This window comes from Gaoshiqia sp. US2, assembly GCF_059705485.1.
On sequence record NZ_AP048550.1, the window covers coordinates 5,709,041 to 5,766,711 of the forward strand.

The following is a 57,671-nucleotide window of genomic DNA, read 5'->3' on the forward strand; positions in this document are numbered from 1 at the left end:
GAAGCTGGGCGACGAACCCGTCCGCAGCCAGGGGCATATCCATAAAGTTTCGCCTTTGAGCGGCTGGTCAACCCCGGAAGTGTACGAGATATGGTCGGGCAAAGCAATTATTTATATGCAGGAAACCGCCAAAGATAACCCGGGGCGCTGTTATGCCGTGGTTGCCGGTCCCGGGGAAGTCGTGATTGTCCCGCCGTATTGGGCACATGCCACCATCAGCGCCGATCCGGAACAACCGCTCACGTTCGGGGCCTGGTGCGACCGCGAATACGGTTTTGAATACGATGATGTACGGGCGCATAACGGACTGGCCTGGTTCCCGGTTGTTTCTCCTTCAGGCGAAATTAAATGGCATAAGAACCCGAGTTACCGCACCAGCGAATTGATTGTGAAAACACCTGGAAATTACGGCCAGTTGGATATCGAGCCTGGAAAACCCATCTATACCCAGTTTGAGGAAAACCCCGAGAAATTTTTGTTCGTACCGCAACCGCAATTGCTAAAGGATGTCTGGATCAACTTTAAACCTTAAATGATTTTGAAGAAAAAGTACCATGGTTCTCAAAATATAAGAGCTGCTAATTTTTTTACTCCCATTGTGAAATTCATCTGCGATATAGGGCATACTTAATTGGTAAATTTTGCAAAAAAAAGGTACTTCGGTTCATTAAAGACCTTGAACAAACGTATCAATAACCAATGAAATTATAAACCAAAGAAAAAGATTAATCTGAAATTTGACCAACGAGCAAGTACCTGAAACAAAACCTCATGAATCTATTCACGGGATTCCACTGGATGAATTTTATTACCAGTGACCAGTTGTATAATGGTGCGCTAAAACTATTTCATATTGAAATACAGGAAGCTCAAAAAGAAAATTCGATATTTGTAATTGATGAAAATGGGAACCCGGTTCGGTATTCAATTAAGATGTCAGACTATGAAGAAAGGCCGAAGTTTTATCTGTCGAAAGGGAAAGCTGAACGGATTGAGCTTTTCGATGGTCATTCTATGGATAAATCAAATCATACTATAAATAATCGCCTGGGAAATTCGAGAAGGCTGGTTGATTTGCTGCGGTCGATACCCAACTATTCGAATGAAAATAACTTTAGAAATAGAAAGAAGATAATCAAGAATCGTAAGAGAGGAATAAAATGGTAAAGTTTTTTTGTTAATCCTATTCACATTATTGCTGCAAATCGTTAAATCTTTCGATAGATACAGTTACTACTGGAACAAAGGGTACAAACATACTTAGTGTCTCTAAGAAAACCTGCAATAATTTATAGATCAACAATATAGTATTGATATCTTTTTTGAATCTTTTGGGTTAATTGTTTTGATAAGTTGATTATAGTGCAGATATTCAGGGTATTATTACATGAGGATAGGATATTTTGACCACTTGACAAAAAAAGATTGAACCATGAGAAAAAGATTCGAACAACAATTGGGGTTAGGGCAATTGCCAATCGAAGCTACTTATATTAATCCCAAAAGCAAGAATGCTTTAGATCAACTTTTAGCAGCGTTGAAGGCGATCTATTGCAACAAGAAATACAACGAAGAGATATTCAGTATTTTGGAAGATCATATCAATTCCGGGAAGAAAAATACGGGAAGGACAGGAATGGACCTATGGAGTATTTTTGTTTTGGCCCAGGTTCGCTTGTGTTTGAATTTAAGTTATGATGTGTTGCACGATCAGGCAAACAACCACCACAATATGCGGTGTTTGATGGGCGTAGAAAAGGGCTTTGGTTTTGAACGTATCGAGTTTGAATACCAGAATATTTATGACAATGTCGCCCTGCTTAGCGATGAAATGGTTTGGGAATTAAACAAGGTAATCCTGGATTTTGGGCATGGAGAGGTGTTTAAAAAAAAAGAACATACAGCATTGCGCTTAAAATCAGATAGTTTTGTTGTTGAAAGCAATGTTCATTTCCCCACAGACTACAACCTGTTGTGGGACTGTGCCCGAAAATGCATCGGCACCGTTTCAAGGATAATGAACAAACATAAGGATATTGGAGGTTGGCGCAAGATCGGCAATTGGCGTACAGAGTTGAAAAAGTTGATGCGCAATTTGGGCCATGCCAACCGTTCAGGAGGCAAAAACAAGAAAGAAAAAGTAGTTGCCGCGGCCGAAGAATACCTCAATAAATCAAGGTTATTGCTCAAAAAACTAAACGAAGAAAAGTCCGGTTTCCCGCTAACGGACATGGGCGATCTGGTATTGATCATTACGTTGGAGCACTACATGGAACTTCTTGAAAAGCATATTGACCTGGTCGACAGGCGTATATTAAAAGGCGAAACCATTCCGCATGAAGAAAAGATGTTTTCGGTATTTGAAACCTACACCGAGTGGATTACAAAAGGGAAGATGAACCCCAGTGTTGAACTGGGCAAAAAACTGAACATCACCACCGACCAGTGGGGGCTGATCGTGGATTACCAAATAATGGAACAACAACAAGACCGGGACATTGTTATCGAAATGGCCGACAGGATTTTAACAGAACATAAAGTCGCATCGTGGAGCTTCGACAAAGGCTACTGGTTAAAAGAAAACAAGGAAACCCTTCAGTTGGAAGTTGACCAGGTTATCATCCCCAAACTTGGGAAGCGCAACAAAAAAGAGAAAAAGGAAGAACGCAGCAGGTCATTTAAAAAACTGAAAAACAAGCACAGCGCGATCGAATCAAACATCAACGAATTGGAACACCGGGGGCTCGACCGTTGTCCCGACCGGAGTTATGCGCATTTTAAAAAGTACATCGGGTTGGGCGTGTGCGCCTACAACCTCAAGAAAATTGGGAAACAAATCCTGAAGTTGGAGCGTGAAGCGCTTGAAGCGCCCACCAAGCAGATTAGGAAAGCTGCTTAGTAAAATCGGTTCAAGGAAAAAACATGAAAATTAAACATGAAAGGGAGAATTATGCCTGGAAACTAAAAAATTACACCGAAAACCCAATTTTCGGTGGCGAAAATTACGGCAACCAATTAATAGGCTAAAAAATTTAGTGGTAGTAACCGAAAAAACAAGCCGATTACATATAATTATGTACACCTTTCGAAAAAAACGGGTAGTTTTCTTAAAGACACTACTTACGGAATTTCACATTTTTACCTATTCCAACAACTCCGCTGATTGATTTTGCCGGATACATCAATGACGAATCGGTAAGTGAAACACCGCAAATATTTTCATGGAAGAAGGAGAAAAGTTTATGCTGGTCTGATACGGGCCACTGGCAATATCCAGGGTTGTAACGGTTAGTCAAACGCTCACCATTTATCTCAGTTTCACTTTTAAGGAAAGATAGCATCCGGTCACCTGTAGCTTCAGTAATAATACTGCCCAAAATATCATAAACATAGCCTAAAACAGGGTCATTGCCCCGAAGCAAACTTGCCGATTTCTCACTGATAGTTTTGCCGGCAGTACAGACATAAAAGGCTAACCGGGCAGTACCTTTTAACTCACTGCAAACAGCCTTGCCCAAGTTGAATTCCTGTTTTCCTGCCAGTAAGCTGTACTTTTTATAATCTATTTCTGCATCATCAAAGATTCGGTATACGCTTCGGATATCCGTCAGGTATTTTGCATCACACAGGGCCATTTTTACATATTCATCAAACGGTGCTGGCAATGGATCATCTCCATAACCCAACACTGAACTGATTTCCTTTTGGCTGATGACCAGTTCATCGAATTTGAAATTATATTCTTTGATCATGGATAGCAATGGGTTTCGATTTCTTTTGAGTTTTTTTATTCTATCACTGAATATTTCCTGTTCTTTTTGGAATTTGACGGATTTACCAATCCCAAGGTGAATCGTTAATTCCTAAAATGACTTTTAAAATTATAACAACATTTTATCCACATAAATATCCTGAAAATTTGGATCACCTTCCAGGTTAATATGCCTGGTTCTTGCCAGAATTTCATTGATAATTTTTTCATCAGAAAACAGGAACATCTTAGCCCCAATCAGGGCTGTATTTCCCATTTTGTATATTCTTTCTTCCGGAAGTTCAATCATTCCCAATTCAGAAACATGTTCCAGGTTGATATAATTTCCGAGTCCCCCGGCAATATATACCTGTTGAATATCAGAAAGCGGGATTGATAATCTGTTGGCAAGGATGGTCAGCCCTGCTGTAATTGCGGCTTTAGCCATCTGAAATTCATTGATGTCTTTTTGTGTCAGTCTAATTTTCCCGATCAGTTTAATGTGGTCTTCTCCCGAATTAATTTCACCAAATAATCCAATCTTGTCCAAACTGCGCAGAATTGCACCCGAATCAATCAATGCACTACCGCAAATCCCTTTGGGTGAGGTATTCCCGATAACATGAGCTTCTATTTTTTCTGCGTCAAGGCTAAAAGAAGAAATAGTGCCGGTAACAGCCCCCATGCCCATTGATATGTTAGCGCCTTCAAATGCTGGACCAGCTGCCGTTGATGCGCAAACAATCTGATTTTTGTTACCAAATCACCTAAACAAAAGAGGGAAAGCAACCTCATGATAAACAACTGCGATCATCAATACGTTGATATTCTGCTGTCCAAACTTCTAATTCGTCCTGTCCATAGCAAGGCAGAAAGGTGGTTTGTGAGGTATTGACCTGAATATCTATCGGCTATCAAATCTGTATTAAGAAGATATGCAGCCATAAATCGTTGTATTCTCCTTAGAGACGAACTGATATTGGCGCTACAATCAAAGCATAGCTAACATCTTAAACCCAAATTACGCAATAGCAAAATATTGAAATTTAAATTACTGATATAGATTATTTTAACCATATATTTTTCTAATTCGTAGCATTAGACATTATATAAATATAAAATTGCTGTATCCTATATGTGATAAAGGTTACAGAAGTTTTTTGAATTCATTTTTTACTTTCAATGCGTAATTTGGGTTAAAACCAACAGAGTGCACTGATCAGTAAAACAAAGAACTTAACACGTGCCAGGTTCCAACCTGATTGTTCATGGAAAATGGAAACTAATTCACTACTTTTAGACGCTATTCTGGGTGTCTTAACTTACTTCAAGATGTGGTGATTTCTTGTAAAATATTGATATTCAGGATTTTATGTAAATATTTTAAATCTATTTTTGCTGATAATCAGTTGTTTATATTTTTGTCATGTACTAGAGTTTTTTATTAGATTTGTGCCAACATAGACTTTTTGTTTTGAAAGAACAAAAGAACATAGATGAGAAAAGGTTAATCCAAAGACTATCAACAGGTGATGAAATGGCTTTTGAAATCCTGTTTTACCGTTACAGGGGTAAAGTAGGTAATTTTATTAAGCGTTCCATTCCTCCACGAATTGATTTGGAAGAAACCGTCCATGAAATATTCCTTCGTATCTGGATCAATAAAGAAAAATTAGATGCTAATCGTCCGTTTGGCCCTTATCTCTTTCAGATTGCGCGTAACATTGTTATTGATGAACTGCGAAAAAATATTGAACATTCTGTTTATTTAAATGATAGTTCTTTCTCTTATGATTTTGGGATAAATGAAACTGACATAAAAATAGAAGAAAAAGAATTACAGACTTGGTTTAAATCCATTTTGAATAAACTCCCTGAAAAAAGAAAGAAAATTTTCATGATGAACCGTCTTGAAGACTTTTCGTACAGAGAGATTGCCTCGAAACTCAACATTTCTGAAAATACAGTTGACACACAAATTAGACGGACTCTGCAATACTTTAGAGATGAACTAAAGAAAATAAGCATATTTATGCTCCTCATTTTTTAATTATTTTTCCTCTCCTGTCACGGAAGCTTGTTCATTTTTCGTACTTAAGAGTAAAAAGGTACAAAATGAATCAAATTGCGCGGGCAATACTTGAAAAGTTTATTCTCGGTGAACCCATTTCAGCTTCAGAATTAAGGGCAATGAAAAAGATATTTGTGAATAATGTTTATCGGGAAGAAATAAACCAATGGCTTTCCACTAATTGGGACGCTGCTCCATTTGATGACATTGAAATCAGTTACGATAAGCTAAGACAAAAAATCAGCCAATACGAAGTCCAACAAAAAAATGGATATAAGTTTTATCATGAGGTAGTAAATCTCTCTCATTACTATCATCGAATTGCTGCAGCATTATTCATCCCGCTAATATTAGGAATTTCAATATACATACTATATAATCCTTCTGTTAAAGAAGATTTTTATACTGCGGAAGCACCTCTGGGACAAAAAGCCAAGGTTGAATTACCTGATGGCAGTACGGTGTGGTTAAATTCCGGGTCAAACATCCGTTATTCTTCAGATTTCAATAAAAAAAACAGGACGATTGATTTAAGTGGAGAAGCATATTTCGAAGTTATAAAAAATACTGGGAAGCCTTTTTTCGTTCATACTCCCTTTTTGGATGTAAGAGTAACAGGAACTCATTTTAACGTAAACGCTTATAATGATGAACCATTTATTGAAACATCCCTAGTAGAAGGAAAAATTAATGTGATTCTCAAAGGTGAAAGCAAATCATTTCAATTAGTTCCTGGAAATGTTTTGTCTTATTCAAAATTGTCTCACAAAATAACTAATTCTAAATTAAACGAAGAAGCTGCAATTGGATGGAAAGATAATCGGTTGATTTTCATTAACGATGATTTTTACAAACTGACACGGAAAATTGAAAAATGGTATGGTGTTGAGGTTATTTATAATCCTGAAGATTTTAGAGAAAATAAATTAACTGTTAAACTTCAGGAAGGTGAACAGCTTAGCCGATTACTTGAAATTATCGAGACTGCTGTTGGTGCAAAGTGTTCAACAAAAGAGAATAAAATTTACATAACTAAAAATCAAAAATAAGTTTGCCTATGATAGAAACTTGCTGGCTGAACTAAAAAGGGAAGTGTCCTACCACTTCCCCCGGAATCTTAAACATTATTAAAAACGTTTAATCTTAATTCATCACAAATTTATGAAAAAAAACAACAAATTTTTTTCATGGGTAAATATTGTCCCATGGGAAAGAACATGCAGAATTATGAAAGTATTATTCATTTTGATGACTGTAACTTTGGTTTCATTTGCTACAGGAACCTATTCTCAATCTAAGAATTTAACTTTTAGGTTAGAGAAAGTAAATTTGATCGAAATTTTTGAACAGATCGAAAAACAATCTGATTTGAAAGTCGCTTATGACGTATCCAACATTAATACTGAAAAGCGTATAAATATTTCAGTCGATGACGCCTCGATTGAGAATGTTCTAAATAAGGCACTTGAGAACACAGATCTCTCTTACCGTGTTATCAATCATTATGTCATTATTTCCTCTAAGGAAAACGAACTATCTACAAATGTTCAACAGCAAAAATCTGTTTCAGGTAAAGTTACCGACTCAACAGGCGGAAGCCTTCCTGGTGTTTCAGTTGTTGTTAAAGGAACTACAACTGGCGTAATTACGGATATGGATGGGAAGTATTCGCTTCTGAAAATTCCTGAAAATGCGATTTTACAGTTTTCATTTGTTGGAATGAAAATGCAAGAAATTTCAGTTGGAACTAAAACAACTATTAATATTACCCTTGCAGATGAGGCGATTGGCATTGAGGAAGTTGTTGCAATTGGATATGGAACTATGAAAAAGAGCGATTTGACCGGATCTGTGAGTTCAGTAAAAGCAGAGGACTTAAAATCAATCGCTGCCACAAGTATTGGGTCTGCTCTTCAAGGAAGGGCTTCAGGTGTACAAATAATATCATCAGGTACTCCTGGGAGTAACGAAGCCATTAGGATTAGGGGAACTGGGACAATTAACAATAACGATCCATTATTAGTTGTGGATGGAATACCGACTAATGGGGGATTGAACCAATTTAATTTGGATGATGTTGAATCCATTCAAATACTTAAGGATGCATCTTCAACAGCAATTTATGGATCTCGTGGTGCAAATGGCGTAATTATCATTACTACTAAAATGGGAACAGCTAATAAGGGGCAAATAAATTTTAGTTTTTATTCAGCTGTACAAAGCATGGCAAAACAGGTTCCACTGTTAAATGCCAGTCAGTTCGCAAAATTACATAATGAGATGCTACTCAATGCAGGGGTTGATCAAAACCCTGATTTTTCCAATCCGCAATCATTAGGAAATGGGACAGACTGGATTGGAGAACTATTTAATCCAGCGCCTATTCAAAATTACTCACTCTCATACTCTGGTGGGAATGATAAAACTACATACTATGTCTCAGGTAGCTATCTTGATCAAGAAGGTATTGTATTGGAAACTGGCTTCAAAAGGCTTACTGTAAAGTTAAATTCAGAAACACAACTTTTAAAAGGCGTTAAGTTTGGAAATATGATCAGCCTTAATAATGACATAAAAACTAGAGGGGATTACAACATCAAAAACACTATGAACGCTTTACCAACACAGAAAATCATAGATGAAAACGGTATTTACACCGGTCCCAAAGGTAGACCTGATTGGTATGGTGATACAACAAATCCTATTGGCAAAGCACGTTTGGTTGATAACACGACAAAAGGATATAATATGTTGGGTGCAGCTTTCACAGAGATTAACATCTTTCCCGGATTGATGTTTAAGTCTAGTTTTGGGATTGAGGCTCACTTTTGGGATACAAAAACCTGGTCACCAAAATATGAATGGAAACCTATTCCGCAACCGTATTCATCATTAGCACAATCGTATAACAAAAGTATTACCTGGAACTGGGACAACACCCTTAATTATAGCAGGACCATTTCTGATAAACACAAAATTATCGCTATGATTGGCACAAGTGCCCAAAGTAATACATACTCGTTTATTAGTGGAAGTGTTCAAAAATTTGCAAGTGATCTGACTAAAGAATTAGGCAATGGATCCTATGATCCACGGGTAAACGGGAATACAACAGATTGGTCGCTCATGTCATATATGGGGAGATTGAACTATTCATTTGCTGACAAATACCTTTTTACTGCAACAGTTAGGCGTGACGGTTCTTCACGTTTCGGCAAGAAAAACAAATGGGGAATTTTCCCCTCTACTTCATTTGCTTGGCGAATTTCAGAAGAAGAGTTTCTCAAAGATAACCCAATTATCGATGATCTGAAACTCCGTGTAGGATATGGAGTAACAGGTAACCAAGAGATAGGATTATATTCATTTGCAGCTAACCTGAAACCTATTGTGTATAATTTCAATAATGTTGTAGTTAATGCAGTTGTACCTTTTGCAATGCCAAACCCGAATGTGAAATGGGAATCGCAGAGCCAAACTAACATTGGGATTGACGCAGTAATTTTGAATCAACGTCTATCTATATCAATCGATGCCTATTCGAAAAGGACCAACGATATGCTCGTTCCCATGTCTGTGCCTTTATTCACAGGTTATTCAGATCAAAACCCGCCTTTTGTAAATGCTGGAGAAATACGAAATTCCGGAATTGAGCTCACGGTATCATCAGACAACCTAAAAGGTGATCTTAAATGGACGACTGATTTCAATATCTCGTATAATAGAAACAAAGTTTTGGCACTCAACGACTCTGTACCTTTGATAGGAGGACGAGTGAATTATAACAGTTGGGTAACTCGAATTGCTTATGGACAACCTGTTAACGTATTTTATGGTTTTGTGACCGATGGTGTTTTTCAGACTCAGCAAGAAGTTGATAATCACGCAGTACAGATGCCTGGGAATGACCCATACAATCGTACGTCAGCAGGTGATATTCGCTTTAAAGATTTAAACAATGATGTAATAATCGATGATAAAGACCGTACCTATATCGGAGATCCTAACCCAAAATTAATCTTCGCTTTAAACAATACATTTAGATACAAAGGGTTTGACTTAAATATCTTTTTGCAGGGAATAACTGGAAATGATATTTACAATGCGAACAGGGTATGGAACGAAGGTATGGATATTACTCTTAATCAAACTACTGCTACTCTTAATCGGTGGACAGGTGAAGGAACAAGCAACTCTATGCCAAGGGCTGTACTTAATGATCCAAACAAAAATGCAAGGGCATCAAATAGGTTTCTTGAAGATGGATCTTATATCAGGTTGAAAAATGCTTCATTTGGCTACAACCTTCCAGGTATTATTTGTCAAAAAGCCAAATTAAGGACTGCCAGGGTGTATATATCAGGAACAAACCTTCTTACGCTAACCAAATATAAAGGGTTTGATCCTGAGGTGCCATCAAACGGTATTGACGACAATACTTATCCTGTTACCAGGACAATCAGTATAGGTCTAAATCTAGGGTTTTAATCTTAAATAAATTGTCACGATGAAAAAAGGTATATTTATTATAATATTAGCTATTATAGCATTTGCATGTGGAGAGGATTTTCTTACTGAATCACCTCACAACAGTATTAACACGGAAAACTTCTATCAAACAGAAGAAGATGCCATTGCTGCAATAAATGGGGCTTACCAACCATTGCAATGGCCAAAGCTGTATAACTTTCGCATGTGGACAACTGATATATGGCCTAGCGATGCGATTGTTGGAGCAGGAGGAGGAGAAGATGGGCGGGACACCAAAGACATCGCAAGTCAAGTTACCACTACCAATAATCCAGCACTGTTAGATATTATGCGGGGTCCATCTCCAGGAATCTTAAGATGTAACTATTTGCTATATAAGCTTCCTGGTATGAATATTAATAATGACTTAAAAAATAGGATAGAAGGGGAGGCCAAATTTTTAAGGTCTCTGTATTATTTTATTCTTGTGAGGGTTTTTGGCGACGTCCCCCTTTTAACTAAACCGCAATTTCCTGGGGATGATCTATTTCCAGCAAGAACCGATAAGAAAATTATTTATGAGCAGATAGTAAAGGACTTGGAAGATGCGATTAATCTCCTCCCTACAAAAAAATCATATTCTAGTACCGACTTAGGCAGGGCAACAAAAGGATCTGCTTTGGCCTTACTGGCAAAAGTTCACCTTACTTTGGGGAATTTTGATAAAGTGCCTATTCTCTGTCAACAAGTTACCGATTTGGGTTATGCCTTAAATGCAAACTATAAAGATAATTTCAGTATAGCTACTGAGAACTCAATTGAATCAATATTCGAAATTCAGTATGTGGCCGGTGCAGGTAAAGGATTTTGGAATGACGAAAATCAGTCTTCTTGGGTTAGTTGCTTCATGGGGCCTAGAAATTCAGGCATGGTCTCTGGAGGTTGGGGTTGGATGCAACCCACACAAGAGTTTGTGGATTCGTATGAACCAGGTGACCTTAGGAAAGATGTGACAATATTGTATAAAGGATGTCCGGATTTTGGTGGTAAAGCTTATGACCCCGCATATTCAACGACAGGTTATAGTACAAGAAAGTTTTTGGTGACAAAAGCCGAAGCTCCAACATATGACAGTAATCCTCTAAATTTCCCTGTTTTACGTTATGCCGATGTTTTGCTGATGCATGCTGAAGCCTTAAACGAACTAGGCAAAACGGCAGAGGCCGAACCTCTTTTAAACCAGGTTAGGGCAAGAGCTGGGTTGCCTGCTTTGACAGGATTGACTAAAAGCGGAGCAAAAGAGAAAATAATTCACGAAAGACGTATGGAATTGGCCTTTGAAGGACACAGATGGTTCGACATTATCCGCATAGATGATGGACAGTATGCACTTGATTTCCTTCACTCAATCGGAAAAGTAAATGCAACTAGAAAACATCTGTTGATGCCTATACCGCAACAAGAAATGGATGCCAACCGAAATCTTGTTCAGAACCCTGGTTATTAATTGATTTATTAGATTAACGACACGCACATATATTGTGCGTGTCGTTATCATTCAAATTAACGCATCAAAAAAATAGTCAAATTCTTTTTTGATGGCTTTCGCCAATACTTACTATCATTTACTATGCAAAATAGAAGAAAATTTATTAAAGCTACTGCTACTGCAGTAGCTTTAGGTATTGTTACACCAAGTTTGTTTTCAGAAAAGACAATGGCAATCAACAATATGACAGCAATCAGGAAAATCAATATTGGACTTATTGGCTGTCGCTCAATGGGAAATGCCAATTTAAGAGATTTTTTGATATTGCCAGAGATTGAGTGTATAGCTTTGTGCGATCTCGATCCTGAGAACTTAGAAAAAACAGCGGCTTTAGTAAAACAAGAAAAGGGTAATAATCCCAGATTGTTTAAAGATTATAAAGAAATGTTGAAAATGAATGAGATCGACGCTGTTGTCATTTCAACGCCAGATCACTGGCATTGTCTGCATATGGTTGATTCTTGTGCCGCTGGTAAGGATGTATATATAGAAAAGCCTATTGCCAATTCCATTGCCGAATGTGATACAATGGTGGCTGCTGCTAAAAAATACAATCGAATAGTAAACGTTGGACAACAACAGAGAAGCGGAAAGCATTGGAATGAAATGATAACTTACCTCAATTCGGGCGAACTGGGTAAGATCATGAAGGTAGATGTTTGGGCCAATTTTAAGTATGCCGCCTTATCTCTTCCCGTACCCGATTCGGAAGTGCCTGATGGGATAGATTATGATGCCTGGTTGGGACATACAACTGTGCGCCCATTTAATAAGAATAGGTTTCACGGAAGTTGGCGGATGTTTTGGGATTATGGCGGTGGCCTTATGACAGATTGGGGCGTTCATCTTTTAGACATGGCTCTCTGGGGGATGAAAGTCACTGGAATGCCTAACAGAGTTGTTGCAACTGGTGGTAAATTTGCTTTCCCTGAAAATAGTCCAGAGACTTTTGATACGCAGAATGTATCATACGAATTTGATGATTTTCTGATCAATTGGAGTCATATAACAGTCGAAAGCGATTATTTTGGACGGAATTATGGTGTCGCGTTTAGAGGATTAAATGGTATTTTGGTAGCCGACCGTAATGATTGGGAAGTGATCTCAAATTTAGATTCAGCGAAAAACCCCATTATTGAAGACAAAAAAGTATTTGCCGATGGTAATGAACATAAAGATCACGTGAAGAACTTCGTTGAATGCTTAAAAACACGTAACCCACTTACGCCTTGCACGATCGAAAATGGCAGCCTCTGTGCAAAGTATGCTCATTTTGGCAATATTGCTGCCCGTACCAAAGCAGTGCTGACTTACGACGACACAAATAAAACCTTTAATAACCCGGAGGCTGACAAACTTATCAAGCCAGGATATAGGTCACCTTACAAATTTCCAACATTTTAATCTCGTACAACTATGAATACAAAAAATCTTATTAAAGTTTACACATTGTTTTTTGCTATTGCTGCTTCAAACGTTCTATCGGCACAGGATGAGTTTCCTAAACCCGGTAAGATGGAGCATGATATGTCGGAGTTCTGGCTCCCGCAACCTGTCGTTGTCACTCCCGGTGTTGTCAAATGTGATGAACCAATTCCTGCCCCTTCTGATGCTGATATTTTATTCGATGGCAAAGACCTTTCGAAGTGGAAAGGCAAATCAACAGAAGAAGCTCAATGGATTGTTTCAGCCGGTGTTGTTACCGTTAAAAAGGGTACCGGAAGTATTGAAACGAAGAAACATTACCGCGATTTTCAGCTTCACCTGGAGTGGAAAGTACCTGTATCTATTACCGGAAGCAGCCAGTTTCGTGGCAACAGCGGCGTTATACTGCAAGGAATTTATGAAATACAGGTATTGGACAACTACATAAACAAAACCTATGCGAACGGACAAGCCGGGAGTGTGTATAAACAAACAGCCCCGTTGGTCAATGCTATGAAAAAGCCGGGCGAATGGAACGTGTATGATATTGTCTATACGGCGCCTACTTTTAAGAAAGACAGCACCTATCGTACCTATCCTTATGTAACCGTGATCCACAACGGTGTACTTGTTCAAAACAATACAAGGATAAACGGGACTACTGCTTATGTAGGTTTCCCCAAGGTAAAGGTGCATGGCGAAGGCCCTATTATGCTTCAGGACCACGGCGACCCAAGCGAAGCTATCAGCTTTAGAAACATCTGGATCAGAGAGCTCTGATTTTTATGTGAGATTATTTTTGATCTAAGTATATTTAATATCATGTTGAATGAGAAAGAATTCATATATATTATGCTTAGGAATGTTGGCTTCAACTCCTGTTGCGAATGCTCAGCAAAGTAAGTCACCAAATTTTGTAATCATCTTGGCCGATGATTTGGGATATGGCGATATAGGTTGTTTTGGTAACAGATAATAAAGACAAGCCTTTCTGTCTTTATGTGGCTTATGCTTGTCCCCACGATCCTATTCAGGGACCAACTGATTCCGCCTATAGGTTCTTAAACGTAAAGCCAAGGCAGACAGCACCATTCAATCGTCCTGCAAAAGAAGCTTATCGTGATATGATTGAGAATATGGACAAGTGTGTAGGTGAGGTGCAGGATAAACTGAAAGCAATGAAACTGGACAGTAATACTTTGGTCGTATTTATGTCAGACAATGGGCCAAATCCAAAATATGGCTCGGCGGGAGTGCTTAAAGGAGTTAAAAGTTCGATGTTTGAAGGTGGACACCGGGTTTGCGGAATAATGTATATGCCCTCTGTCATTCGACCGGGTACAGTATGTGACCAAACAGCAATGGGAATGGATTTGTTCCCCACGATAATGGAAATGGCAGGAATAAAATACAATGATAAGGATAAACCGTTAGATGGTGTGAGCCTGTTGCCTGTTATTAGAGGCAAAAAGCTTCCGGAGCGCACACTTTACTGGGCCTTAGGCCCTCGAATGGCAGTTCGGGATGGTAGGTGGAAATTGGTTGCTGAGGCTAAAGAACCGAAAGATGGAGAAGCCTTTAAGTTTGATTACTTCCTTTACGATATGACAAACGATATTGCCGAAAAAAATAATCTTGCATTTCAAAACCCTACCATAGTTTCAACACTTATCGAAAAGCTGTCCCTGTGGGAAAAAGATGTAAGAAGTGAAGTTAAGGAGCAGTTGATTCCATACATTCCATCGTTAAGTTATGTTAATAAACGAAAATAATGCGTAAGCCATATAATTATTATAAATCCACTTTGATGATAAATGAACTGAAAATTGAATTTATAACAACCCAGTTGTCAATAATTTATTTTGTCAGGCATATAATAAAAATACTAAAGGTTAATAATGAAGTTTAAATTAATAAGTAATTGTATGTATTTGAATATCAAAATTTTATATAAACATATTTATTGTCAGATTTTATTGTTGGCGGTGATTATACTATCTTCTTCTTCTGTTTCTGGAGCAGAGACTATTCAACCGAAATGGATTTGGTATCCTGGAGATTTTGAGGTATGGCTACATACCGATGTAGGGGGAAGGAGGCAGGAGCGCGGGCAAGTCTATCCGCCTTTTTGGCGGGTAGATAGTCCTTATGGGTTAGTACGTTTTGAAAAGACTTATGATATTGCGGAACCTGAAACCATTCAGGTATTTGCCGATGGCCGTTACCATGTCCGTATTGATGGAAAAGTTGTGTATGATTTTGACCCGATGAACCTTGTATTACCGGCCGGCAAACACCGCATGCATGTGTTGGTTGAGAATTATAAAACATTTCCATCCTTACTGGTACAAGGAAAAACAGTTTTTACCGATGAGACCTGGCAGGTTACCAATCAGAACCAGGTTTTTTATCCTGCAGCTTCTGGCAATTTTACCGACTCTAAATATCCGCCCTCAACGTTTCACCTTGATTATGCCCCGATTGCTTCGGAAATAATTGAGAAGGGACAAAATTCGATGCTGGTTGATTTTGGTAAAGAAACCTTTGGAAAAGTTATTGCTGAAAAAGTTTGTGGTAAGGGAAAACTCAGGTTGTATTATGGGGAAACCAAACAGGAAGCTCTGGCTGAAACACAGGCAGAGACTTATGATTATCTTGATATAAATGCAGCCTTTCCCGTAAACGATACGACTGCCACCCATGCTTTCCGATACATTTATGCAGTGTGCGACCCCACTGTGAGTTTTAAGAAGATATCAGCCTTGTATGAATATCTTCCCGAAGAAAACAGAGGCAACTTTTCTTGTTCTGATTCGCTATTAAACCGGATTTATCATGTCTCGCTGTATACTTTACATCTGAATACCAGGGAATTTTTTTTGGACGGGATTAAGCGGGACCGGTGGGTTTGGAGTGGTGATGCCTATCAAAGCTACTTGATGAATTTTTATACCTTCTTTGATGAAGATGTAAACAAACGGACGTTATATGCCTTGCGGGGCCATGATCCGGCAGAGACCCATATCAATACGATATTGGACTATTCATTTTATTGGATGATAGGCATATACGATCATTTTCTTTATACTGGAGATACGGCTTTTGTCAAGCAAATTTACCCTCGGATGAAAACCTTAATGGAGTTTTGTTTAAAGAGGGTCAATCCGGATGGATTTGTGGAGGGTCTTTCTGGAGATTGGGTATTTATCGATTGGGCAAAAATGGATAAGGAAGGCGAAATCAGTTTTGAACAAATATTGCTGACCAGGAGTCTTGAAGCGATGGCCATTAGTGCCGAATTGGCAAATGATCAGAAGTACGCAGAAAAATGTCGGAAATTATCAAAGGAGATCAAGCAGAAAGTCTTTGATGTTTTTTGGAGTAACAAAAAGGGTGCTTTTATTCATAGTCGGAAGAATGGTGTTTTGTTTGATGAAGTTACCCGATATGCCAATATGTTCGCCATCTTATTTGGGTATGTAGATGCAGAAAAGGAACAGGAAATAAAGGAAAATGTAATACTGAACGATAAGATTTTAAAAATAACTACCCCCTACATGAAATTCTATGAACTGGCATCATTGTGTGAGATAGGTGAGAAAGAGAAGGCCATTGAGTTTGTAAGGACTTACTGGGGAGGAATGCTAAAGATGGGAGCCACAACTTTTTGGGAATCATATGACCCGGAGCAAAAAGGAGACGAGCAGTATGCCATGTATGGTCGTCCGTTCGGGAAGAGTTTATGCCATGCTTGGGGTGCCAACCCGGTTTACTTGTTCGGCAAGTATTTGCTTGGAGTAAAGCCAACCGCTCCGGGATACAAATCCTATTTGATAGACCCCTCCCTGGCCGGTTTGGACTGGATAAAAGGGAAAGTGCCAACGCCCAACGGGAACATTGAAGTTTATATGGATAAAAAGGTAATCAGGGTGAAAACAGTACAGGGCGTTGGAACCCTCAGGATAAAAAGTGAAAGACTACCCAGAATTGAAAAGGGCGTTGTCATGAATGAAATTGGAGATAACTGGTATGATATACAACTTGAAATGCCGCAAAAAGAATATACAATTCGTTACTGGTAGATAAAAATTTATCCAAATATGTTAATACGCAGGGAATTTAATAAAATAAGCACACTTGCCGGCATGGGGATGGCTACCAGCATTACTGCACCGGTATCGCTTGCCTTATGTTTTCCCTTCTACAGATTGAATAATAAAAGATTCAAACCTTAAACAAATGAAATACTCGAAACTTCTACCGTTAGCCCTCTTAATTTTATTTCACTATTATCCGACTAACATGCAGATTTGAGATTTTTGATCTTTAATTGCATGATAATCAATTGTTATTATTTCTATTTCAAAAGTCACCCCCTGCTAAAAAGCAAGACTGGTTTGCATATTTGATATTGGTGACCCTCTTTGTTTCAAGTATTCTCGGTTAGTACTTCGAAGCAATTCAAATACATCAAGCAAACTAATCAGATGTATGCGAACTAACGAAGCCACAACTGAAAATGCTTTTTTTGTTTGGGCCATCTTTTGAATCACTGTCATTAGCAATTGTGCAATTAAGGTGCACCAAACCTGTGTGCGAATGGCATTCTCGTTTTCCCCGTAAAAGTAATGAAGCTGGAAGTTCTGTTTCATTTTTTTGAACAGCAGCTCGATGCCCCACCGTTTTTTGTATAAGAACGCTATTTCTTCGGCCGTACTATCCATGCTATTGGTGATAAACTCATAATACCGGTTCTTTTCATCCTGATAGCATACTTTTTTCAGGCGAAGGGTTTTCTTCTGCTTTGTTTGTTTTTTGCCATTTTCATCTTCAGGAGAGTACTCAATTTCTATGATTTCCTCCCGAAGTACCATTGCTTTTCCTTTCTGTTTTTGATGTTCCTGCAACACTTCAATGACCGTATAAAGGGCATTTTTCTTGATCCGGGTAACAAAAAAGACCGATTTACTTGTCCACAAGGCAAACTGATGGTAATAGTTATAGGCCCGGTCGAAAACAACCATACTGTACGAGATCAGTTCCAGTTCCTTCAAAAAGTTTTTGTCGTGTACTTTGGCTTCGGTTATTTTAATAAACCGTCCAACCGATTGTACTGCATCAATGAGCATATGAACCTTTAGCCCGCCTTTCTTTTTGCCATCGTTCTTGGGATTGCGTCCAACTCCTTTCAGAATATCACTGAATAACCGGATCGTGGTCGAATCGATCAGTAAGACTTCTTTAAAGGTGAGGCCAAAGGTTCGGCTGTCCGACAAAAAACTTTGATAATGGTGTACCAATTTAAAATAAACATCTTCAAAGAACTTGTTGTCCCGGTTGCGCATCCCATCGCAAGCGGTACTTTTGGCTGGCGCTTCTTCAAGCCCCAAATGGTTCAGCTTTCCGCCCAAAGCCCGCAGCCCTTCACATATCTCGGTCATCGAGTCGCACCGGCTAAAGATGCCAAAGAGAACCGTGATCAAATGTGTCTTTGCCTTAAAAGCTTTATAGTAATAATCAGCATTGTGCTTCTTTACTATACTGGTCAAACTGATGCCCTCTATTAAACTAATCACTTGTTTGAAAATCGGCTGTCCGACAAAATTTATTTCTGTATTTTTGCTCATGTTGAAGTTTTTTCGCAAAACAAACTTACAACATGGGGCCAAACCTTCGGGGAGTAACCCCTATTTATTTTTTTCCCCGTTCAGTAGTGATTTTATTTACAATACTTTATAGTTGTGAAAAGAATGACGATATTATTTTATCATCAAACGAAACTGAAAACAAAACTACTCTTAATGTTATTGACTTTGGAGCCGATAATACAGGAACCGTTGATAGTTCACCTGCATTTTTGAAGTTATTAACGGCAATGGGCAATAATCGGTTCATTGATGTTCATATACCGGCTGGACGTTACAAAATCTCTCAGCGGATAGTTTTTGATCAATCAAATCTCAGCGGGTATAAAAATAACCATGGATTGGTTTTTAGAGGAGCGGGTGAAGATGTAACAGAGCTGGTTTGCGACAATAATGAAGGTGGGTTTTATTTTAATGCCGGTACAAATTTAATTACAGTTACAATTAAGGACTTAAGTTTTGTAGCTGTTCGAGATGGTGCAGGGACGGCAATAGAGTTTAATACAAATAATCAAAATCCCGGGGACCATCATTCCCGTATGCTGCAAGTTCAAAATGTATTAATAAGAGGGGAGAAATTTAACCAGGGATATTTTGCTAACGGAGTATTGTGTTACAACGCCTGGTATCCAATGATTGATAATGTAAAAATTACTTCACGTTATGGCGCTGATTCGGAGAAATATAAAATGAATTGTGGTTTTCTTTTTCAGGATTGTTACAGTCCGTTGATAACAAACTCCTACTTTTGGGGAAATGCATTATATGGCTTGCATTACAAAGGAGACAAAATCGCGCCCGAAGACGGCATAATCAAAGATACTTACCTGGTAGGTCAGGATAATGGCGTCTATATTGATTTAAAAGATTACTCGAAGTGGGCAGAACCAGCTTTCCATATTTCAAATTGTCATATAAATTACCTTAAAAATGGCGTTTTCCTGAAGGGAATAAGACAAGTCTTTATTTCGAACGATCTTTTTTATTGCCACAACCTAGCAGGCAGCAGGTGGAAAAAAGATACGAATCCGGTATCGACCTATGAATCAAGGGATATTAACTGTGATTACACATCAGATGTGATTATCTCTGGCAATCAGTTTACAGAGCCCGCAAGCCCCAAACGAATTGGTATAGATATTTCAGAAAAATCTTCAAACATCCTAATTCAGGGTAATATTTTCAATTTTGATGCCACAGGTATTCGGAATAAGTCGCTCAAGCCAAGCAATGCTATCGGAAATGTTTTTGGTGGGGAACCTTCTTTTTCCATAGGATTAATACCATACAACGACATTACCGGAACCTTGAAAATAATAGATTTTTAGCAAATTGACAAGCTTAAATTCTCTGTTCCTTGCTATACCTGTATATATCAGCCACCATCATGCTCAAATAAGGAGGCTGCGAACGGTTAAGATAAGAACATCTACTGCTGTTAAGCATTTTCCCGAAACGGTTTGCCACAAACGTTTGCTTTGGGAAAAAGAAATTCCAATACTTGGAGGTATTTGTAAATTGAACCTACAAACGGAGTAATGTAAAAAGACATTTCTATATTTGAACTATATTTGAACTTATGGAAGCTAATAGTTCACTTTTGGGTCTTAGTGTTAAATGTGGTGATATAAAAGCCTTTAAGCATTTTTTTGAAGGTTTTTATCCTTCTGTTTGCGTTTTTGCACGAAAGTATCTGAAGGACTCAGACCTTGCTGAAGATCTTGCTCAGGAAGCTTTTATTGAATTCTGGAAGCAGAAGGAAAAATTCACAGATTTAAAAGCCATGAAAGGTTTTATTTATACGGTTACCCGGAATAAATGCTTAAACCATCTTAAACTCAAGGGAATCAGGGAAAATATTCTGAAAAATGAATTTTTTGCAGAGGATCATTTTTACGAATTGATACTTGAAGAAGAAACATACAGGCATGTTCATCAGGCAGTCAATAGCCTGGCTTCTCAAAGCCGAAAGATTGTTTGGCTTAGCCTGGAAGGAAATAAAAATCAGGAAATTGCCGACCACTTGAACGTTTCAGTAAATACCGTTAAAACCCTGAAAAAAAATGCGTATAAAGAGCTGCGCATTCAATTGAAAGATCAAGTGTTCGTCCTGCTCCTACTAAGCCAATTTCTGAATTAGTTTATGTCCGGAGCTATTCCGGAAATGCCCAAGATTAAATTTTCATTAAATAATTTTCACCCCCCATTCACCCGGTTTCTGTTTTCATTTGTTTCGCTATTAAAAGGGGAAATTGAAAGGATGTAATTGGTGATTCCATAATTCATCTTTCTTAAAAGAATGTTTTTTTACGATGGAAAAAATAAAATCAATATTTGAAATTTCAGAGATCATTGCACACGACATTAGCGGTAAGCTAAGTCAATATGAAAAAGAATTGTTGGAAGAGTGGATAAACAACTCCGGGCAAAACCGGAAAATGTACCGCAAGATCCTCGATAGTAGCAATATCTCTGAACGAAATAAATTATACGAGAGTGTTAATGTTGAGCAGGCATGGAAGGAAGTTTCAGGAGTTTTAGAGGCTCAGCACAAAAAACGTGTTTGGTCACTTGTATTTAAATATGCGGCTGCAATTTTACTCCCTGTTCTACTTGGGCTAACTACCTATTGGGTCCTGAATGACCATTCATCGGAAATTGCACATCAAGTAGTTCAAATACAATCAGGTTCCCGCAATGCAGTTTTGGTTATGGCTAATGGCAAAAGTGTTGATTTAGTAAATGATACGACAAAAAATCTGGTAGAAAACGACGGCACGGTAATCAAAAATAGCAATGAAGAATTGAGCTATGCCGGGCAATCAGCAAAAAAATCCGTGAAAACATTTTTAAATACATTGATTGTTCCAAAGGGAGGAGAGTATAGCCTGGTCCTTTCTGACGGCACCAAGGTATTTGTAAATTCGATGAGCAAACTGGTTTTCCCGGTCAGGTTTTCAGGCGATAAGCGTGAAATAACACTTGAAGAAGGCGAAGCCTATTTCGAGGTAGCCAAAGACAAATCGAAGCCATTTATAGTTACTGCTAAAGGAATTCAGGTGGAAGTGTTGGGTACTTTGTTTAATATAAAAGCATATCCCGAAGATACTTATTCGTACACCACATTGGTTGAAGGAAGTGTAAAGCTCAATCCAAACGATCAACCTTCAAATATCCATATTATGGAACCCGACCAGCAGGCTGTTTTCAATCCTGCTTCTGCCGGAATCGTTATCAACAAAGTTGATGCGAAACAAATTGTTCAATGGACAACAGGCAAATATTCGTTCACCGACGAGACTTTGGATGAAATAATGAAAACACTTTCAAGATGGTATGACTTTAACTACAAATTTGAAGACGAATCGCTAAAAAAAATAAGGTTTGAAGGAGGTTTAAATAAATATGAAAGTATTGACCCGATACTTGATATTATTGCCAAAACCAAAAAAGTAAAGGTTTTGGTAAAAGGGAAAGAAGTCTCATTTTTAAAAATAGGATAAAAAAAACAGGAGATGTTTGCAGCATCTCCTGTAGAAAACATTTCTGGTGGTACAGAAATATTAGTTATAAAACTTAACCGTAAATTTATGAAAAAAAAACGATCGGATGCCTTCCCTTTTCGGGAGAGCATGCAAAAAATCATTCGTGTGATGAAACTTGTAAGTTTTTTTCTATTGGTTGGTTTCCTGCAGGTTTCGGCCAACATTTATTCACAAACGGCAAACATCAAACTTTCGATGCAGGAAGTTGCCCTGAGTGATGTGATTAAAGAAATCCAGAAACAGACGGAATTTACCTTTTTTTACAGTCCGGAAGACGTAACCGGGGTTATAGTCGAAAAGGTTGAGCTTGAAAAAGCCAGTCTGGAGAAAGTGCTTGATTTGTGCCTGAAGGGAACGAATCTTGATTATGAGATCGTACACAGGGCAGTTATCCTCAGGAAGGATAAGAAAAAGGAACTGGAAAAAGAATTTCCCGTTGTGCTGCCAGTTGAGCAGCCCCAAAAGAAAAACCTCAAAGGAAAGGTTACCGATACCAAAGGAGAACCCGTTCCGGGTACTACCGTTGTGGTAACAGGCACAACCATTGGTACGATTACCGATGGCGATGGAAATTTTACTCTTGATGTACTACTGGGTACAAAAACCCTTTCATTTTCATTTGTTGGATACAAAGCTCAGGAAATCCCGATTGGCAACAAAACAATCATAAATGTGACACTTGCAGAAGAAACAGTTGGTATTGAAGAGGTAGTGGCCGTTGGGTATGGAACTGTTCGAAAAAGCGATTTAACCGGAGCCGTTTCAAGTATAAAAGTTGGTGAGGATGCCAAAGAACGTTCAATTGTTTCAGCATCCGACCTTATTTATGGAAAAACTGCAGGTGTCCAGATATTTAACAACTCAGGGATTCCAGGATCTGAAATAACATTTAATATACGGGGTATCAGTTCTTTCTCAAATAATGAACCTTTAATTGTAATTGATGGGATGCCTGTTGATGCCGGGACATGGGGGCCAAGTACCCCGGGAGGTGCCCAACGGGCAGATCTGAATCCAAATGTAAATTTTAGCGGTTTGGCAAATTTGAATCCAAACGACATTGAATCCATCGAAATTTTGAAAGATGCTTCATCCATGGCAATTTATGGGTCGAGGGCAGCAAACGGGGTGGTACTGATAACTACTAAAAGTGGAAAAATAGGGAAAGATAAAATCGAATATAATTTTAATATGTCGTCCACCAAGGTTATTAAAAGGTACGAAGTACTCAATTCAAAAGATTATATGGACTTCTATAATGAAGCGAGCATTAATGATGGGTTAACTACCCTTCCTTACCCCAACGATTCAGTTTACGCCCAAAGGATAGAAAAAAATTCTAACTGGCAGGACTTAATTTTTCAGGAAGCGTTATCCTATGACCATCAACTTTCGCTGACCGGCGGGGATATGAAAAACAAATATGCGATTATCGCCAATTATTCAAGTAATGAGGGAATTATCCTTACTTCCACTTTTGATAAAGGAGGCTTACGTTTTAATTTTGACAGAGAAGTCACAAAGAACCTCAAATTAAGTTTACGGGCCAATTATTCGGCAGGTAAAAGCAATGCAGTTCCCCATACGATAAATGGGACCGCGGCAAATATATCTGTGATCTCAAGCGCTTTAAATTTCAGGCCTTTTGATTCGGCATTCGTGGATGATGGTGACGGGATAAACGATGGCGTGAATAATCCGTTAACACTTCTGAAAAGGAGGGTCGATATTTACAACAATAAAACATTGATTAGTAACCTTTCCATGGAATATGCCATTTTTAAAGGGTTAACGTTTAAATTTAACGGTGGTTTTAACAGTAATATTGATAACCGGGATAATTATTATGGGCGGGAAACTTTGCAGGGAGCTAATGCTCCCAATGGTTATGCGACGGTATTTGACACAAAAAGAAGTAATTATTTAACTGAATATACCCTGAACTTGAACAGGAAATTTGGGAAAAGCCGGTTAAATGCCTTTATCGGGTATAGTTGGCAGGAATGGAATAACCGAAGAATGGTCATTTTAGGAAGGGATTTTCCCGATGATGCGACATTATATTATAATTTTGAACTTGCTAATGCTGTAGATAAACCGAGAACCTCATTTTCAACTTATGCGTTGGCTTCCTATATAGGCCGGGCTGTATATTCCTTTGATAATCGATATGCTTTAACAATAACAGGCCGTTACGACGGATCAACCCGGTTGTCCGAAGGAAATAAATGGTCGTTTTTCCCATCAGTCGGGGCTGGATGGAATATCCATAACGAGCGATTTATGAAACAACAGAAATTGTTATCGACCTTAAAATTACGTACAAGTTGGGGAGTAACCGGGAACCAAAGTATTTCGCCGGGAAGCAGCCAAAGTATCCTTACTACTAACCGCGCAGTTTTTGGCAATGGCCTTTATGTAGGTTATTTACCCGGACGTTTTGAAAATCCTTATCTGGGATGGGAAATTACAAATCAATGGAACTGGGGTGTCGATTTGGGATTTCTGGAAAAAAACAGGTTTACTTTATCTGTTGATTATTACATTAAATCGACCAGAGACCAGCTGGGTAATTACCCATTACCTGGGTCTTCGGGTTATACCAGTTATGCTACTAATCTTGGAGAAATAAAGAACTCAGGAATTGAATTGGAGGCCAGTGCGAATATTCTGGTTAAAAAATTCAAATGGAACATGTCCGGAAATATTTCATTTAACCGAAATAAAATATTGAGTTTGGGGGATTTAACAGAAATGACAACTGCCCAGAATACAATGGGCATCAGTGTGCCCCTCCTTATTTCGAAAGTTGGGCAGCCAATATTTATGTTCCAGGGCTATAAAGTGGACGGTGTTTATCAGAATCAGGAAGAAGTAGATAACGGGCCCACTGATGAAGTTATTCCAAATGAACCGGGGCACCTGAAATTTGTCGATACACATAAAGACGGTTTAATTAATGCAAAAGATATCGTAATTCTTGGAAGCCCTTTTCCTGATTTTGTCTTTGGCGTTTCCAATACCCTCTCCTATAAAGGATTAACTTTGGACGTTTTGGTTTCAGGAAGTATTGGTCAGAAAATAGCAAATCTAAATAGACATCGTCTTGACGGTTTAGTAGCTGGTATGTCATGGAATACGACACAAGAAGCTTATGATGGAAGGTGGACAGGTGAAGGTACAAGCAACACCTATCCAAAAGCAACCACAATCGGAAACCCCTTTAAAGGCCGTTTTACCGACTTTCTGCTTGAAGATGGTTCATATATTAAGATTAAAAGTGCAGTACTTGCTTATGAACTACCAATAAAAAGATTTAATATAAATATCATAGACAGGATCAAAGTATTTGCCAGTAGTACAAATTTACTGACTTTTACAAAATATAAAGGATATGATCCTGAAATCAGTGGCTTAGGTTCAACACGACCGGGAATAGATTCTTTTACTGCCCCTCAGGGACGTACATTTACCGTTGGTTTTAATGTAGTCTTTAATTAACTAAAAATATATAATCATGAAACCATACAATATTGTACTCGCTTTTTTGATTGGGACGCAATTAATAAGTTGCAATCTTGATGAGCAATTGTTGGATACCCCAAATCCTGGTTTAATCAAGGATGAAACCAGTCTTAATACGTTGATAACCGGGATGTATTCTATGTATTCTGATTTTACCTTTAAAAACGGGGTATTTAGAATGTGTAATTATGCCGATGATATTTTTGTCCCCGTAAATAGCTCAAACCTTTTGCGGGAATCTATGAGAACGTACGATGCCTCGTTGTTAAGAAATGAACTAATGTGGAATGATCTGTTCATCATGATCAATAGCGCTAATTATTACATGGAAGTCGTACAAAATGCAAATGTAAGTGCAGACTTTAAAACACGGACTATTGGAGATGCATTATTCACAAGGGCATTTGCTTACTATTACCTGGTTCGGCTATACGGAGGTGTTCCTATTCGGACAGCTTCTTTTAACCTGAATCAGGAAATGTACCTCCGCCGTTCTTCAGTTGATGAAGTGTATCAATTAATTTTAAATGATTTTGCAGAAGCATCAAAGCGGCTACCTGTATTATCGGCATTAAATGCAAGCGAAAGAGGAAGGGCAACAGGGCTGTTCAATTCTATATAAATTGTTGATAACTGTATAACTTATAGTAGTCCAAGCTATTCACGTATAGTTCACCTTTTATATTTTCGACTTTGTTATTTCTGAGAATATTTAAAGCAAAACTTCTTAATGTAGCCATGTTTTCAGGATTCACCCTTATTCTTGACTCATCTTCCCTTAAAGTTACATCCCGTACATGGTGGTCTTTGTTTTCGATATACCAGTGTTTTCTGATCAGGCCATTGGACTGTGTTGCATTCACTTTGTAGTTGGCGATGTATACAGCAACTTCATTTCTATCTTTGTATATCTTTTCTTTGGTGTTAAAAACAGATGTTTGCCTTTCAATACAAATGACAGACTCAACATATCCGCTCCATTGTTTGTCACAGATAAACTGCTTATGGTCGTGGTATACCGAAGTTGACCTTTCTTCTATCCTGTTCCTCCCTTTTTCTGAAGTTTGGGAGCAACTTTCTGGTTCTGAAAAACGGATAATATCCATGCAAGCTTGTAAAAGTTCTTTTTGGTTTTCTTTGACCTGTATTATGAGTTTTTTTTTCTTCCATATTTTCATTGTCGGCTATTTCAAACGTTTTCTTTTGGCAGTGCAATGCATCCAGGGTATATACGACCCCCTCCAATTCCAATTGTGGGATCAAGGCTTGTGCCACCGGTATCTCGTTTGTTTTTACATCTATTGTCTCATGTGCAAGGATGAGTTCCGATCGGGTGTCGAAAAAGCTCAAAACCTGTACTGCTTTTTTGTCTTGAAAATGGTCATAGCTCCCCCGCAATACTTTCCCGTCAACTGCCACTCCAACAGGATTGCCCCTGTCTGTCCCTAACAAAGATTGGGCATATGCCCTGAAGCATGATTCAAGCTCTTGCTTGTCAATCCCTTGTATTATATTTCTAACAGTAGTGTAGCCCGGGGCTTTTTTCCACTTAAGCCCGAAATCTTTTTGCAGGTTTTTGAAGTGCTTCTTTATAAAACGGGCAATGTCACGGTATGACTTGGCATTGCTCAAAATTGCCATTATTGAGAACAATACAATGAACCGCAATTCGTACCTTTGCCCCTGGGATCGTCGATGATCCTTTAATTCATCAAGGAATGTTATTATCATAGCTCTGTTTTTTAGTGAATTACAAAGTTATGAACATTCCTTGTTTTTAGATGGCCGGGGGAGGAATTAGAATTGAACAGCCCTGGGAAGGGCAACCAAAGGGGCCGCCCAGGGAATGCTGGCATCGGCAAGCCTAACGTATGCGAATTATAACGATCTCCAAAACAGGAACAGTGAAGCAACTAAATATTATCAACAGGCAAAAAGCTATACTGACTCTGTAATTCTGTCAGGGAAATATCAGTTGGTTAATAATTATGCTGACTTGTGGGATGTGGGTAAAGAAGAATATAATTACAGCAAAGAGGTGATATATGGAATCCAATACACCCGTGATCCCAACGATAATTCATTCAACAGTAAGGGTTCTGATTTTGCAAGGAATTATTGTCCTGCCGGTACGGCTTACTCAAGTAGGACTATTGGGTCTTATGCTGTTCAACCCTGGTTTTATGATGAATATAATACAGGGGAATATAAAGGAGATTATCGGACCAAAGTATCGTTCATGACAAACTGGGTTAATGTTAATAACGGAAAACTGACTGTTGGTTATCCTGAAAGTATTCCAGCAGGGGCGATAAATGGAAAGTTTCCTTTTGTAGCTAAGTATAAAGATCCCTCAGGGAACGAAAACAACAATGAGAATGATATGTATATCCTTAGGTTATCGCATATCTATCTTATAAAAGCGGAAGCTGAAAATGAGTTGAACGGACCAACACCGGAAGCATATAATGCATTTAACCAGTTAAGGATCAGGGCGAGGAAAGCCGATGGAACACCAGCTAGTGTTCCGGCTGACCTGTCAGCCGGTTTGACAAAAGATGAATTTCGGATGGCAGTATTAAAAGAACGCGGGCTGGAATTTGTTGGTGAAGGTTGTAACAGGTACTTTGACCTGTTACGAATGAAGGCTCCCAACGGGAAAGTTTTGTATATGTACCAGGTAGAAGATTTTCTTCCAACAATTCCTGAAGGTGATCCAACATGGAATAGTCAATCAAAGACCTGGAAGGGGGGAAGGAAAAACAATAGACCTTTTGAATTTTTTACAAGTAAAAACTTACTACTCCCAATTCCACAGGCAGAACTGAATGCCAATCCTAATTTTGGGGATCAAAATCCGGGGTGGTAGTTCCAAATAAGCTGGCAGAAAATAATCCTGCCAGCTTATTACCATACAAAGTTGGGGCTAATGTGTACACTGCAAAAGACACTTTGGTTAGACGCGAGCGCGGTATACAATATGAATCTGTTGATGCTTCCACTGTTATACCATTCAAGTTTCCTCGTTGATAACTTATTGATAATGAGTGAAAGTTGAGCGTAACACCAAATAATTTAATATGAGTATGAAAAAAAAGGAAAAGAACTCTTTAAGCAGGCGTCAATTTCTGGGATATTCAGCACTTGGTCTGACCGGATTGACTATCCTTCCGAGCTGGATGGTGTCTGATGGAAAGCGCATTGCACCGAGCGATAGGGTCGTTTTGGGATTCATCGGCGTAGGACGCCAGGGCGTGTCCGATTTTAACAGTTTCTCTAAATGTTCCGGCGTGCAGGTTGTTGCCTGTTGTGATGTCAGCCAGTTGAAACGGGAACGTTTCAAACTGAAAGCGGAAGCATGGCAAAAGTCTCAGAACATTGCCCCGCGTTGCGACATGTACGAGTTTTACGAAGATTTGCTTGATCGCAAGGATATCGATGCGGTATCGATTGCCACGCCCGACCACTGGCACGCCTTGGCAACAATTCATGCCTGCCAGTCAGGAAAAGATGTTTACGTACAGAAACCATTGGCATTTACCATCCACGAAGGTTTGGAAATGGTCAAAGCAGTTCGGGGAAACAACCGCGTATTGCAGGTTGGCAGCCAGCAGCGCTCAAGTAAGGAGTTTCAACAGGCTATTGCCCTGGTCCGCAGTGGTTCCATAGGTCATATCGAAACTATCTATGCTAAAGTAGGCGATCCTCCAATGCCACTGGATCTAACGGAACAACCGATTCCCGGGACATTGAACTGGAACCAATGGATGGGCCCATTGAACGATCCTAATATTCATTATCATCCGGATCTGTGCCCGCCTATTTCACTCGACCCTGAACAAAAGGAAAAACTATGGGGGGCCTGGCGCTGGTACCGCGAGACCGGTAATGGGTATACCGCGGACTGGGGCGCGCACATGTTCGACATTGCGCAGGCCGCTATTGGGATGGACGGCTCCGGTCCCTGTGAATTTATTCCGAAAGGATACAACGAGACAGAATACCTTACCATGAAATATCAGAACGGGATCGTGATGACTGAACAGCCTTTCAGGGAACAAGGCGGAAACGGCATCAGGTTTAATGGTACGAAAGGCTGGATCAAAGTGGCACGTGGCTATATCGAATGTTCCGACCCTTCATTGCTACAAAAAGAAGAAAAGAAGATTGGTGAAGGGCAATATGAAGTAAGTTCACCACACATGCAGAATTTCATCGATGCTGTTCGTTCACGCAAGAACCCGATCGCACCGGTTGAAGTAGGTTGCAGTACCAATACACTCTGTTGTTTGGGCAACATTGCAACCGAATTGCAACGCCCTGTTAAATGGGATCCTGCAACATTGAGCTTTGGCAATGATACGGAAGCAGCCAGCCACAGGCTTTCCCATTATCAATACAGGAGGCCTTATTCGTTGTAAATTATTAAACGTTATAAATCACTACTGAACGGGGAAAAAAATAAATAGGGGTTACTCCCCGAAGGTTTGGCCCCATGTTGTAAGTTTGTTTTGCGAAAAAACTTCAACATGAGCAAAAATACAGAAATAAATTTTGTCGGACAGCCGATTTTCAAACAAGTGATTAGTTTAATAGAGGGCATCAGTTTGACCAGTATAGTAAAGAAGCACAATGCTGATTATTACTATAAAGCTTTTAAGGCAAAGACACATTTGATCACGGTTCTCTTTGGCATCTTTAGCCGGTGCGACTCGATGACCGAGATATGTGAAGGGCTGCGGGCTTTGGGCGGAAAGCTGAACCATTTGGGGCTTGAAGAAGCGCCAGCCAAAAGTACCGCTTGCGATGGGATGCGCAACCGGGACAACAAGTTCTTTGAAGATGTTTATTTTAAATTGGTACACCATTATCAAAGTTTTTTGTCGGACAGCCGAACCTTTGGCCTCACCTTTAAAGAAGTCTTACTGATCGATTCGACCACGATCCGGTTATTCAGTGATATTCTGAAAGGAGTTGGACGCAATCCCAAGAACGATGGCAAAAAGAAAGGCGGGCTAAAGGTTCATATGCTCATTGATGCAGTACAATCGGTTGGACGGTTTATTAAAATAACCGAAGCCAAAGTACACGACAAAAACTTTTTGAAGGAACTGGAACTGATCTCGTACAGTATGGTTGTTTTCGACCGGGCCTATAACTATTACCATCAGTTTGCCTTGTGGACAAGTAAATCGGTCTTTTTTGTTACCCGGATCAAGAAAAATGCCCTTTATACGGTCATTGAAGTGTTGCAGGAACATCAAAAACAGAAAGGAAAAGCAATGGTACTTCGGGAGGAAATCATAGAAATTGAGTACTCTCCTGAAGATGAAAATGGCAAAAAACAAACAAAGCAGAAGAAAACCCTTCGCCTGAAAAAAGTATGCTATCAGGATGAAAAGAACCGGTATTATGAGTTTATCACCAATAGCATGGATAGTACGGCCGAAGAAATAGCGTTCTTATACAAAAAACGGTGGGGCATCGAGCTGCTGTTCAAAAAAATAAAACAGAACTTCCAGCTTCATTACTTTTACGGGGAAAACGAGAATGCCATTCGCACACAGGTTTGGTGCACCTTAATTGCACAATTGCTAATGACAGTGATTCAAAAGATGGCCCAAACAAAAAAAGCATTTTCAGTTGTGGCTTCGTTAGTTCGCATACATCTGATTAGTTTGCTTGATGTATTTGAATTGCTTCGAAGTACTAACCGAGAATACTTGAAACAAAGAGGGTCACCAATATCAAATATGCAAACCAGTCTTGCTTTTTAGCAGGGGGTGACTTTTGAAATAGAAATAATAACAATTGATTATCATGCAATTAAAGATCAAAAATCTCAAATCTGCATGTTAGTCGGATAATAGTGGTTATAAATATGTTATGAAAAGACAAGTTAAAAGAATTGTGCCTTCTGTTGCAAAGGTAATGGCAATCCTGATTTTTGCCGTTTTTTGTGACCAATCAGCTGCTACGGCCGTATGTAAACAAGATTCCAGATTCGGAGGTGTCCAGATCGGTGTGATCACGTACAGTTTCCGCAGCATTCCGGGTCAGTTGCTTCCGGATATCCTGGATTACGTGGTACAATCGGGCTTGAGTTCGGTGGAGTTGATGGGGTCTCTTGCGGAACAACATGCAGGAATCCCACAGGTGAAAGATCCTCAGCTTCTTCGCCAGTGGCGTACTACCGTTTCCATGGACAGATTCAGGGAAATCCGCGAGATGTTCAAGGATAAAGGGGTAAAGATCGACATCCTGAAGTTGGGAAGCCACACCTGGTCGGACGGGGAAATTGATTATGCTTTCAATGTCTGTAAAACATTGGGTGCGAGGGGTATTAGTATGGAGATTTCTGAAGAAGCAGCAAAACGTATGGTTCCGTTTGCAGAAAAGCACAACATGTACGTGATTTTTCATAACCACCTTCAACCTGGAGACCCGAATTTCAGTTTTGACAAAATCCTGGCCTACGGCCCTATGTTGATGCTGAACCTAGATGCCGGCCATTATTTCGGTGCTACCGGTAAAGATCCATGTCTGTTGATTGAAAGGCTTCATAACCGGATTGCAAGTATCCATATCAAGGACAAGACCGGGTCAAAAGCTTCAGACCCAAATAAAAACCAACAATTTGGGAAGGGGCAGACTCCAGTTAGAGAAATCCTACAATTGATCCAGAAGAACAAATGGCCGATCACCTGCGATATTGAACTTGAATATACCATTCCAGAAGGTTCGGATGCCGTAAAAGAAGTAATCAAATGTGTGGAATATTGCCGTTCAGCCCTTTTGCCAGCAAATTTAAATTAGGACACGGTCCAAGCGCAACAGGTCAAGGTGCAAGGTCAAACAATCCAGGGCAGCTTACCAAGGGCATAAAGAATAGCGCTATGTTTCTGGGAGATCATCCGCGACAATCAAATGGCAAAAGATATACTGAAACTGTTTTACCCGTTTTTGAAAATTAAGGTTGCACAATATACTAGTGCCATTGTAATGTACTGTAATACAATGTCAAAAGAAATCATTTTACAGCAAAATCAACAAATACAAAAGGATAATCAAAGCATTAAAAACAAGGAGTGTTTGACCATTATAAACAAACCATTAAAGTATGAAAACAAAATTTAAACCAGCTTATTTACTGCTTTTCCTTGCCTTAATTCTATTGGCCTGGTATTGGACGACAGCAAGCGCCAATATGAGCGTTAAAAACCCGCGTGTGGAATATGCGACGAACCCGCTCGGGATTGATGTTGCAACACCACGTTTTAGCTGGCAAATGAGTGTCGCCAATGAAAAACGGGGCTATTCCCAGGCCGCTTATCAATTGACTGTTGCCAGTCCCGATGGGAAAGTGGTTTGGGACAGTGAAAAGGTAGCCGATGATGAATCACTTAATATTCACTATTCAGGGAGCCCACTTCAGCCAACCACAAGGTACAACTGGACCGTTACCGTTTGGGACCAAAACGGAAAAACTGCAAAAGGGTCTTCATGGTTTGAAACCGGACTGCTAAATCCTGACCCGAAACTTTCGGCATGGGATGGCGCCACGTGGATTGGCGGCGCCGATGAGGATCTGGTACTCTACTCCCCATATCTGTCGGTATTCAAACTTCGATATGTACTAAACCTTGATAAAGCATCCAACACAACGAAAGCTGGTTTCATATTTGGGGCCAACGACAGCCGTTTAATGGATAAAAACAAAAATATTTTGGGGACCGAAAGCAAAAAAAATGAAAGTTATATCAAGTTTGAACTCGATATTTCGCAGCTGGATGGCTCAGAAAACGGATTGGCGCAATTCAACATTTACCGTGCAGGATACCATCCGGACGACTCGCCTGACAAACCGTTTAAAAGCTTCAATATTCCTAAAGCATTGATTAACAACAACAACAAATACGGGCCGCATAAAATTTATACAGAGGCTGTTTTTGGCGTGTTCAGCATTTTTATTGATGGTAATAATATTGAGCGCCAGACTGCGAAAAATGAAAATTCAGACAACAGGCCAATCAAATACTCAGGAGTAAATCTAAATCCGGTGGGCAGGGGCAATAACGTAATCAGTTTCCCGATGCTGGCTGAAATCGGTTTTTCGCTTGATGCAGGGCAAAAAGCCAGTTTCTCCGGTCTTGAGATCAGGAACTTCCGCAGTCCCTCCAACAAACTTTTCGCCGAAGATTTGTCTGATCCGGTATCTTACAACGGCACTTTTTCTGAATTTACGAACCACGAGAAATCCGGAATAAAAATTATCAATAATGCTTATTTTATCGATGGCGGGAAGACCGGATCGACGATTATCGCCAATCCTAGCAAAAACTCGATGCCAATGCTCCGCTCAACTTTTAATACTGGTGACAAAAAGGTTGCCAAAGCGAGGCTATACGTAACAGCCCGCGGCATCTACGAAGTTTATATCAACGGTCAGAGAATAGGAAATGATTATTTCAACCCAGGTCTCACCCAGTATAACAAGACACATATGTACCAGACTTATGACGTTACAGATAAAATTAAAACCGGGAAAAACGCCATTGGAGCAATGTTGGGCGAAGGCTGGTGGAGTGGGAATATTACCTATAGCGGGGAAAACTGGAACTTCTTTGGAGACCGTCAGTCTTTACTTGCCAAGCTGGTCATTACTTACACCGACGGTACAACAAAAACCGTTACGACAAATCCTGAAAACTGGTACTATTACGGCGACGGACCAATTGTTTACAGCAGTTTTTTTCAGGGTGAAGTTTACGATGCTTCTAAAGAAGCAGCTATCTCAGGTTGGTACTCCGCGGATTATGATGCCGGCAATTGGAAAAATGCGGTTGAGGTAAGCCTTGACGGAACTACGTGTACTGACGAAACTTTTGGAAAGCAGATGGGGTTTGCACCACTCTCCGGTTACGACAACATGTTGCTTGTTGGCCAGGTTGGCGAAAATGCCGGCATTGTCAAAGAGTTGACTGCAACCGGGGTGGAGGAAGTTCGACCCGGGGTATTTGTTTATGATATGGGACAAAACATGGTGGGGGTGCCGCAAGTGACCATTAGCAATGGCACGGCAGGAAAAGTTATTACACTGCGTTATGCCGAGGTGAAGTACCCCGACCTTCCCGAATATGGCAGAAACGTTGGGATGATTTTGCTGGAAAACATTCGCGCGGCCTTAGCCCAGGACATCTATATCCTCAAAGGCGGCAAAGAAGTGGTCCAACCCCGCTTCACGTTTCACGGGTACCGGTTCCTGGAAATATCCGGTATTGATGAAGTTTTGCCATTAGACGCGGTAAAGGGCAAAGTAATCAGCTCTGTGAAAGAGCTGGCTTCCGGTTATGAAACTTCGAACCCGAAAGTCAATAAGCTTTGGGAAAATATTACCTGGTCAACACTGGGTAATTTTTTATCTATTCCGACCGATTGCCCGCAGCGTAACGAGAGGATGGGCTGGAGCGGCGATATTTCGGTTTTTGCAAGAACTGCAACATACCTGACCGGTGGGTCCCAGTTCCTGAGGCGCCATTTGCTGGGTATGCGCGATGCCCAGCGTGAGGATGGACGTTTTACCGATGTTGCTCCTTTAGGTGGTGGTTTTGGCGGTATCCTGTGGGGAAGCGCAGGCATTACCGTAGCCTGGGAAGCGTATCAGCAATATGGTGACAAAGCAATGATTACAGAGCACTACGATGCCATGAAAAAATACCTTTCGTTCCTGGATACCCGAACCGATCCCAAGACCGGGGTTATGAACGAGGGCCCGCTGGGGGATTGGCTAAGCCCTGAAGGAAATAAAAACGATAACACGTTAATCTGGGAAGCCTATTATGTATTCGATCTGGAGATGATGGCCAAAATTGCCGGTGTTTTGGGCAAACCCGAAGATGCTGCCGGGTTCAGAAAAAAATATGATGAACGCAAAGCCTTCTTTAACAAAACATATGTGAATGCGGAGACCCATAAAACAGTCAAATCGGGATTTATTGCCCAACGGAGGCCCGCTGCCGGGGAGAACGCTACAGAAGACGGCTCTTTGGCTGCCGGGCAGCAAACAGATACACAGGTTTCGTATGCTGTTCCACTGGCTTTGGGGGTATTTAGCGCTGAAAACGAACCGTATGCCGCAAAATACCTGGCAGGTGCGGTAAAACGGAAAAATACCGATGATAGTGGTGAAACCCGTCCGGAATACTCACTGATGACCGGTTTCATTGGTACTGCATGGATCAGCAAAGCGCTTAGCGATCACGGGCACAATGATATCGCCTACCGTTTGCTTCAACAAACCACCTACCCTTCATGGTTATATTCTGTAGATCAGGGGGCCACGACAATCTGGGAACGGTTAAACTCTTATACTGTTGAAAAGGGATTTGGCCGAAACAACGCGATGAACTCGTTTAACCATTACTCCTTTGGCGCCGTCGGGGCGTGGATGTATAACTATTCGCTTGGTATTCAGCGCGATGAGAAAGAACCTGGCTTTAAACACTTTATCCTTCAGCCAACCCCCGACCCTGATGGCGTGATGACCTTTGCCAGGGGGCACTACGATTCAATGTATGGCAGGATAAAAAGCGAATGGCGTTTGGATAACAACAGGATGGTTTATAACGCAACTGTTCCGGCTAATACAACTGCAACACTTTATCTCCCGGCTTTGTCTGAGAAAGATGTAACCGAAAGCGGTAAGGCCACTGAAAAAGTAAAAGGGGTCAATTTCATAAAATATGAAAATGGCAAAGCAGTTTATGAACTGAAATCCGGAAGCTATGAGTTTGTGTCAAAAAAGATTAGGGTACTTTAAACTTCCTTTATCTCTATTGTGTCAAACTACCAATTACCGAAAAATTGTACTGGTAGATATGTTTTAAATACAACAAATTATCGAAAAAATGAAATGCGTCAATGTTATATTAACGTCGTTGGCGGTAGTCCAATGCGGAACCCTTCAGGCAGAAAAAAACGATAAAAAGAATCAAAAGCCCAACATTATCCTGGTCATGAGCGACGATCAGGGGTGGGGACAGACAGGCTATTACAACCACCCGGTACTGAAAACACCTAATCTGGATGACATGGCTTCGCATGGACTCCGCCTGGATCGGTTTTATGCCGGAGCCCCTGTTTGTTCACCCACCAGGGCCAGCGTATTAACAGGACGATCAAATGACCGCACTGCTGTCTTCAGTCACGGATATCCCATGAGAAGACAAGAGCAAACCGTGGCCCAGGCACTTAAGAAAGTCGGTTATAACACAGCACATTTTGGGAAATGGCATTTGGATGGTTTAAAGGGACCTGGTGCCCCTGTCTTAGAGGGTGATAACCGAAATCCCGGCCATTTTGGTTTTGATGAGTGGCTCTCGGTAACCAATTTCTTTGACATGAACCCAATAATGAGCAGAAAAGGCAAGTTCGAAGAGTTGACGGGTAGTTCATCAACAGTAATTGTGAATGAGGCGCTGAAATATATACGGAAAATAAGCCAAAAAGATGAACCGTTTTTTGTGGTCATCTGGTATGGAAGTCCGCATGGTCCCTGGCTGGCAAGTGACGAAGACAAAAAATCTTTTAAGGATTTGGATGAGGCTGCACAAAATCATTATGGGGAACTGGTTGATATGGATAAAAGCATTGGCGCTTTGAGAGGAGGATTGCGTGATATGGGGATAGCAGAAAATACTTTAGTTTGGTTCAATAGCGACAATGGGGGGCTGAAAAATTTCGGACCTGAAACGGTTGGAGGGCTTCGGGGATTTAAAGGAGACGTTTATGAAGGTGGTTTAAGGGTACCTTGTGTTATTGAATGGCCGGCAGTGATTAAAGTAGCCCGCATCACAGAATTTCCTGCAGTGACGATGGATATCTTCCCCACAATTGCCGAAATCGTCGGTTTGCCTAAGTCTGATCTGATTGAACCCATTGATGGGATAAGCATCAGAGGATTGTTTGAAAAGGAGATAAAATCAAGAAAGACTCCTATCCCATTCAGGTTCCTCGGGAAAGGGGCATTCATCGATAATAATTTTAAACTGGTTACGCTCGATTTAAAACAGAACAAATTTGAATTATACAATTTAAAAGAAGACACAAAGGAGCAAAAAAACCTGATAGGGTCTGAACCTAAAATCGCAGATAAAATGATCGACGCCTATAAACGCTGGAATGAATCCGTTGAATCGAGTATAGCAGGAAACGATTTTCCTGGTGGCTTAATCGAACCTGATCCGGAGCCCAGAATGTGGATGAAGTCTCCGGAATACAAGCCTTATCTGAAACAGCTTGGTAAAAGGGCAGAGTATAAAAGCAGTTTGAGAAATATCGGTGATTAATTTGCAGCATTTTGGCGAGAACCTACATAAATACCATATAACCAATAATTTAATAATCATGAGAATATCGCGAAGGAAATTTACCCAATTGAGTGTTTGTACCGGAATGGCATTAATGACAGAATCCTTTTTGCCCCGTTCTGTTCGGGCGGCAGCAGGTTCTGGATCACTTGAAACAGCAATAGTGGCCGGGACCATGCTGTTAGAGAAATTGTTCCAGAATCCCACTGGCGAAGGTGCGCCGGTAGATTCTCAGTTGGGAACCTTTTGGTTCTGGGCCAATACGGTCACGAAAGAAGGCATTACCCGTGACCTGGAGGCGATGAAGCAGACGGGAATCGGACGTGCCGTCCTGGGTATGACCCGGTACCACAGCGCCACGATTGAAACGGGCGGCGTCGTGTTTCTCTCTCCGGAATGGCTGGCGCTGTTTCGTTATGCGCTCGATGAAGCGGACCGACTGGGCATCAAGATCAGCGCAGTGATGAGCAACGGCTGGTACCAAGGCGCGCCGTGGGTCACGCCCGAAATCGGTGCGCAGAAACTGGTCTGGTCCGAAACCCTGGTCACCGGCCTGGCGACGACGGTCATGCTCCCGGTGCCGGATCAATTCCGGAAGGGGCCTCACGCAGGGATTTCCAAAAAGGCGAAGGGACATTTTCAGTCCGTTGCAGTACTGGCCTTTCGCCAAAACGGCAAAGGTGAACTGGTCCGGGACTCGCTCGTGCGGCTCGACGACCGGATGAAACCTGATGGTACGCTGGACTGGCCGGTTCCCGCCGGAAGATGGAGAGTTTTCCGGTTTGCGCACATTCCCAATTTCGTCCCGATGAAACAGGACTCGCCAGGCTTCACCGGATTACAGATTGACCACCTGAGCGCAAAAACCATGGAACTATTTTTCAACAAGGTGGGGCTGCCGCTGCTCAACGCCGCCGGTCCGCACGTCGGCAAGACGCTCGACTTTTTCCATGAGGACAGCATCGAACTGGGCAGCTTTGACTGGACTTCCGATTTCCCGGAACAGTTCGCCGCGCGCCGGCACTATGATTTGATTCCGTGGCTGCCGGTACTGGCGGGGAAAACATTTGCCGGCGAACCGCAGGTATTCCGCGTCGAGCATGATTTCCTGGAGACGGTGGACGAATTGCTTGCCGACGAACACTACGGAACGTTCCACAAGCTTTGCCATAAGCACGGCATCAAGCTGGAGACTGAAGGGGGCGATGTGAACGGCAGTCTGCGCGTCAAGGGCGAAACCGATTTGCCGATGGGTGAATTCTGGAACCTCCGGTACGACAAAAAACATCCGCGCTACGTCGAAAATTCCAACAACCTCCTCTTATTCAACCCCAATACCGTTATAGCCAGCCACATTTATGGCCAGAACCGCGTGTCGTTCGAGTCCTTCACCTCCCGCCAGCACTGGATGGAATATCCCGCCATGCTCAAGCCGTTGGCGGACGAAGTGTATTGTCTCGGCGTAAACCACCTGACCTTACACGGCTATTCCTATTCGCGCCCCGAGACACCGATGCCCGGCGATGTCTATTTCGCCGGTACGCATTTTAATCCCGGCGTCACCTGGTGGAAATATGCAGGCGGATTCTTCTCCTACCTTAACCGCTGTCAGGTGATGCTGCTGGCCGGGAGTCCGGTGGTGGACATCCTTTACGTGGACGGCCAGGAAACGCAGAAAATAATTCGGGAGAATGAATCGCGCTCACTCACTGCACTTGGCAAATGCGACGCGATTCCCGGCGGTCTCCTAGTTGAACAGTTGAAAGTATTGCCGGACGGGCGGGTCGGCTTGTCGAACGGTTTATCCTATGTCGTACTGGCTGTTGCGAATGCAACTGTCGAACCGGCGGTATTGCAGAAAACCGTTCAACTGGTCAAAGAAGGCGCCACAGTCTGGTTCCGTACCGTGCCGCAGCAGGCGCCCGGCTGGACGGGTTATCCCGGTTCGGATAAGATGATTGCCAGCTGCCTGAAAGAACTGGGCGCAGACAGGCCCGCGGGCGTTTATAAAGTCGGCAATGGCAAACTTATCCTCGGCGACATCCCCGTGAAAGACTTGCTTGCGCGCATCGGCCTCGCGCCAGCGTTCGACTATACGCCAGACGATGGTAAGCCGTTCCTCGACTACATTCAGCGTCAGGATGGCGACACGGATATCTTTTTTGTCGCGAATTGGAAGGACGCCTGGCATCGCGCGGAGTGCGCTTGCCGAGTGGCAGATAAGCAGCCGGAATTTTGGGATCCCGTGACCGGAGAGATTTCGCCGTGTCCGCAATATCAAGTAGGTAAAGGCGTTGTTCGCTTTGTGCTGAAGTTGCCTCCCCATGCCTCAACGTTCGTCGTCTTCCGCAAAAAATCCGAAGGCAACCATGGCAAGCCGCTGCCCGTGATGGATAAAATCAGCGGGCAAAGCATTGCCATCACTACACTCGCAGGCCCATGGCGCATCGAGTTCCAACCGGGACGCGAGAGCGATCCAAAATTCGAGGTCACCAGCCCGGCCTTGTTCTTTTGGAATGAAAGTTCCGATGTCTGCATCAAATCTTTTTCCGGAACCGCCTCCTACCAGACGACCTTTGATGTCAGTCCAAAGGACGAAAATTCGAAATGGATTCTTGACCTCGGAGTTGTCCATGATCTGGCCGAGGTGCTTGTGAATGGAAAACCGGCTGGCGTAGTCTGGACACCGCCGTTTAGCGTGGATATCACCCAACTTTTGCAACCGGGTAAAAACATACTGGAAATCCACGTGGTCAATACCTGGCACAACTGGCGGCTGGCCAACAAATTCACTGCGGGGACACACCCATGGGAAAAAGAGGGACTTTCCCTTCCTCCCGCGCCAGCCGGTCTCACCGGCCCGGTGACCTTGCAGACAACCAAATAAATTTTTATCAAATATTAACAAAAAGTAATTCCAAATACGGCAAGAATCATGAGAATATCCAGAAGAAAATTTGCACAATTAAGCGCTTTTGGGGGTGTGGCATTAGTAACAGAGCCATTTCTACCCTATCTTTTTAAAAATACAACGGGTTCCTTAACACTTGAAGCAGAAATAGAACAGGCAAAAACAACAGACGAGGTTATTTCTGCGCTCAAAAAGGGATGGAACAACCCAACTTCAACATACAGGCCACACACACGCTGGTGGTGGCCTGGCAATGCCGTCACCCCTGAAGGGATCGATTGGCAATTGGAGCAGATGAAAGAACAGGGGTTTGGCGGGGTGGAAATCATGAGTTTTGTCAAAATCTATGATAAAGGGAATATCGAGTTTGGCTCCCCTGAGTTTTTCGACATGGTTGACCACACAGTCAAAAAGGCCAGGGAACTGGGCATGGAGGTCACCCCGCCACTGGGGCCAGGGTGGAACCACGGCCACGCGTGGGTACCCGAGGAAGACCGGGCCAAGTCGCTGGTGATCTCGGAGCAGGAGGTTCCTGGGGGTCAACAAGGGGTATTTAAACTGGCTTTGCCCGAGGAACCCGATTATGCCAAACGGAACAAAAAGAAGTTGGAGGCCGTTGTCGCCGTGAAGGTTATCGAACAGGGCGTGCCCGACTGCGGGCAACGAATAGACTTGAGTTCAAAGACGAAAGGTTCAAGGGATTTTGCCGTGGAACCCGCCTTTCAGGTCAGTGCCAGCCTGCCTGACGGCCAATGGAAGATTATGGGTTTTTGGACGGTATTTACCGGGCAAAAATGTGCTATGGAGGATTACAAACCAGCCTCTGCATTAGTGGACCACTTCGATAAGAAGGCAGTCCGGGCCTATGCAGAATATATGGTCAAACGTTACCAAAAGTTTTTTGGAAAAGATTTCGGCCAGACCGTTGATTCCTTTTTTGGCGACAGTTTCGAGCTGCAGCAGGATTTCTCTTACTGGAGCACGGACCTTTTCGGGCGTTTCATGCAGGAAAAAGGTTACGACCTGCGTCCGTATCTCCCCATGATCAAATATGGCGGGGCCCCGGAAACTCCCTATGTACGTTATGATGTCGGAAGTTTCCTTCACAAGTTGGGCATGGAAGGGATCATCGGAACCCTGGCAGATTATGCAGATGAAGTTGGCGTACAAATGCGGCAACAACCACACTACCGCTTCACCACAGAGCTGATTGAGGCATCAGGCCGTTTGCAGCGCCCTGAAACAGAATTTTCCCGCCGCAGTTTTGATCCGAATGCCTGGCCCCATAAACTTACGACCAGCGGCGCACAGCTCTATCCGTCGAAAGAAAAAAGGTGGGTATCCGCCGAAGCGTTCACCTTTGTCAATACTAAATATCAGACTACAATGGAACAGATTAAACAGGCAACTGATCTGTTTCTACGTGATGGCATCACACAATTCTACAATCATGGGTATTTTTATTCACCTGAAAAGGAACTGGCACCATCCCGGGATCTGCTTTATGCGAACCGTATCAGCCATGTGAATACATGGTGGCCCTATTACCGGGGACTTGCAGATTACCAAACACGTGCAGCATTTCTTAGCCGACAGGGAAGGCCTAAAGCAAACATATTGCTATATTCGCCGATGCCCACGGTCTGGTCAGAAAGAGCAGAATTTCCAGTAAAGCATATTCGTGATATCCCATTTGGAGAGCTTCCTAAAACCCTTATTGCAAACGGTTATGATTTTGACTGCGTGAATGATGATCTTTTACAGAACCATTCACAAATTAAAGAAGGAAAGATCAGCATTAATGGTTACCACTATTCTGTTTTAATACTTCCCAGGGTAATCTGCCTGTCGACCGCCACCCTCAAAGTGATTGAGCAATTTGTGAATAAAGGAGGAACCGTTTTTGCACTCAATACACTTCCGTCAATTTCTACCGGTTTAATTAATTACCATGAAAATAATCAATTATTGCACAAGCTATGCAACAGTCTGTTTGCTGAACAAGGAGGGACAAAACAAACCGGTGCCGGGACTACTTATTTTATACCGGAATGTGATGGTTTTGATTATATCACTACGTGGTCACCCGGTGCGGTTGACTGGAAACCCACAAAACCGCTGAATGAGGCTTTTAAAAGATTTATAAATGCATTACGTCATCATGTGGTACCAGACTTTGAAATTAATGGACAGCAACAGAGCAACGGTCTTACTTTTCGTCATACAACAATTGGTGATGTTGATTGCTGGTTTATTTGCAACCTGCAACCCAACCGTCAGCAAATATCAATAACTCTTAACACCATAAATAAAGTACCGCAAACATGGAATGCAATGACTGGAAGTATTATGAATGTGGAAGAATACCGTTTTGCAAAAGATGGTCGCATCATAATGCCCGTATCACTTGAACCCTGGGAATCAATCTTTGTGTTACTGACCCCTGAAAAACAAACACTGGAATCACTAAATGAAAACATCTCCAGTTTCGAGGTTCTGGCTACACAAACAATAGAAAAAAGTATTCTGCTTTCAGGTTTCTGGAATGTTGATTTCAAAGGTATAGGAAATTATCGGACCAGTCTGGTTATGGATGCTCTTACGGATTGGACGAAAATAAAAGAATTGGAAAATTTTTCAGGATCGGCGGTTTATTCTCTTGAATTCGATTTTCCCGCCAATCCAGACCAGCAAGGCAAAGTAGAGCTCGATCTTGGCATAGTGCATGAAGTTGCAGCTGTCAGGATTAATGACGGGCATGCCGGCACAGTCTGGATGCAGCCTTACAGAATAGATATAACCAGAAAGGTTAGGCCGGGGAAAAACAAACTTGAAATTGAGGTAGTCAACTTATTATGGAATTATGCCGCGGGTCTCGATAAACCCACACCCATTCCCCTGGAATTACAGGAGCATTATGGCACAATCTGGGATGAAAAATATAATGCCTGGAATGGACTGCAAATCATGAAGCGAAATAATAAAAATAATCGGTTGCCTTCAGGACTACTTGGTTCAGTGAAACTCCATTTGTACAAAAAAGAATAAGTCGATTAATTGGTTAATTATTATGCGATGATGATAACACTAAAAAAAAACATAAATACGAGAAAAATATGTCTGTTGGTTTTAACAACAGTGCTGGCGACTGTTTCACAGGCCGGTTTAAACGTGCGGAGTCTTTCCTGTGAACATGTCGCAGTACCGCTGGGGATTGAAACTACACAGCCGCGTTTCTCTTGGAAACTGGATGCGGATGAAAACGGACAAGCGCAGACGGCCTATCAGATTCTGGCGGCAAGCTCGCCGGAGCTGCTGGCCGGAAACAAAGGCGACCTCTGGAATTCCGGTTGGGTCGACCGCGCCGACAACCAGCTGGTTCCGTACGCCGGAACCCCGCTCCGGTCGTTGCAGAATGTTTGGTGGAAAGTCCGGGTCAAGGATTGTGCCGGTAAAATATCCGATTGGAGCGCCCCGGCGCGCTTCGCGACTGGACTGCTGGACGGCGAAGCGCCTGTTGGTCAGTGGATTCCCAATTCTCCCAACGATTGGAAAACCGGCACCTCCTGGTTCCGCAAAACCATCTCCCTCAAAAAAGCGCCTGCCCGGGCACTGGTATTGCTGGCCTCGCGCGGCTATCACGAACTGTATGTGAACGGAAAGAAAGCGGACGACCGTGCGCTGGCTCCGAACGCCAGCATCATGGAGAAGCGGACGCTCTATGTGATCTACGATATTGCGCCGCTTTTGCAGGCCGGTGAAAATACGCTGGCCGTGTGGATTTCGCCCGGACGGGTTGCCGCCATCAAGGTGGAACCGGCGTTTCTGCTGGAGGCGAAATTGGAAGGACAAACCGTCATCAGCGATGCAACGTGGAAGACCAGGGCCGCCAATCTGGTGCGCTATTATTCAACCAATCCGAAAGAGAAGGCGCGCTACGGCGGCGAGCAGCAGGATGACCGGGCGTTTATTCCGGATTGGAACAAAAACGGATATGACGATTCAGCCTGGGCTTCCGCCACGGTTCGCCAGGAGAAAACAGAACTTTCAGCGGACATCATGCCGCCGACGCGGCAGGTTGAAACCATCACGGCGAAGAAAATCGAGCGGCTTGCGAACGGCACGGTGCTGGTGGACTTCGGAACATATTGCACCGGCCAGCTCGCGGCCCGGGTTCATGGCGAACCCGGCCAGCCGATCCGGTTTGCCACGCTGGCCGATTTGAAAAGACCCGATTATTTCGGACAGTACAGCGAAGTGATTCCCGGCCCATCCGGCTCTGCCGTTTTCCAGCATCGCTTCAACTGGATGTGCGGACGCTGGCTGGAAGTTACCGGTTTGACCGGCACACCGGAACTGTCCGATTTTACCGTGCACCGCATCAGCACCGATTTCAGTCGTATCGGCTTTTTCCAATGTTCGGATGAACTGATCAACCGGCTCTACGAAACGGATCTTTATACCTACCGAAATGTGACTCTGGACGGCTACACGCACGACTGCACAACCCGCGAGCGCCGCGGCTACGGCGAAGAAGCCTTCGGCACGTCCAGGGACATGGCGGTCACGTATGATCTGACCGCCTTCACCCGCAAATGGCTGCGCGACTGGCGCGATGTGCAAAAGCCCGACGGCTATATTCCGCATAGCGCGCCCGAAGGCAAGGGCGGGGGCGGCACGCTCTGGAGCTCGTTCACCGTGCTGGCACCGTGGAATCTATATTTGCAATCCGGCGACCGGCAGGTTCTGGAAGAAAACCAGGACTCGGCCAACCGCTGGATGAAATATCTCCAGGCCGCGGTCAAAAACCGGATACTGACCCAATACGAGAATAAACTGAAGTTCGACTTTCTCGGCGACTGGGCGCGGCCGGTTCCGCCGGAAGACCGGGGGCAGGAGAAGCACGTCGCCAATTACGGGGACAGCCCGATGGCGCTCGCCTTCAATAACGGAATCTATGCATTTGATATTGAAACCATGGAGCGCATTTCCAGCGCACTCGGACAACCGGACGTTTCCAAGACTTGGAAAAATAGGCTGGATGCATTGCAGCCGGCGGTGCATGAAAAATTTTTCCAGCCGGATTCGGGTGCATATGTCGAACCGAATCAGGTTCTTTCCATGCTGATGCCGCTGGCCGGTATTACCCCTGCGTCCGATCTGGCAAAAGTTCGCGCCGCGCTGGATGCGGAACTGAAAACAAAGAACTATATCGATGCCGGAAGTTCGGGCCTGCCGGTTTTCTTTGATTACATCATTCAGCATCCGGAAGAGCACCAGTGGTTTTTCGATGTGCTGCATCGCCGCGACTATCCGGGATTCGCCTATTTTCTAGAGCAGGGTTATGACAACTGGCCGGAACTCTGGGATCCGACCTGTTCCAGTAAGATCCATTCCTGCTACATTGGTCTTTCCTCATTTCTGATCCGTTCGCTCGCAGGTGTCGAACCGCTGGCGGATGCGCCGGGCTACGAGCGGTTCATCGTGAAGCCGTCGTTCGTCCATGGATTGGACAAGGTCTCGTACGCATTCGATTCGCCGCACGGCTGGATCAAGGTGAAGTGGGAGCGCAAGGGCGGCGAGATCGCTCTGGATCTGACGGTTCCCCCTGGCGCTTCTGCGGAGGTGCACCTGCCAACCTGTATTCAAACCGTAGGTAGCGGTATGTATTCATACCAGTTCATTTTGTAATTATTTCGAAACAAGGAAAGTAACATAGTAAAAATAAAACTTTATTGATTATGATAGATTAATGATTGCCATGATAAATAAAACAATTACAAACATGACAAAATCATCTTATTTACTTTTTGGGATTTCTGTATTTCAAGGCATCTTTTGCTGCCAGTCCGACGCGAAAGAGACTCAACCAGTCAAGCCTAATATTGTCTTCATCCTCGCCGATGATCTGGGTTATATGGATATCGGCGCTAACAACCCGGCAACGTTCTACGAAACGCCCAATATAGATTTGCTCGCAAAGCAGGGCATGCGCTTTACGAACGGTTACGCTGCGTGTTCGGTGTGCTCGCCCACGCGTGCAAGTATCATGACGGGCAAATACCCACCACGCACCGGGATGACAGATCACACTGGTGGAAAACGGGTCGGGAAACTTTTGCCTGCTCCCCATGCAATCAACTTACCATTAGAGGAATACACGATTGCCGAGGCCTTGCGTGATGCGGGATATGTTACATTTTTTGCCGGCAAGTGGCATCTCGGAACCGGCAAGCATGGGCCTAATGCCCAGGGCTTCGACCCCAATTTGATTACACTGAAGCGTGGTTATTTCCCGCCGGACAGCCCGCTGCCGGATGAAAAGATGGATCCCAAGAGCACCGACCTGATTGCCGCTGACGCGGTTCGGTTCATCGAAGTGAACAAAGGCCAGTCGTTCTTTGCCTACCTTCCTTTCAATGCTGTTCATATCCCTATTGGCGCCCGCCCCGATCTGGTGGAAAAATACCGGAAGAAACAGTCCTCCGCACCGCCGGATACCTGGGGGGTAGAGGGAGAAAACAAAGTGCGCCTCGTTCAGAACAACCCGGTTTATGCCGCAATGGTCGAGCAGATGGATATAGCCATTGGCCGTGTTCTGGCGGCGATTGAGAGAAATGGCCTTGCCAACCGCACTATCGTGATTTTTATGTCTGACAATGGCGGACTCTCTACCGCCGAAGGCCATGTGACTTCTAACCTCCCTCTGCGGGGCGGTAAAGGCTGGCTCTATGAAGGTGGTGTGCGTGAGCCGTGGATCATGTTTGTACCCGGTATGACGAAGCCTGGCAGCTTGAGTGATGTGCCGGTGGCCAGTACCGATTTCTACCCCACGATACTTGAGCTGGCCGGTCTGCCGTTGAATTACAAACAACACTGTGACGCAATGAGTTTCGTGCCACTGCTCAAGGGTAGAACTTTGGCACGTGGGCCGATCTTCTGGCATTACCCACACTACAGCAATCAAGGTGGTGCTCCTGCAGGAACGGTACGTGACGGCGAGTGGAAACTCATTGAGTGGTATGAGGACGGGCGTCTGGAACTCTTCAATTTACAAGGAGACATCGGAGAGAAAAATAACCTCGCTGCTGTGAATCCTGTTAAAGTGAAGGAGTTGCATGAAAAACTCATTGCCTGGCGCAAGAGCGTAAACGCGGTCATGCCGTTACCTAATCCCGACTACGACCCCGCTAATCCTGTGACAAAATTGAAGAAACAAAAATTGGAGGAGTGATTGCCCCGGGAAGGAGTTTCCTCAGTAAAGAAATGACATGTTACCCTTAGATATGGCAGATACTGTAATACTCCATTTATTTTTAAAAATAGATTTATTGTATAATGAATAAACAAATATAAAACAAGAACCATGAAAATAACACGCAGAGAGTTTAATAAGATAAGCACACTTGCCGGTATAGGGGTCGTTGCCGGCATTACTTCCCCGGCATTGGGAAGCCAGGCCAAAGGTATTTCAGCCAATGGAAAGATCCATGTGGGTTTGATTGGTTGCCGGTCGATGGGATGGGCCAACCTAAAAGATTTTATCGGAAATCCCGATGTCGAATGTATTGCCTTATGTGATGTGGATCAGGCTGTGTTGGATGAAAGAGTGAAGGATGTATTTGAAAAGACTGGTAAAAAGCCGCTTGTTTTTAATGACTACCGGAAATTGCTGGATTTAAAAGCAGTTGATGCGGTAATCATTGCCACACCCGACCACTGGCATTGTCTTCCGTTTGTAGATGCCTGCAAAGCAGGGAAAGACATATATGTCGAAAAGCCATTGGCAAACAGTATTGCTGAATGTAATATCATGTTACAGGCAGCAAAAAAATACAACCGTATTGTTACCGTTGGGCAGCAACAACGCTCCGGTTCGGATTGGGCAAAAGTTATGGAACTGGTCAAATCAGGAACGGTGGGAGACGTAAAAAGGATTAACTGCTGGGCCAATTTTACCTATGGTGCAGGAAAGCCAAGAATCCCGGATAGTACGCCTCCCCAAAGCGTTGATTATAACCAATGGCTTGGACCTGCTCCAGTCCGTCCATTTAATGCCAACCGTTTTCACGGTTTATGGCGAATGAATTGGGACTATGGAGGGGGATTGACAACTGACTGGGGCGTTCATCTGTTGGATATGGCATTATGGTGTAAGGGCGACACTGGTCAATTTCCGGAAACGGTTATGGCCTCAGGGGGCATAATGCGGTTTCCGGGAAATGAAGTTCAGACCCCGGATACCCTGAATATTGTTTATAATTATGGTGATTGGATACTGCAATGGGAACATAACGGTGGAATTCAAACCGGTCCCTGGAACCGCAATTACGGTGTTTCGTTTGTAGGTACAAAGGGCACTCTTATCGCAAACCGTGAGTCGTGGGAGTTAATCCCGGAGGGGAAAAGCGATAACCCGTTAACCGCAGCTATTCCGCTTCAGACAAACAAGCAGAACGAACACCAGGCGCATGTCCGGAACTTTTTGGATGCAGTAAAAAGCAGGAAACAGCCGGCTTGTAGTATTGAAATTGGCCATGCCGCCGCAGTTACCGCGCATTTAGGCAATATTGCAGCCCGCACCAAAGCAGTGTTAACTTACGACGACACAAATAAAACTTTTAATAACACTGAGGCTGACAAATTTATTAAGCCTGAATACAGAACACCTTACAAATTTCCAACACTTTAATCTTATACAACTATGAATACAAATAATGTCATTAAAGTTTTAACACTGCTTTTTGCTATTACTGCTTCAAACCCACTATCGGCACAGGAAAAGTTTCCTAACCCCGGGAAGATGGAGCATGATATGTCGGAGTTCTGGCTCCCGCAGCCTGTGGTTGTCACGCCTGGTGTTGTCAAATGCGATGAACCAATTCCGGCCCCTTCTGATGCTGATATTTTATTCGATGGCAAAGACCTTTCGAAGTGGAAAGGTGTGAAAACTGAGGAGGTCCAATGGATTGTTTCAGATGGCGTTTTTATCGTTAAAAAGGGTACCGGAAGTATTGAAACGAAGAAGAATTACCGCGATTTTCAGCTTCACCTGGAGTGGAAAGTGCCTGTATCTATTACAGGGAGCAGCCAGGCTCGTGGGAACAGCGGCGTTATACTCCAGGGGATCTACGAAATACAGGTATTGGACAACTACATAAACAAAACCTATGCGAACGGACAAGCGGGGAGTGTGTACAAACAAACGGCTCCGTTGGCCAATGCTATGAAAAAGCCGGGCGAATGGAATGTGTACGACATTATCTATACGGCGCCTACTTTTAAGAAAGACAGCACTTATCGTACTTATCCTTATGTAACCGTGATCCACAACGGGGTAATTGTTCAAAACAATACAAGGATAAACGGTACTACTGCCTACGTAGGTTTCCCCAAGGTAAAGGTGCATGACGATGGTCCAATCATACTTCAGGATCACGGCGACCCAAGCGAAGCTATCAGCTTCAGAAATATATGGATCAGAGAACTATGAAAATAAGCAACTCAAAATATTCAATAATATGTATCTCAAAAATAATAAGTTAAGCATTTTTCTTGCTGGTTTCTTGCTAGCGTCATCCGCATCCTTGATGGCGCAACAGCAGAAACCCAATATTCTGTTTCTTTTCGCCGATGATTGGGGAAGGCATGCCAGTATTTATGCTAAGTTAGAAGGTGATAAATCTCATTCTTCGCTTGTTAAAACTCCCAACTTTGACAAAATTGCCGAAAATGGTGTTCTGTTTACAAACGCTCACGTAAACGCTCCTTCATGTACACCGTGCAGAAGTGCATTGCTCTCGGGCCAATATTTTTACAGAACAGGCTTAGGTGCCATCCTTAGTGGCGCCGTGTGGGATAACAAGATTCCTACTTATCCCCTGTTGCTTCAGGAGCAGGGTTACGATATCGGGTTTATGTACAAGGTTTGGTCACCCGGTACTCCAGCTAATGCCCCTTATGGTGGGGAAAAAAATGCATTTAAAAATCATGGAACTGCTTTTAACAAGTTCTCACAAAATGTTTCAAAATCAGATAATATAGAAGAAGCGAAGGAGAAGTTATATGATCAGGTAAGAGAAAATTTCCGGGATTTCCTCAAAGCCCGAAAAAAAGGTCAACCCTTCTGTTTTTGGTTTGGTCCGACCAATACACACCGGGAATGGGAAAAGGGTTCCGGCAAAAGGCTTTGGGGTATTAACCCCGACGAACTTAAAGGAAAATTGCCGGCTTGTTATGCCGATGTTCCTGAGATACGTGAAGATTTTGCAGATTATCTGGGCGAAGTCCAGGCTTTCGATGCCGGGATAGGAGTGCTCATCCAGGAATTGAAAAAAATTGGGGAATATGACAATACGTTGATTGTGATAAGTGGCGATCATGGAGCAGGAGGGTTTCCGAGATCAAAAACCAACCTGTACGATATAGGTACCCATGTGGCATTGGCTATTAGTTGGAAGGAAAAGATACCCGGTAAACGAATTGTAACCGATTTCGTAAATTTAATGGATTTAGCGCCTACTTTTTTAGATGCCGGAGGGGTAAAAGTACCCGAAGTTATGACAGGTAAGAGCCTGATGCCCATTCTTCTATCCAATAAGCAAGGACGGGTTGAAAAGGATCGTGATTATGTGTTGACGGGGAGGGAACGACATGTAGGAAATGCACGGGAGGGGAATTTGCCTTATCCGCAACGTGCGATTACCACCGATGATTATCTCTATATCCGCAACTTTAAACCGGACAGGTGGCCCGAAGGCAGTTTTGAAATGGGCATGAAGGATATTGACAGAGGCCCCACCAAAGATTGGATATCCCTTAATTTCGATAACCCAATCTTCAAACTGTACATTGATTACGCCATTGCGAAAAGGCCTTACGAAGAGTTATTTGATTTGAAAAAGGATCCTGAACAGTTGCATAACGTAGCGGAGCTTCCTCAATACAAAGATGCAAAATCCAGGCTATCGAAAAGGATGGATAAGATGTTGATCGAGACAAAAGATCCACGGATGAGTGCGAATCCGTCATTTGAAAATTCTCCTTATACAAATTAGACATTATTTAGAATAGGTTACCAGTTGTCTTATGTTTTTTTCTTTATATAGATTGAATATATAACTATTACTATGTCATTAACTACACTAAAATTGATTTGTTTGCTGAGCGTTTCTCCTTTATCTTCCGTCACATTTGCCCAGCAAAAGCCCAATATCGTCTTGTTTCTGGCTGATGATGTCAGTTGGGATGATTTCGGTTGCTATGGAAATAAGGATGTTAAAACACCGAATATCGATCGTTTGGCTTCCGAAGGAATCCGGTTTACCAACTTTTTCCTAACTGCCAGTTCATGCAGTCCAAGCAGGAACAGTATCATTACCGGGCGTTATCCGCACAATACGGGAGCTGCGGAACTGCACACCGAACCTCCCCTCGAAATGGTTTCATTTCCGGAGATCCTGAAACAAAACGGTTATTACACTGCTCAAGCTGGCAAATTTCATATGGGTAAATATGCTTTACGCGGGTTTGATATAACCAATCAAAACGGAAAATTAAATGGTGATGGGGGAGAGAAACTCTGGATAAAAACACTTCAGGAACGGCCAAAAGGAAAACCTTTTATGATGTGGTATGCCTCCTACGATGCCCATCGTCCATGGGGGCCTAACGAATTTTCTGGAACTCACCATCAGACATCTGTAACTTCGCCATTTTATCTGGCCGATGTAGAAGGTACAAAAGCTGACCTGGCAAAATATTACGATGAAATAGCACGGTTCGATCATAATATTGGGTTGGTTGTTGATGAACTCAGGAAACAAAATGTACTCGAAAACACTGTAATTCTGGTTATGGCAGATAACGGCAGGCCATTTCCGCACAGTAAAACCAGGGTAAACGACCGCGGAATGAAAACTCCGTTCATCGTTCACTGGCCCAAAGGGATAGGTAAAAAAAGTAAGGAGTGCTCGAGCCTGATAAGTGCCATTGATATTGCACCAACCTTGTTTGATCTGGCATCTGTCAAAACTACTGAAAGCCTTCAGGGAAAAAGTTTTAAATTACTTTTAAGCGATCCCAAAAAGACATTCAGAAATTATGTTTTTTCCGAACACAATTGGCATGATTATGAGGCGCATGAGCGAATGGTCAGAACCAAAGAGTTTCTGTATATTCTTAATTCGAGGCCACAGTTTGCCAACATGGGGCCTGCTGATGCAATCAATAGTCAATCTTTTAAGGACCTGCTTGATTTGAAAAATGAGGGAAGAATTTCATCTGCCCAGGCCGATATATTTCTATCACCACGCCCAACCGAAGAATTATATCATAATACCTCCGACCCTGACCAGATGAAAAATCTTGTTTCTGTTTCTGATTATCTGGCAAATCTGAAAAACCTACGTCAGGTTTTGAAAGATTGGATGGATGAAACCGGAGATAATATTCCACAAAACTTAACAAAAGACTGGTACCAGAAAGAGCCGGGAACCATTAAAACTCAGGTTAAGGGGCAAAGAGGCGAGATGCCGGGAGAAAAACGAAATGCAACAAAAAATAACAACAAAGGAAAGTTCTAGATCATCCGGTAAAGGTCAACGAAATGGCAACAGTCAATCGAAATAAGCTTTTTGGGACTTAGTATACATCTAAAAAAATAAAAAACATGAAAATAACTATATCACGACAATTCGTATTATTAATCTTCTTATCCTGTTTTTTTCTTGAAACAAGTGCCAATATCAGACTGCCCAGGATGATATCTGATGGGATGATTTTGCAACGGGATATTGAAATACCTGTATGGGGCTGGGCTTCTGCCGGAGAAAAAATAAGTATTAATTTTCAGAACCACACATTTACTACAACCAGTAATAAAGACGGGAAATGGAGAATTGATTTACCGGCATACAAGGCAGGAGGCCCATTTGATATGATCATCAAAGGTGACAATGAAATAGTAATTAAAGATATTTTAATTGGCGATGTCTGGATATGTTCCGGTCAATCCAACATGGCATTTAAAATGGGAATTGTAAAAGATAAATATACACAGGATATTGCCAAGGCCCCCAATCCCAATATTCGCCAATTTGAAGTTATGCGTAATACCAGTTTAAAAGTATTGGATAGTTTACAGTCAAGTGGTTGGAAGTCAGCGGATGAAAAAACGGTACTCAGCTTCTCTGCCGTTGCCTATTTTTTTGCTGTTGAATTATATGCAAAATATAAAGTGCCTGTTGGCTTAATTAACGCAAGCCTTGGTGGCTCCACTGCAGAAGCATGGTTAAGCCTTGAAACGGTAAAAGAATATCCGAATTATCAGAAAGAATATGATAGGATAAGCGATGTTGTCGCGAAAAGAAGTAATAAGGAGAGTTTTGCGGCAATCGCAAAATCAGAAAATATAAAACCAGGAAGGTTTCCTGCCAATTTGTATAATGCAATGCTTGCACCTCTAATTCCCTATGCCATTAAAGGAATTCTCTGGTATCAGGGAGAAAGCAATGCCCTTGAAGGTAAATCTTACGAGTATCGGAGACTTTTTCCCGCACTGATTGATGACTGGCGAAAACACTGGGGTCAGGGGGAATTCCCTTTTATATATGTTCAATTACCGAATTTTAAAGACCCGGTGTCGGAACCGGAAGAAAGTGGTTGGGCTGAATTGCGAGAAGCACAGTTAATGGCCTTATCTGTACCCAATACGGGCATGGCCGTTACTAATGATTTAGGGGAAGCTAAAAATATCCATCCCCATAACAAAAAAGACGTTGGCTTAAGACTTGCATTGGCAGCGTACAAAACTGCTTACGGTGATAAAACGGTTGTTTATTCCGGGCCGATTTATCAGTCTATGCAGATAGTTGACAATAAGATTATTCTGAGGTTCAATAATTCAGGCAGCAGTTTAATGGTAAAAGGAGGTGGGGTTTTAAAACAATTTTCAATTGCAGGGGAGGATAAGAAGTTTATATGGGCCAATGCAAAAATTAAGGGGAACCAGGTTGTAGTCTGGAGTGATCATATTAAATCACCTGTGGCAGTACGTTATGCATGGGCCGATAACCCCGAAGGCAGTAATTTATATAACAGGGAAGGGTTACCGGCTTCTCCGTTTCGCACGGATGAATGGCCGGGAATAACATATTCTGGTGAAAAAAAATAATTCAATCAAAGAATCATGAAGAAATTATCGTTAACAACATTAGGGATAGGCTCTTTGCTCATGGTAGCAAATGGACAGCCTTTAGTGACAGGAACTGCAAAACCCAACATCATTGTCATTCTGGCCGATGATATGGGTTATTCAGATATTGGGTGCTATGGTTCTGAAATCAGGACCCCCAACCTGGATCGTTTAGCTAATGAAGGTGTCCGTTTCACACAGTTTTATAATGCCGCAAGGTGTTGCCCGACCAGGGCATCTATTCTTACCGGAATGTATCATCATAAAACAGGCATAGGCGCCATGACAAAGGATATGGGGCTTCCTGCATACCAGGGATATTTAAACCGGGAATGTATGACAATAGGAGAGATGTTGAAAGAGGGTGGCTATAAAACCTATTTATCCGGCAAGTGGCATGTTGGGGATAAAGAAGACTCCTGGCCGGTAAACAGGGGGTTCGATCGTTCGTTCAGTTTTATTCTGGGCGCTACGGACTATTTTGACCCCTACATGGGTGATTTTGAAAAAACAAAGATGGTCATTGATGATAAAAAATTCATTCCCTCTGATCCCAATTTTTACATGACAGATGCCATCACTGACCATGCTGTTAACTTTATAAATGGTCACAAAAAAGAGAATGGGAATGTTCCGTTTTTTCTCTACCTGGCCTATACTGCCCCGCACTGGCCACTTCAGGCCCTGCCGGAAGATATTGAACGTTACAAAAATTGCTATAAAGTTGGATGGGATTCGATCCGGGCCCAAAGATACCGGAAAATGAAAGCCATGGGAGTAATTGATAAAGATATTAAGCTTTCAGAAAGAAACGAAACAGTCCCGCCATGGGATTCCATTTCCACTGATGAAAAAGGTGCCTGGGCCCAAAAAATGGCGGTATACGCGGCCATGATTGACCGCATGGACCAGGGGATTGGAAAATTGCTTAACCTGCTGGAGAAGACCGGAATGGCAGAAAATACGGTTATTGTATTTTTAAGTGACAACGGGGGGTGCATGGAAGATGCCGGAAATTTTGGCAGGAACGAACCAGGTTCTGTTCCCGGAGGTCCCGGTTCATTTATTTCGTATGATGCCAATTGGGCAAATGCAAGCAATACCCCTTTCAGGTATTTTAAAAGCTGGATGTATGAAGGGGGTATCTCCACTCCTTTAGTAGCCCGCTTTCCGGGTACAATTTCATCAGGAAGTATAGAACATGCCCCTGCACATATCATTGATCTGGCCCCTACATTTCTTGATCTGGCGGGGCTGACCTATCGTGATAGCTATCATGGCCACAAACTGAAACCTCTCGACGGCATAAGCATTTTGCCAATACTGAAAGGCTCTGATGAGCCCCTGCATAAATTACTGTTTTGGGAACACCTGGGTTTCCGGGCCGTTCGGGAAGGCGATTGGAAAATGGTATCAAAAAACCCTCAGAATAAATGGGCTTTATACAATTTGAAAACGGACAGAAGTGAAGAAAATGATTTAAGCAGTCAATATCCCAAGATCGTTGAAAGATTGGAAGGGTATTACGAACAGTGGGCGAAAGAATCTGAAGTTACACCATGGGAGGAAGTAAGAAAGGTTCAAAGTCAAAAACGGAAATAATGGCTGAGTCCGGTCAATTTCAGTTTGAAACAGAAAAATTATTTTCAAAAAATTGCCAATCCGGATAATAATAATAATAATAATAATAATAAAACATGAAGAAATTATCATTAGCAACACTAGGTATCAGCTCTTTGCTGATGACAGCAAATTGTGCGCCTTCAGATAAAATTGTTCAACCTAATATTATTTTGATTCTTGCAGACGATATGGGCTTTTCTGACTTGGGCTGTTACGGCGGCGAAATCAAAACACCCAACCTCGACCGACTGGCAGAGCAAGGGTTGCGCTTCACCCAATTCTATAATGCGGGCAAATGTGAACCGACTCGGGCCTCTATCTTGTCGGGGTTATATCATCAAGAAGCGCGTCTGGGTCTCCGCCGAGGGGCGACCATGGGGCAGGTATTGCGCAGGGCGGGCTACACCACGTTGACTTGTGGAAAGTGGCATGTTGATGGTACACCGGAGGAGCGTGGTTTCGACCACGCCTTCGGTCACCTCACGGGTGCGACACAGTACTTCAACGGTGATAATACCTTCCACCTCGACGGCCAGCCTTTCAAAATTCCGGAGGAAAAATTTTACACTACCGATGCGAACACCGATTACGCGA

The 57,671-nt window shown here is 42.4% G+C and carries 38 protein-coding genes and 1 pseudogene (2 of these 39 running past the window's edge); 33 read left to right on the plus strand and 6 right to left on the minus strand.

Going from position 1 to position 57,671, the window contains the following annotated elements; genetic code table 11:
* The 3 genes from AC6H3C_RS22945 to AC6H3C_RS22955 all read left to right on the plus strand — a co-directional run.
* Positions 1-532 carry the 3' portion of a glucose-6-phosphate isomerase family protein gene (locus AC6H3C_RS22945; protein ID WP_497517911.1) on the plus strand. Its footprint begins 248 nt before the window's first position, so the window shows 532 of its 780 coding nt (coding positions 249-780); its start codon lies beyond the left edge, outside the window; the stop codon is at positions 530-532.
* Positions 533-771: 239 nt separating this feature from the next.
* On the plus strand, positions 772-1,167 hold the full coding sequence (locus AC6H3C_RS22950) for a hypothetical protein (protein ID WP_497517912.1): 396 nt from the start codon (positions 772-774) through the stop codon (positions 1,165-1,167).
* Positions 1,168-1,432: 265 nt separating this feature from the next.
* The gene (locus tag AC6H3C_RS22955; RefSeq protein WP_497516513.1) at positions 1,433-2,899 is read left to right on the plus strand and encodes an ISNCY family transposase; all 1,467 of its coding nucleotides are present in this window, start codon (positions 1,433-1,435) and stop codon (positions 2,897-2,899) included.
* Between the two features lie 217 nt (positions 2,900-3,116).
* Here the strand turns inward: AC6H3C_RS22955 and AC6H3C_RS22960 are convergent, their stop codons facing one another.
* The gene (locus AC6H3C_RS22960; RefSeq protein WP_497517913.1) at positions 3,117-3,752 is read right to left on the minus strand and encodes a vitamin B12 dependent-methionine synthase activation domain-containing protein; all 636 of its coding nucleotides are present in this window, start codon (positions 3,750-3,752) and stop codon (positions 3,117-3,119) included.
* A gap of 129 nt (positions 3,753-3,881) precedes the next feature.
* Positions 3,882-4,502 (minus strand): annotated as a pseudogene (locus AC6H3C_RS22965) (ASKHA domain-containing protein); the annotation flags it as partial.
* Positions 4,503-5,225: 723 nt separating this feature from the next.
* On the opposite strand from AC6H3C_RS22965, the gene AC6H3C_RS22970 reads away from it, so the two are divergent.
* From AC6H3C_RS22970 to AC6H3C_RS23005, 8 genes are all read left to right on the plus strand, one after another.
* Positions 5,226-5,801: an RNA polymerase sigma factor gene (locus tag AC6H3C_RS22970; RefSeq protein ID WP_497517914.1), complete on the plus strand. Its 576-nt coding sequence runs from the start codon at positions 5,226-5,228 to the stop codon at positions 5,799-5,801.
* A 65-nt stretch (positions 5,802-5,866) separates the two neighbouring features.
* On the plus strand, positions 5,867-6,871 hold the full coding sequence (locus AC6H3C_RS22975) for a FecR family protein (protein ID WP_497517916.1): 1,005 nt from the start codon (positions 5,867-5,869) through the stop codon (positions 6,869-6,871).
* A gap of 178 nt (positions 6,872-7,049) precedes the next feature.
* The gene (locus AC6H3C_RS22980; protein WP_497517917.1) at positions 7,050-10,310 is read left to right on the plus strand and encodes a TonB-dependent receptor; all 3,261 of its coding nucleotides are present in this window, start codon (positions 7,050-7,052) and stop codon (positions 10,308-10,310) included.
* Between the two features lie 19 nt (positions 10,311-10,329).
* Positions 10,330-11,799 (plus strand): RagB/SusD family nutrient uptake outer membrane protein, encoded by a 1,470-nt coding sequence (locus AC6H3C_RS22985; RefSeq protein WP_497517919.1) that lies wholly within the window; start codon positions 10,330-10,332, stop codon positions 11,797-11,799.
* A 123-nt stretch (positions 11,800-11,922) separates the two neighbouring features.
* Complete coding sequence (locus tag AC6H3C_RS22990; protein WP_497517920.1) at positions 11,923-13,245, plus strand: Gfo/Idh/MocA family protein; 1,323 nt, start codon at positions 11,923-11,925, stop codon at positions 13,243-13,245.
* 12 nt (positions 13,246-13,257) lie between these two features.
* The gene (locus AC6H3C_RS22995; RefSeq protein ID WP_497517921.1) at positions 13,258-14,046 is read left to right on the plus strand and encodes a 3-keto-disaccharide hydrolase; all 789 of its coding nucleotides are present in this window, start codon (positions 13,258-13,260) and stop codon (positions 14,044-14,046) included.
* A gap of 182 nt (positions 14,047-14,228) precedes the next feature.
* Positions 14,229-15,038, plus strand: coding sequence for a sulfatase family protein (locus AC6H3C_RS23000; protein ID WP_497517922.1), 810 nt, complete (start codon positions 14,229-14,231; stop codon positions 15,036-15,038).
* Between the two features lie 153 nt (positions 15,039-15,191).
* Positions 15,192-17,348, plus strand: coding sequence for an alpha-L-rhamnosidase-related protein (locus AC6H3C_RS23005; RefSeq protein ID WP_497517923.1), 2,157 nt, complete (start codon positions 15,192-15,194; stop codon positions 17,346-17,348).
* Between the two features lie 297 nt (positions 17,349-17,645).
* Here AC6H3C_RS23005 and AC6H3C_RS23010 read toward each other — a convergent pair whose 3' ends face one another.
* Positions 17,646-18,893 carry an IS4 family transposase gene (locus AC6H3C_RS23010; protein WP_497517007.1) on the minus strand — a complete coding sequence of 416 codons (1,248 nt, stop codon included), beginning with the start codon at positions 18,891-18,893 and terminating at the stop codon, positions 17,646-17,648.
* A gap of 32 nt (positions 18,894-18,925) precedes the next feature.
* Here AC6H3C_RS23010 and AC6H3C_RS23015 point away from each other — a divergent pair, with 32 nt between their 5' ends.
* Positions 18,926-20,239, plus strand: coding sequence for a glycosyl hydrolase family 28-related protein (locus AC6H3C_RS23015; protein ID WP_497517925.1), 1,314 nt, complete (start codon positions 18,926-18,928; stop codon positions 20,237-20,239).
* A gap of 13 nt (positions 20,240-20,252) precedes the next feature.
* Here the strand turns inward: AC6H3C_RS23015 and AC6H3C_RS23020 are convergent, their stop codons facing one another.
* Positions 20,253-20,378: a trehalase family glycosidase gene (locus AC6H3C_RS23020; protein WP_497517926.1), complete on the minus strand. Its 126-nt coding sequence runs from the start codon at positions 20,376-20,378 to the stop codon at positions 20,253-20,255.
* Between the two features lie 112 nt (positions 20,379-20,490).
* Between AC6H3C_RS23020 and AC6H3C_RS23025 the strand changes: the two genes are divergently transcribed.
* The 4 genes from AC6H3C_RS23025 (at position 20,491) to AC6H3C_RS23040 (ending at position 26,603) form a co-directional block, all read left to right on the plus strand.
* Complete coding sequence (locus tag AC6H3C_RS23025) at positions 20,491-21,051, plus strand: RNA polymerase sigma-70 factor (protein ID WP_497517927.1); 561 nt, start codon at positions 20,491-20,493, stop codon at positions 21,049-21,051.
* Positions 21,052-21,223: 172 nt separating this feature from the next.
* Positions 21,224-22,414 carry a FecR family protein gene (locus tag AC6H3C_RS23030; protein ID WP_497517928.1) on the plus strand — a complete coding sequence of 397 codons (1,191 nt, stop codon included), beginning with the start codon at positions 21,224-21,226 and terminating at the stop codon, positions 22,412-22,414.
* A 237-nt stretch (positions 22,415-22,651) separates the two neighbouring features.
* A complete protein-coding gene (locus AC6H3C_RS23035) occupies positions 22,652-25,957 on the plus strand; it encodes a TonB-dependent receptor (protein WP_497521290.1) in 3,306 nt (1,101 codons plus the stop codon).
* Between the two features lie 16 nt (positions 25,958-25,973).
* Positions 25,974-26,603: a RagB/SusD family nutrient uptake outer membrane protein gene (locus AC6H3C_RS23040; protein ID WP_497517929.1), complete on the plus strand. Its 630-nt coding sequence runs from the start codon at positions 25,974-25,976 to the stop codon at positions 26,601-26,603.
* On the opposite strand, the gene AC6H3C_RS23045 is transcribed toward AC6H3C_RS23040, so the two are convergent.
* Both AC6H3C_RS23045 and AC6H3C_RS23050 read right to left on the minus strand, forming a co-directional pair.
* Positions 26,596-27,087, minus strand: coding sequence for an ISAs1 family transposase (locus tag AC6H3C_RS23045; protein ID WP_497517931.1), 492 nt, complete (start codon positions 27,085-27,087; stop codon positions 26,596-26,598). The two genes, AC6H3C_RS23040 and AC6H3C_RS23045, sit on opposite strands and share 8 nt — an antisense overlap.
* Positions 26,984-27,712: an ISAs1 family transposase gene (locus tag AC6H3C_RS23050; protein WP_497517933.1), complete on the minus strand. Its 729-nt coding sequence runs from the start codon at positions 27,710-27,712 to the stop codon at positions 26,984-26,986. Before AC6H3C_RS23050 ends, AC6H3C_RS23045 begins: the two co-directional genes overlap by 104 nt.
* 115 nt (positions 27,713-27,827) lie before the next feature.
* On the opposite strand from AC6H3C_RS23050, the gene AC6H3C_RS23055 reads away from it, so the two are divergent.
* From AC6H3C_RS23055 to AC6H3C_RS23135, 17 genes are all read left to right on the plus strand, one after another.
* Entirely contained in the window at positions 27,828-28,850 is a 1,023-nt protein-coding gene (locus AC6H3C_RS23055; protein ID WP_497517935.1) for a RagB/SusD family nutrient uptake outer membrane protein, read from the plus strand.
* A gap of 211 nt (positions 28,851-29,061) precedes the next feature.
* Positions 29,062-30,402, plus strand: coding sequence for a Gfo/Idh/MocA family protein (locus AC6H3C_RS23060; RefSeq protein ID WP_497517937.1), 1,341 nt, complete (start codon positions 29,062-29,064; stop codon positions 30,400-30,402).
* A gap of 108 nt (positions 30,403-30,510) precedes the next feature.
* Positions 30,511-31,758, plus strand: a complete 1,248-nt coding sequence (locus AC6H3C_RS23065) for an IS4 family transposase (protein ID WP_497517939.1) — start codon at positions 30,511-30,513, stop codon at positions 31,756-31,758.
* Between the two features lie 109 nt (positions 31,759-31,867).
* A complete protein-coding gene (locus tag AC6H3C_RS23070; RefSeq protein ID WP_497517941.1) occupies positions 31,868-32,797 on the plus strand; it encodes a sugar phosphate isomerase/epimerase family protein in 930 nt (309 codons plus the stop codon).
* A 304-nt stretch (positions 32,798-33,101) separates the two neighbouring features.
* Positions 33,102-36,800: a family 78 glycoside hydrolase catalytic domain gene (locus AC6H3C_RS23075; RefSeq protein ID WP_497517943.1), complete on the plus strand. Its 3,699-nt coding sequence runs from the start codon at positions 33,102-33,104 to the stop codon at positions 36,798-36,800.
* A gap of 88 nt (positions 36,801-36,888) precedes the next feature.
* A complete protein-coding gene (locus tag AC6H3C_RS23080) occupies positions 36,889-38,328 on the plus strand; it encodes a sulfatase family protein (RefSeq protein ID WP_497517945.1) in 1,440 nt (479 codons plus the stop codon).
* 58 nt (positions 38,329-38,386) lie between these two features.
* Positions 38,387-41,236, plus strand: a complete 2,850-nt coding sequence (locus tag AC6H3C_RS23085) for a glycosyl hydrolase (protein ID WP_497517947.1) — start codon at positions 38,387-38,389, stop codon at positions 41,234-41,236.
* A 48-nt stretch (positions 41,237-41,284) separates the two neighbouring features.
* A complete protein-coding gene (locus tag AC6H3C_RS23090; RefSeq protein WP_497517949.1) occupies positions 41,285-44,308 on the plus strand; it encodes a glycosyl hydrolase in 3,024 nt (1,007 codons plus the stop codon).
* Between the two features lie 27 nt (positions 44,309-44,335).
* Positions 44,336-46,951, plus strand: a complete 2,616-nt coding sequence (locus AC6H3C_RS23095) for an alpha-L-rhamnosidase-related protein (RefSeq protein WP_497517951.1) — start codon at positions 44,336-44,338, stop codon at positions 46,949-46,951.
* A gap of 94 nt (positions 46,952-47,045) precedes the next feature.
* Positions 47,046-48,494: a sulfatase gene (locus AC6H3C_RS23100; RefSeq protein ID WP_497517952.1), complete on the plus strand. Its 1,449-nt coding sequence runs from the start codon at positions 47,046-47,048 to the stop codon at positions 48,492-48,494.
* 132 nt (positions 48,495-48,626) lie between these two features.
* Positions 48,627-49,952 (plus strand): Gfo/Idh/MocA family protein, encoded by a 1,326-nt coding sequence (locus AC6H3C_RS23105; protein ID WP_497517954.1) that lies wholly within the window; start codon positions 48,627-48,629, stop codon positions 49,950-49,952.
* A 12-nt stretch (positions 49,953-49,964) separates the two neighbouring features.
* Positions 49,965-50,753, plus strand: coding sequence for a 3-keto-disaccharide hydrolase (locus tag AC6H3C_RS23110; protein WP_497517956.1), 789 nt, complete (start codon positions 49,965-49,967; stop codon positions 50,751-50,753).
* 28 nt (positions 50,754-50,781) lie between these two features.
* A complete protein-coding gene (locus AC6H3C_RS23115) occupies positions 50,782-52,317 on the plus strand; it encodes a sulfatase family protein (RefSeq protein WP_497517958.1) in 1,536 nt (511 codons plus the stop codon).
* Positions 52,318-52,389: 72 nt separating this feature from the next.
* On the plus strand, positions 52,390-53,844 hold the full coding sequence (locus tag AC6H3C_RS23120) for a sulfatase family protein (RefSeq protein WP_497517960.1): 1,455 nt from the start codon (positions 52,390-52,392) through the stop codon (positions 53,842-53,844).
* An 86-nt stretch (positions 53,845-53,930) separates the two neighbouring features.
* Positions 53,931-55,433 (plus strand): sialate O-acetylesterase, encoded by a 1,503-nt coding sequence (locus tag AC6H3C_RS23125; protein ID WP_497517961.1) that lies wholly within the window; start codon positions 53,931-53,933, stop codon positions 55,431-55,433.
* Positions 55,434-55,448: 15 nt separating this feature from the next.
* Entirely contained in the window at positions 55,449-57,056 is a 1,608-nt protein-coding gene (locus AC6H3C_RS23130) for an arylsulfatase (protein ID WP_497517963.1), read from the plus strand.
* 95 nt (positions 57,057-57,151) lie between these two features.
* A protein-coding gene (locus AC6H3C_RS23135; protein WP_497517965.1) for an arylsulfatase crosses the window boundary here: on the plus strand, positions 57,152-57,671 show its beginning. 1,136 nt of this gene lie beyond the right edge of the window; 520 of the gene's 1,656 nt are visible here — the first part of the coding sequence; the start codon lies at positions 57,152-57,154; its stop codon lies beyond the right edge, outside the window.

Bases quoted from the DNA above. Each gene is read 5' to 3' on its own strand.
- AC6H3C_RS23060 (WP_497517937.1), top strand. From the start codon at position 29,062: ATGAGTATGAAAAAAAAGGAAAAGAACTCTTTAAGCAGGCGTCAATTT.
- AC6H3C_RS23040 (WP_497517929.1), top strand. From the start codon at position 25,974: ATGAAACCATACAATATTGTACTCGCTTTTTTGATTGGGACGCAATTA.
- AC6H3C_RS23005 (WP_497517923.1), top strand. From the start codon at position 15,192: ATGTATTTGAATATCAAAATTTTATATAAACATATTTATTGTCAGATT.
- AC6H3C_RS23130 (WP_497517963.1), top strand. From the start codon at position 55,449: ATGAAGAAATTATCGTTAACAACATTAGGGATAGGCTCTTTGCTCATG.
- AC6H3C_RS23070 (WP_497517941.1), top strand. From the start codon at position 31,868: ATGAAAAGACAAGTTAAAAGAATTGTGCCTTCTGTTGCAAAGGTAATG.
- AC6H3C_RS23015 (WP_497517925.1), top strand. From the start codon at position 18,926: ATGGGGCCAAACCTTCGGGGAGTAACCCCTATTTATTTTTTTCCCCGT.
- AC6H3C_RS23125 (WP_497517961.1), top strand. From the start codon at position 53,931: ATGAAAATAACTATATCACGACAATTCGTATTATTAATCTTCTTATCC.
- AC6H3C_RS23050 (WP_497517933.1), bottom strand. From the start codon at position 27,712: ATGATAATAACATTCCTTGATGAATTAAAGGATCATCGACGATCCCAG.
- AC6H3C_RS22985 (WP_497517919.1), top strand. From the start codon at position 10,330: ATGAAAAAAGGTATATTTATTATAATATTAGCTATTATAGCATTTGCA.
- AC6H3C_RS23075 (WP_497517943.1), top strand. From the start codon at position 33,102: ATGAAAACAAAATTTAAACCAGCTTATTTACTGCTTTTCCTTGCCTTA.
- AC6H3C_RS23120 (WP_497517960.1), top strand. From the start codon at position 52,390: ATGTCATTAACTACACTAAAATTGATTTGTTTGCTGAGCGTTTCTCCT.
- AC6H3C_RS23115 (WP_497517958.1), top strand. From the start codon at position 50,782: ATGTATCTCAAAAATAATAAGTTAAGCATTTTTCTTGCTGGTTTCTTG.
- AC6H3C_RS23110 (WP_497517956.1), top strand. From the start codon at position 49,965: ATGAATACAAATAATGTCATTAAAGTTTTAACACTGCTTTTTGCTATT.
- AC6H3C_RS23030 (WP_497517928.1), top strand. From the start codon at position 21,224: ATGGAAAAAATAAAATCAATATTTGAAATTTCAGAGATCATTGCACAC.
- AC6H3C_RS23085 (WP_497517947.1), top strand. From the start codon at position 38,387: ATGAGAATATCGCGAAGGAAATTTACCCAATTGAGTGTTTGTACCGGA.
- AC6H3C_RS22990 (WP_497517920.1), top strand. From the start codon at position 11,923: ATGCAAAATAGAAGAAAATTTATTAAAGCTACTGCTACTGCAGTAGCT.
- AC6H3C_RS23080 (WP_497517945.1), top strand. From the start codon at position 36,889: ATGAAATGCGTCAATGTTATATTAACGTCGTTGGCGGTAGTCCAATGC.
- AC6H3C_RS22960 (WP_497517913.1), bottom strand. From the start codon at position 3,752: ATGATCAAAGAATATAATTTCAAATTCGATGAACTGGTCATCAGCCAA.
- AC6H3C_RS22980 (WP_497517917.1), top strand. From the start codon at position 7,050: ATGAAAGTATTATTCATTTTGATGACTGTAACTTTGGTTTCATTTGCT.
- AC6H3C_RS23100 (WP_497517952.1), top strand. From the start codon at position 47,046: ATGACAAAATCATCTTATTTACTTTTTGGGATTTCTGTATTTCAAGGC.
- AC6H3C_RS22995 (WP_497517921.1), top strand. From the start codon at position 13,258: ATGAATACAAAAAATCTTATTAAAGTTTACACATTGTTTTTTGCTATT.
- AC6H3C_RS22950 (WP_497517912.1), top strand. From the start codon at position 772: ATGAATCTATTCACGGGATTCCACTGGATGAATTTTATTACCAGTGAC.
- AC6H3C_RS23045 (WP_497517931.1), bottom strand. From the start codon at position 27,087: ATGGATATTATCCGTTTTTCAGAACCAGAAAGTTGCTCCCAAACTTCA.
- AC6H3C_RS23065 (WP_497517939.1), top strand. From the start codon at position 30,511: ATGAGCAAAAATACAGAAATAAATTTTGTCGGACAGCCGATTTTCAAA.
- AC6H3C_RS23105 (WP_497517954.1), top strand. From the start codon at position 48,627: ATGAAAATAACACGCAGAGAGTTTAATAAGATAAGCACACTTGCCGGT.
- AC6H3C_RS23055 (WP_497517935.1), top strand. From the start codon at position 27,828: ATGCTGGCATCGGCAAGCCTAACGTATGCGAATTATAACGATCTCCAA.
- AC6H3C_RS22975 (WP_497517916.1), top strand. From the start codon at position 5,867: ATGAATCAAATTGCGCGGGCAATACTTGAAAAGTTTATTCTCGGTGAA.
- AC6H3C_RS23090 (WP_497517949.1), top strand. From the start codon at position 41,285: ATGAGAATATCCAGAAGAAAATTTGCACAATTAAGCGCTTTTGGGGGT.
- AC6H3C_RS23035 (WP_497521290.1), top strand. From the start codon at position 22,652: ATGCAGGAAGTTGCCCTGAGTGATGTGATTAAAGAAATCCAGAAACAG.
- AC6H3C_RS23025 (WP_497517927.1), top strand. From the start codon at position 20,491: ATGGAAGCTAATAGTTCACTTTTGGGTCTTAGTGTTAAATGTGGTGAT.
- AC6H3C_RS23095 (WP_497517951.1), top strand. From the start codon at position 44,336: ATGATGATAACACTAAAAAAAAACATAAATACGAGAAAAATATGTCTG.
- AC6H3C_RS23010 (WP_497517007.1), bottom strand. From the start codon at position 18,893: ATGAGCAAAAATACAGAAATAAATTTTGTCGGACAGCCGATTTTCAAA.
- AC6H3C_RS22955 (WP_497516513.1), top strand. From the start codon at position 1,433: ATGAGAAAAAGATTCGAACAACAATTGGGGTTAGGGCAATTGCCAATC.